The sequence below is a fragment of the Comamonas sp. BIGb0152 genome, from assembly GCF_024809975.1.
In the GTDB taxonomy this organism is placed as follows: domain Bacteria; phylum Pseudomonadota; class Gammaproteobacteria; order Burkholderiales; family Burkholderiaceae_C; genus Comamonas.
On record NZ_JANUDY010000012.1, the window covers coordinates 57672 to 113076 of the forward strand.

At 64.4% G+C, this 55405-nt stretch carries 57 protein-coding genes and 1 pseudogene (2 of these 58 only partly in view); 20 read left to right on the forward strand and 38 right to left on the reverse strand.

Going from position 1 to position 55405, the window contains the following annotated elements:
• Positions 1–126, reverse strand: the 5' end (the start) of a protein-coding gene (gene hmgA, locus M2375_RS20285) for a homogentisate 1,2-dioxygenase (RefSeq protein ID WP_259169977.1). Its footprint begins 1185 nt before the window's first position; the window shows 126 of its 1311 coding nt (coding positions 1–126); it begins with the start codon at positions 124–126; its stop codon lies off the left edge, out of view.
• Between the two features lie 215 nt (positions 127–341).
• Between hmgA and M2375_RS20290 the strand changes: the two genes are divergently transcribed.
• On the forward strand, positions 342–788 hold the full coding sequence (locus M2375_RS20290; protein WP_259169978.1) for a MarR family winged helix-turn-helix transcriptional regulator: 447 nt from the start codon (positions 342–344) through the stop codon (positions 786–788).
• Positions 789–868: 80 nt separating this feature from the next.
• Here M2375_RS20290 and M2375_RS20295 read toward each other — a convergent pair whose 3' ends face one another.
• Positions 869–1918, reverse strand: coding sequence for a fumarylacetoacetate hydrolase family protein (locus tag M2375_RS20295; RefSeq protein ID WP_259169980.1), 1050 nt, complete (start codon positions 1916–1918; stop codon positions 869–871).
• 145 nt (positions 1919–2063) lie between these two features.
• Between M2375_RS20295 and M2375_RS20300 the strand changes: the two genes are divergently transcribed.
• The 5 genes from M2375_RS20300 to M2375_RS20320 all read left to right on the forward strand — a co-directional run bounded on the left by M2375_RS20300 (position 2064) and on the right by M2375_RS20320 (position 5620).
• On the forward strand, positions 2064–2876 hold the full coding sequence (locus M2375_RS20300; protein WP_259169982.1) for an IclR family transcriptional regulator: 813 nt from the start codon (positions 2064–2066) through the stop codon (positions 2874–2876).
• Between the two features lie 48 nt (positions 2877–2924).
• Entirely contained in the window at positions 2925–4196 is a 1272-nt protein-coding gene (locus M2375_RS22495) for a DUF3108 domain-containing protein (RefSeq protein WP_310473192.1), read from the forward strand.
• A gap of 204 nt (positions 4197–4400) precedes the next feature.
• Positions 4401–4706: a DUF3567 domain-containing protein gene (locus M2375_RS20310; protein ID WP_259169985.1), complete on the forward strand. Its 306-nt coding sequence runs from the start codon at positions 4401–4403 to the stop codon at positions 4704–4706.
• A 124-nt stretch (positions 4707–4830) separates the two neighbouring features.
• Positions 4831–5247 carry a MerR family transcriptional regulator gene (locus M2375_RS20315; RefSeq protein ID WP_259169988.1) on the forward strand — a complete coding sequence of 139 codons (417 nt, stop codon included), beginning with the start codon at positions 4831–4833 and terminating at the stop codon, positions 5245–5247.
• Positions 5240–5620, forward strand: coding sequence for a carboxymuconolactone decarboxylase family protein (locus M2375_RS20320; protein WP_259169993.1), 381 nt, complete (start codon positions 5240–5242; stop codon positions 5618–5620). The genes M2375_RS20315 and M2375_RS20320 overlap by 8 nt, the downstream gene beginning before the upstream one ends.
• A 9-nt stretch (positions 5621–5629) precedes the next feature.
• On the opposite strand, the gene M2375_RS20325 is transcribed toward M2375_RS20320, so the two are convergent.
• Positions 5630–6403, reverse strand: coding sequence for a helix-turn-helix transcriptional regulator (locus M2375_RS20325; protein ID WP_259169995.1), 774 nt, complete (start codon positions 6401–6403; stop codon positions 5630–5632).
• 105 nt (positions 6404–6508) lie between these two features.
• On the opposite strand from M2375_RS20325, the gene M2375_RS20330 reads away from it, so the two are divergent.
• Positions 6509–7714 (forward strand): MFS transporter, encoded by a 1206-nt coding sequence (locus M2375_RS20330; protein ID WP_259169998.1) that lies wholly within the window; start codon positions 6509–6511, stop codon positions 7712–7714.
• A gap of 92 nt (positions 7715–7806) precedes the next feature.
• Here M2375_RS20330 and M2375_RS20335 read toward each other — a convergent pair whose 3' ends face one another.
• Positions 7807–10275: an adenosylcobalamin-dependent ribonucleoside-diphosphate reductase gene (locus tag M2375_RS20335; RefSeq protein ID WP_259170004.1), complete on the reverse strand. Its 2469-nt coding sequence runs from the start codon at positions 10273–10275 to the stop codon at positions 7807–7809.
• Between the two features lie 194 nt (positions 10276–10469).
• Here M2375_RS20335 and M2375_RS20340 point away from each other — a divergent pair, with 194 nt between their 5' ends.
• The 4 genes from M2375_RS20340 to M2375_RS20355 all read left to right on the forward strand — a co-directional run bounded on the left by M2375_RS20340 (position 10470) and on the right by M2375_RS20355 (position 13724).
• Positions 10470–10670, forward strand: coding sequence for a hypothetical protein (locus tag M2375_RS20340; protein ID WP_259170006.1), 201 nt, complete (start codon positions 10470–10472; stop codon positions 10668–10670).
• 105 nt (positions 10671–10775) lie between these two features.
• Positions 10776–11621 carry a formyltetrahydrofolate deformylase gene (purU, locus tag M2375_RS20345; protein WP_259170009.1) on the forward strand — a complete coding sequence of 282 codons (846 nt, stop codon included), beginning with the start codon at positions 10776–10778 and terminating at the stop codon, positions 11619–11621.
• A gap of 75 nt (positions 11622–11696) precedes the next feature.
• On the forward strand, positions 11697–13202 hold the full coding sequence (locus tag M2375_RS20350) for an FAD-linked oxidase C-terminal domain-containing protein (protein WP_259170010.1): 1506 nt from the start codon (positions 11697–11699) through the stop codon (positions 13200–13202).
• Between the two features lie 105 nt (positions 13203–13307).
• A complete protein-coding gene (locus tag M2375_RS20355) occupies positions 13308–13724 on the forward strand; it encodes a carboxypeptidase regulatory-like domain-containing protein (RefSeq protein WP_259170011.1) in 417 nt (138 codons plus the stop codon).
• On the opposite strand, the gene M2375_RS20360 is transcribed toward M2375_RS20355, so the two are convergent.
• Both M2375_RS20360 and trxA read right to left on the reverse strand, forming a co-directional pair.
• Entirely contained in the window at positions 13725–14702 is a 978-nt protein-coding gene (locus tag M2375_RS20360) for a DUF6882 domain-containing protein (RefSeq protein ID WP_259170012.1), read from the reverse strand. It lies immediately after the preceding gene.
• A gap of 215 nt (positions 14703–14917) precedes the next feature.
• Entirely contained in the window at positions 14918–15874 is a 957-nt protein-coding gene (gene trxA / locus M2375_RS20365; RefSeq protein WP_259170014.1) for a thioredoxin, read from the reverse strand.
• A gap of 111 nt (positions 15875–15985) precedes the next feature.
• Between trxA and purE the strand changes: the two genes are divergently transcribed.
• The 4 genes from purE (at position 15986) to M2375_RS20385 (ending at position 19767) form a co-directional block, all read left to right on the forward strand.
• Complete coding sequence (gene purE / locus M2375_RS20370; protein ID WP_259170018.1) at positions 15986–16480, forward strand: 5-(carboxyamino)imidazole ribonucleotide mutase; 495 nt, start codon at positions 15986–15988, stop codon at positions 16478–16480.
• Positions 16477–17667: a 5-(carboxyamino)imidazole ribonucleotide synthase gene (locus M2375_RS20375; RefSeq protein ID WP_259170021.1), complete on the forward strand. Its 1191-nt coding sequence runs from the start codon at positions 16477–16479 to the stop codon at positions 17665–17667. The genes purE and M2375_RS20375 overlap by 4 nt, the downstream gene beginning before the upstream one ends.
• Before the next feature lie 11 nt (positions 17668–17678).
• Complete coding sequence (locus tag M2375_RS20380; protein ID WP_259170027.1) at positions 17679–18677, forward strand: L-threonylcarbamoyladenylate synthase; 999 nt, start codon at positions 17679–17681, stop codon at positions 18675–18677.
• 97 nt (positions 18678–18774) lie between these two features.
• Complete coding sequence (locus M2375_RS20385; RefSeq protein WP_259170028.1) at positions 18775–19767, forward strand: SGNH/GDSL hydrolase family protein; 993 nt, start codon at positions 18775–18777, stop codon at positions 19765–19767.
• Between the two features lie 102 nt (positions 19768–19869).
• Here the strand turns inward: M2375_RS20385 and M2375_RS20390 are convergent, their stop codons facing one another.
• On the reverse strand, positions 19870–20733 hold the full coding sequence (locus tag M2375_RS20390) for a pirin family protein (RefSeq protein WP_259170029.1): 864 nt from the start codon (positions 20731–20733) through the stop codon (positions 19870–19872).
• A 143-nt stretch (positions 20734–20876) separates the two neighbouring features.
• On the opposite strand from M2375_RS20390, the gene M2375_RS20395 reads away from it, so the two are divergent.
• Positions 20877–21788: a LysR family transcriptional regulator gene (locus M2375_RS20395; RefSeq protein ID WP_259170031.1), complete on the forward strand. Its 912-nt coding sequence runs from the start codon at positions 20877–20879 to the stop codon at positions 21786–21788.
• Between the two features lie 50 nt (positions 21789–21838).
• On the opposite strand, the gene M2375_RS20400 is transcribed toward M2375_RS20395, so the two are convergent.
• The 21 genes and pseudogenes from M2375_RS20400 to dacB form a co-directional block, all read right to left on the reverse strand.
• Positions 21839–22690: an amidohydrolase family protein gene (locus M2375_RS20400; protein WP_259170032.1), complete on the reverse strand. Its 852-nt coding sequence runs from the start codon at positions 22688–22690 to the stop codon at positions 21839–21841.
• A complete protein-coding gene (gene ssuD, locus M2375_RS20405) occupies positions 22687–23838 on the reverse strand; it encodes an FMNH2-dependent alkanesulfonate monooxygenase (protein WP_259170034.1) in 1152 nt (383 codons plus the stop codon). The genes M2375_RS20400 and ssuD overlap by 4 nt, the downstream gene beginning before the upstream one ends.
• Positions 23839–23975: 137 nt before the next feature.
• A complete protein-coding gene (locus tag M2375_RS20410) occupies positions 23976–24593 on the reverse strand; it encodes an NAD(P)H-dependent oxidoreductase (protein WP_259170037.1) in 618 nt (205 codons plus the stop codon).
• 124 nt (positions 24594–24717) lie between these two features.
• Positions 24718–26001: an acyl-CoA dehydrogenase family protein gene (locus M2375_RS20415; protein WP_259170040.1), complete on the reverse strand. Its 1284-nt coding sequence runs from the start codon at positions 25999–26001 to the stop codon at positions 24718–24720.
• Positions 25998–26831, reverse strand: coding sequence for a MetQ/NlpA family ABC transporter substrate-binding protein (locus M2375_RS20420; protein WP_259170041.1), 834 nt, complete (start codon positions 26829–26831; stop codon positions 25998–26000). Before M2375_RS20420 ends, M2375_RS20415 begins: the two co-directional genes overlap by 4 nt.
• Before the next feature lie 26 nt (positions 26832–26857).
• Positions 26858–27664 carry a MetQ/NlpA family ABC transporter substrate-binding protein gene (locus tag M2375_RS20425; protein ID WP_259170043.1) on the reverse strand — a complete coding sequence of 269 codons (807 nt, stop codon included), beginning with the start codon at positions 27662–27664 and terminating at the stop codon, positions 26858–26860.
• 26 nt (positions 27665–27690) lie between these two features.
• Positions 27691–29049 (reverse strand): LLM class flavin-dependent oxidoreductase, encoded by a 1359-nt coding sequence (locus M2375_RS20430; RefSeq protein ID WP_259170046.1) that lies wholly within the window; start codon positions 29047–29049, stop codon positions 27691–27693.
• Positions 29050–29099: 50 nt separating this feature from the next.
• Complete coding sequence (locus tag M2375_RS20435) at positions 29100–29963, reverse strand: MetQ/NlpA family ABC transporter substrate-binding protein (RefSeq protein ID WP_259170047.1); 864 nt, start codon at positions 29961–29963, stop codon at positions 29100–29102.
• A gap of 19 nt (positions 29964–29982) precedes the next feature.
• On the reverse strand, positions 29983–31425 hold the full coding sequence (locus tag M2375_RS20440) for an LLM class flavin-dependent oxidoreductase (protein ID WP_259170048.1): 1443 nt from the start codon (positions 31423–31425) through the stop codon (positions 29983–29985).
• Positions 31425–32681 (reverse strand): SfnB family sulfur acquisition oxidoreductase, encoded by a 1257-nt coding sequence (locus tag M2375_RS20445; RefSeq protein WP_259170049.1) that lies wholly within the window; start codon positions 32679–32681, stop codon positions 31425–31427. Before M2375_RS20445 ends, M2375_RS20440 begins: the two co-directional genes overlap by 1 nt.
• Before the next feature lie 73 nt (positions 32682–32754).
• The gene (locus M2375_RS20450) at positions 32755–34017 is read right to left on the reverse strand and encodes an SfnB family sulfur acquisition oxidoreductase (RefSeq protein WP_259170050.1); all 1263 of its coding nucleotides are present in this window, start codon (positions 34015–34017) and stop codon (positions 32755–32757) included.
• Between the two features lie 106 nt (positions 34018–34123).
• Positions 34124–34786: a methionine ABC transporter permease gene (locus M2375_RS20455; protein WP_259170051.1), complete on the reverse strand. Its 663-nt coding sequence runs from the start codon at positions 34784–34786 to the stop codon at positions 34124–34126.
• Positions 34776–35966: a methionine ABC transporter ATP-binding protein gene (locus M2375_RS20460; protein WP_259170053.1), complete on the reverse strand. Its 1191-nt coding sequence runs from the start codon at positions 35964–35966 to the stop codon at positions 34776–34778. The genes M2375_RS20455 and M2375_RS20460 overlap by 11 nt, the downstream gene beginning before the upstream one ends.
• A gap of 24 nt (positions 35967–35990) precedes the next feature.
• The gene (locus M2375_RS20465; RefSeq protein ID WP_259170055.1) at positions 35991–36809 is read right to left on the reverse strand and encodes a MetQ/NlpA family ABC transporter substrate-binding protein; all 819 of its coding nucleotides are present in this window, start codon (positions 36807–36809) and stop codon (positions 35991–35993) included.
• A gap of 51 nt (positions 36810–36860) precedes the next feature.
• Complete coding sequence (locus M2375_RS20470) at positions 36861–37673, reverse strand: MetQ/NlpA family ABC transporter substrate-binding protein (protein WP_259170056.1); 813 nt, start codon at positions 37671–37673, stop codon at positions 36861–36863.
• Positions 37674–38206: 533 nt separating this feature from the next.
• The gene (locus tag M2375_RS20475) at positions 38207–38422 is read right to left on the reverse strand and encodes a hypothetical protein (protein WP_259170058.1); all 216 of its coding nucleotides are present in this window, start codon (positions 38420–38422) and stop codon (positions 38207–38209) included.
• A 67-nt stretch (positions 38423–38489) separates the two neighbouring features.
• A complete protein-coding gene (locus M2375_RS20480; protein ID WP_259170061.1) occupies positions 38490–38996 on the reverse strand; it encodes a hypothetical protein in 507 nt (168 codons plus the stop codon).
• A gap of 71 nt (positions 38997–39067) precedes the next feature.
• On the reverse strand, positions 39068–39319 hold the full coding sequence (locus M2375_RS20485; protein ID WP_259170062.1) for a hypothetical protein: 252 nt from the start codon (positions 39317–39319) through the stop codon (positions 39068–39070).
• A 475-nt stretch (positions 39320–39794) separates the two neighbouring features.
• Positions 39795–40370 (reverse strand): annotated as a pseudogene (locus M2375_RS20490) (IS5 family transposase); the annotation flags it as partial.
• A 51-nt stretch (positions 40371–40421) separates the two neighbouring features.
• Positions 40422–41054: an ankyrin repeat domain-containing protein gene (locus tag M2375_RS20495; RefSeq protein ID WP_259170064.1), complete on the reverse strand. Its 633-nt coding sequence runs from the start codon at positions 41052–41054 to the stop codon at positions 40422–40424.
• 113 nt (positions 41055–41167) lie between these two features.
• A complete protein-coding gene (gene dacB / locus M2375_RS20500; protein ID WP_259170088.1) occupies positions 41168–42541 on the reverse strand; it encodes a D-alanyl-D-alanine carboxypeptidase/D-alanyl-D-alanine-endopeptidase in 1374 nt (457 codons plus the stop codon).
• A 364-nt stretch (positions 42542–42905) separates the two neighbouring features.
• On the opposite strand from dacB, the gene tsaB reads away from it, so the two are divergent.
• From tsaB to corA, 4 genes are all read left to right on the forward strand, one after another.
• Positions 42906–43625, forward strand: a complete 720-nt coding sequence (gene tsaB / locus M2375_RS20505; RefSeq protein WP_259170066.1) for a tRNA (adenosine(37)-N6)-threonylcarbamoyltransferase complex dimerization subunit type 1 TsaB — start codon at positions 42906–42908, stop codon at positions 43623–43625.
• Positions 43622–44098 (forward strand): ribosomal protein S18-alanine N-acetyltransferase, encoded by a 477-nt coding sequence (rimI, locus tag M2375_RS20510; protein ID WP_259170067.1) that lies wholly within the window; start codon positions 43622–43624, stop codon positions 44096–44098. The genes tsaB and rimI overlap by 4 nt, the downstream gene beginning before the upstream one ends.
• Positions 44095–44970 carry a uracil-DNA glycosylase family protein gene (locus tag M2375_RS20515; protein ID WP_259170068.1) on the forward strand — a complete coding sequence of 292 codons (876 nt, stop codon included), beginning with the start codon at positions 44095–44097 and terminating at the stop codon, positions 44968–44970. The genes rimI and M2375_RS20515 overlap by 4 nt, the downstream gene beginning before the upstream one ends.
• A gap of 285 nt (positions 44971–45255) precedes the next feature.
• Positions 45256–46242, forward strand: coding sequence for a magnesium/cobalt transporter CorA (gene corA / locus M2375_RS20520; protein ID WP_259170069.1), 987 nt, complete (start codon positions 45256–45258; stop codon positions 46240–46242).
• Positions 46243–46284: 42 nt separating this feature from the next.
• On the opposite strand, the gene M2375_RS20525 is transcribed toward corA, so the two are convergent.
• The 10 genes from M2375_RS20525 to M2375_RS20570 all read right to left on the reverse strand — a co-directional run.
• Positions 46285–47553: an MFS transporter gene (locus M2375_RS20525; protein ID WP_259170070.1), complete on the reverse strand. Its 1269-nt coding sequence runs from the start codon at positions 47551–47553 to the stop codon at positions 46285–46287.
• 45 nt (positions 47554–47598) lie between these two features.
• Entirely contained in the window at positions 47599–48654 is a 1056-nt protein-coding gene (locus M2375_RS20530; protein WP_259170071.1) for a porin, read from the reverse strand.
• A gap of 29 nt (positions 48655–48683) precedes the next feature.
• Positions 48684–49643 (reverse strand): PDR/VanB family oxidoreductase, encoded by a 960-nt coding sequence (locus M2375_RS20535; protein WP_259170072.1) that lies wholly within the window; start codon positions 49641–49643, stop codon positions 48684–48686.
• A complete protein-coding gene (locus tag M2375_RS20540; protein WP_259170073.1) occupies positions 49640–50665 on the reverse strand; it encodes an aromatic ring-hydroxylating dioxygenase subunit alpha in 1026 nt (341 codons plus the stop codon). The genes M2375_RS20535 and M2375_RS20540 overlap by 4 nt, the downstream gene beginning before the upstream one ends.
• A 17-nt stretch (positions 50666–50682) precedes the next feature.
• Positions 50683–50904: a recombinase-like helix-turn-helix domain-containing protein gene (locus M2375_RS20545; RefSeq protein WP_259170074.1), complete on the reverse strand. Its 222-nt coding sequence runs from the start codon at positions 50902–50904 to the stop codon at positions 50683–50685.
• Positions 50905–51046: 142 nt separating this feature from the next.
• On the reverse strand, positions 51047–52042 hold the full coding sequence (locus M2375_RS20550; protein ID WP_404979356.1) for a Bug family tripartite tricarboxylate transporter substrate binding protein: 996 nt from the start codon (positions 52040–52042) through the stop codon (positions 51047–51049).
• 26 nt (positions 52043–52068) lie between these two features.
• Entirely contained in the window at positions 52069–53031 is a 963-nt protein-coding gene (locus M2375_RS20555; RefSeq protein ID WP_259170075.1) for a VOC family protein, read from the reverse strand.
• Between the two features lie 9 nt (positions 53032–53040).
• Complete coding sequence (locus M2375_RS20560; RefSeq protein ID WP_259170076.1) at positions 53041–54516, reverse strand: aldehyde dehydrogenase; 1476 nt, start codon at positions 54514–54516, stop codon at positions 53041–53043.
• An 18-nt stretch (positions 54517–54534) separates the two neighbouring features.
• Positions 54535–55332: an aspartate dehydrogenase gene (locus M2375_RS20565; RefSeq protein ID WP_259170077.1), complete on the reverse strand. Its 798-nt coding sequence runs from the start codon at positions 55330–55332 to the stop codon at positions 54535–54537.
• Positions 55333–55363: 31 nt separating this feature from the next.
• A protein-coding gene (locus M2375_RS20570) for a thiamine pyrophosphate-binding protein (protein WP_259170079.1) crosses the window boundary here: on the reverse strand, positions 55364–55405 show its final stretch. Its footprint extends 1650 nt past the window's final position; only the last 42 of its 1692 coding nucleotides appear in the window; its start codon lies beyond the right edge, outside the window; the stop codon is at positions 55364–55366.

Below are 55405 nucleotides of genomic sequence, written 5' to 3' on the forward strand. Positions count from 1 at the left end.
CAGGCCCAGCGGCGCCACCTGCGGGGAGTTGCGCCCTAGCGGCAAGGCCCCCGGCTCGGCCTCGGTCGCCCATTCATTGGCAAAACCTGTCATATAGTGCCGGGGCTCGGCGTTCAAACTGCGCATGCTTGTCTCCTGTGAATCATTCTTGGGACCTGTTGGCGATCGCTGCGCCAGCGCCGCAGGCCTGGCGGTGAAACGTTGAGAATCCTCAGGCGCTGATTCCTAGGGAAAACACCTGACGCGCGCGCAACCTGGGCGCTTCCGCAAAGCAGGCCTCCGTGACATAGTCGCGGTAGCCGTTTTCCCTCCGGGGAGCCATACATACCCAAGGAGTTGCGTTGAACACGCCGCTGGACCGTACTTATACCCACCGCCTGCATGCACTGGCCAAGGTCACCGACCGCAGGACCCAAGTGGTCTACGAGGAGGAGGTAGGCATACCGATCAGCGAGGCCCGGTGCCTGGCAGCGATTGGCGCCTTTCACCCCTTGTCGGTCAATGACCTGGCGATGCGCGCCAACCTGAACAAGGCCCAGGCCAGCCGCTCGACCCAGGCGCTGGTGGAGCAAGGCCTGGTGCTCAAGCAGGCCAGCGAGGTCGATGGGCGCGGCGTGGTGCTCAGCCTCACACCCAAGGGCTGCGACTACTGGGACAAAGTCATGGTGGTGATTGCCCGCCGCAACGAAGAAATCCTCTCGGCCCTGACCATCGATGAACGCGAGCAGCTCAGTGTGCTGCTCGACCGCCTGCTGCAGCACGCGCGCCAGACCAGCCTGCCTGAATAAACGCCCACGCCGCCCCGGCTGGCTGCATGCGCCCTGCGGCGCTGGCGGCTGCCAACGCGGGCGTGCATGCAGCCGCTCGCTCATGCCACCGACTCCTGTGCGGGCACGGCATCGGCCTGCGCCGGGTACAGCGGGGCCAGGCTCTGGTCGATGGCGCCAAACAGGCTGTTTCCGTCCTTGCCCTTCATCTCGATACGCACCGTGTCGCCAAACTGCATGAAGCCGGTCTTGGCCTTGCTGTTCTGCATCGCCTCCATGCTGCGCTTTTCAGCAATGCAGCCGTAGCCCTTGGGCCAGTCCATGCGGCCATGCTTTTCCGCGCCGCTGTTGCTGATGGTGCCACTGCCCAGCACCGTGCCAGCGCGCAGGTTGCGGGTCTTGGCGGCATGGGCGATCAGCTGGCCGAAATGGAAGGCCATCTCCGGGCCCGCATCGCACATGCCGACCTTGCGGCCGTTCCAGCTGGTCTGCAAGGCCAGGTGCACCCGGCCGCCGCGCCAGGCATCGCCCAGCTCATCGGGGGTGATGGCTACGGGGCTGAAGGCGGTCACCGGCTTGCTCTGCACCAGGCCCGCGCCCTTGTCCTGCTCGGCGGCCTGCAGCTGGCGCAGGCTCACCGGGTTGGCCAGCATCAACAGGCGCACGCTGTCGAGCGCATCCTCAGGGCTGCTGTCCTGCTTGACATCGCTGGTGATGACGGCCAGCTCGGCCGAGAAATCAATGCCCATAGCCTCGCTGGCCACCACGATGTCATCGCAGGGGCCGATAAAAGCATCACTGCCGCCCTGGTGGATCAGCGGGTCGGTCTTGAGGGCAGCGGGCAGGTCGGCCTGGGGCAGCTGGCGCAGCACGCTCAGTTGGTTCAGGTAGGCCGCGCCGCTCAGCCACTGGTAGGCACGCGGCAGCGGCGCCATGCACTGGACCGGGTTGAAGTCAAAGCTGTGGCGGGCGCGGTCGGCATTGAGCGCGTCATACAGGTCCTGCAATTGCGGTGCGTAGAAGTCCCAGTCATCGAGCACCTGCTGGAGGCGGTGCGCAATCCCCGATGCGTAATGGGCCGTACGCAGGTCGCGCGAAACGACGACCAACTGGCCGTCGCGCGATCCGTCTTTATAGCTTGCAAGCTTCATGCGGGTTTCTCACAGTCAAACATGCCTCTATCGTGCCAGATTGGCCCCCCGGGATCACCGTGGCAGCAGGGCAACCTCTGCGCCGCAGCACAAATTACGATTAGTGAAACTCATTCCTTTATTTAGAATACCTTAAACTAGCGCCATGGACAAGGATCGTGCAGGCATTCAGTCAGTCGAGGTGGGATTTGCGCTGTTGCAAGCGCTGGTGGAGGCCCATGGCCCGCTAGCGCTCAAAGACCTGGCGCATGCCGCTGCCATGCCGGCAGCCAAGGCCCACCGCTACCTGGTCAGCTACCAGCGCAGCGGCCTGGTCAAGCAAGATGCGGCCACCTCCCGCTACGACCTGGGCCCCATGGCCTTGCAGCTGGGGCTGGCCGCGCTGCGGCGCAGCGACGCGGTGCGGCTGGCGCGCGAGCGCATGCCCGCATGGCTCGACGGCCTGGGCCACACCGTGGCGCTGGCCGTCTGGGGCAACCATGGCGCCACCATCGTGCACTGGGAGGAGCCGCCCCACGGCACCACCGGCCACCTGCGCCTGGGCGATGTGATGCCGCTGCTGTCATCGGCCACCGGGCGCTGTTTTGGTGCCTGGCTGCCCGAGGCCCGCACTGCGCCCGCCCTGGAGCGCGAGCTGGCGCAGGCCCGTCTGGCCGGGCGCAGCGACCTGCCCCACACTGCCGCCGATGCCCACCAGCTGTTTGCCCAGGTGCGCAACCAGGGCACGGCCAGCGTGGTCGACACCCTGATGCCCAGCGTGGCGGCGCTGTGCGCGCCCGTGTTCGATGCGCGCGGCCAGCTGGTGCTGGGGATCACCAGCCTGGGCACGCAAGCCACTTTTGACCCCAACCCCCAAGGCGCCATGGCCCAGGGCCTGCAGGCCATCGCCACCCAGCTGTCGCAGGACCTGGGCTACCACCGCGCGGAACACGGCAGCCACACACAGCAGCCGCGCTAATCCTGCCGCCCTCCGGGCCTGCGCAGCAGCCACTACACTGAGCGTCTCATGCGCCAACGCCCCCTTATCCTGCTGACCTTTGCCGTGCTGGCCGCCCATGGGCTGCTGCTGGCCTGGCCCGGGGTGCAGGAAGCGATGAGAAAGGCGCGCATCACCGGCAGCACCCCTCAGGAGCTGCGCTTTGAGGTGCGCCAGATAGCGCCACCGCCCCCTGCAGCCATTCCGCCTGCGCCCACGCCGGCCTCGCGGCCCAGCATGGCGCAAGCAGCCCCTGCCGCCCTCCGGCCCCAAGTACAAAAAGCCCCACCGCAGCAGGCACCTGCCAGCCGCGCCAGCGTGGGCCCCAAAGCCCTTGAGAACATGGCTGACAAACCTGCCGCCGCAGACACCGCCCCTGCGGTGGAGGCCGAAGCGGCACCCGCAGCACCATCGGCACTGGACCAGCTGCTCGCATCAGGCGAGCCCACCCCGGCGCCCGCGCCCGAGACCACCCCCGGCTCCGCCGCCGACCTTCAGCCGCTCAATGGGGTGGCCGGCCAGGGCGAATCCAGCGCCACCCAAAATCCGCCCGCCCCTGAAGCCAAGACCGGCACGGATGCGCCCAACGCCAGCGAACCAGCGCCCACCATCGGCATTGGCAGCGCAGGCTATGCCGGCCCCCTGCCGGCGATCAAGCTGCCGCCCTCGGCGCAGCTGCAGTTCCAGGCCAAGGGTTCGGCCAAGGGCTTCCAGTACTCCGCCAAGGCGCAACTGGTGTTCAAGACCGATGGCCTGCGCTACCAGGCCGAGCAGCAGGTGTCTGCCTTTTTAATGGGCAGCCGCAGCCAGACCAGCTCCGGCCGGGTGACGCCCCATGGCCTTGCGCCCCAGCGCTTTGTTGACAACGCGCGGCGCGAGCGCAGTGCCGAGCTGGATACCGAGGCAGGCCGCATCCGCTACAGCGACGGGGACGAGCCCCAGGCCGTGAGCGCTGGCGTGCAGGACCGGCTGTCGATCTTTCTGCAGTTGTCCAGCATGGTGGCCGCCAATCCCGAGCGCTATGCCCCCGGCACCACCGTCGCCATCAATGTGACCAGTGCGCGCAGTGCCGAGGTGTGGACTTTTGTGGTCGATGGCCCCGAGACCCTGGATTTGCCCGCCGGCCCCACGGCGACCCTGCGCCTGACCCGCCAGCCGCGCAAGGGCCAGGACCAAAGCGCCCACCTCTGGCTGGCACCCACGCTGCAGTACCTGCCGGTGCGCATTCGCCTGTCCCAGTCCAACGGCGATTTTGCCGACCTGCAACTGCAGGCCGCGACGGTGGACAAGACCCCACCGTGATCGCCTGCCAGCCCGGACCTGCCCCAGGCCTGCGGCTGCGCTGTACGACAAAGCCGTAGCGATACGTCCCTGATTTGCGACGTTTGGCTGTAAAAACGCCTGCAATTGTCAGGAATGCCATCAAAACCTGCTACAACGGGTTTGTGGACGCAGGCTTGCAAATCCGCAAACTGCCACCACCTGCACTTCACAAGGAGGAACATCATGCAAATGATTTATGACTCGGACTCTTTTGTGGTGTTGCACCTGACGCCAGAACTGCCCCTGTCCAACGATGGTGCTTCCGTCACCACCCCCACGATCACCGAACCGCTGCGCCACCTGCAGCGCCAGGGCTTTGAGATTGTGGACAAGCGCAGCGGCAAAGAGCTGTACCTGGATGGCGCCTGGGCAGAGATGTTCCACCAGCAAATCCAGGCCTGGCAAACCAATGCGCCAACCGAAGAAGAAGTCGAGGCCACCTTAGACCGCTACACCGGTCTGGCCCAGCAACCGGTCATCGTGCACTGATCCCCAGCACAGCACCACCCCATCCCAGCTGTTTGCGTACCCTCCAGGCGCAGACAGCTTTTTTTTGGCCAAAACAGCCCTGACCGCTTGACTTGGAGTGCGCTCTAACTTCGACAATGCCTGCATGGAACCACCCCTCCGCATCGAAGAAGCAGCGCAACGCACCGGGCTGAGCGCCCACACCTTGCGCTATTACGAACGCATCGGCCTGATTGCAGCGGTGCCGCGCGCAGCCGGCGGCCAGCGCCGCTATGCCGCCAGCGACCTGGCCTGGATTGCCTTTCTGACGCGGCTGCGCACCACCCACATGCCCATCCAGCAAATGCGCTTGTTCGCCGCGCTGCGCAGCGCGGGCGACAGCACCGTACCCGCCCGGCGCCAGCTGCTGCAAACGCATCTGGCCGACGTGCAGGCCCAGATCACCGCCATGCAACAGGCAGCCCAGGCGTTAGAGGCCAAGATCAGGCACTACCAGGCGTTGGAGGCATCCACATCACCCAGCAAGCATGCGGGTCAGCACAAAGGCATTCACCATGACTGAAATGACACGTTACCAACGCGGCCTGAACAAGCTGCGTGAAATCGATGGCCACGCTGGCGAACAGGTGCTGGCCAGCCTGGCCGATATCGCGCCAGACTTTGCCCAGTACCTGATCGAATTCCCTTTTGGCGACATCTACAGCCGCCCAGGGCTGGATCTGAAAAGTCGCGAGATCGCGACGGTTGCGGCCCTCACCGCCATGGGCCATGCGGCCCCGCAGCTGAAGGTGCACATCCAGGCGGCGTTGAATGTGGGCTGCAGCCAGGAGGAAGTGGTCGAGACCATCATGCAGATGGCGGTCTATGCCGGTTTTCCAGCCGCACTCAACGGGCTGTCGGTAGCCAAGGAAGTTTTTGCGCAGCGCTCGGCATAGAGGGGCTGATCAGCGGAAAAATCCCGATGGTGTCTGCCCAAACTGGCGCTTGAACATGGTGGCAAATGCGCCGGGGCTGTCATAGCCCAGCGCCAAGGCAACCTCGATCACCTTCTGGCCTTGCGCCAGCAGCTCCAGCGCCTGCAACAGCCGGGCCTGCTGGCGCCAGCGGGCAAAGCCCATGCCGGTGTCGCGCAGAAAAAGCCGTTGCAAGGTCTTGGGGTCCACCTCGAAGTGCTGGGCCCAATCAGCCAGCGTGGCCTGGTCCTCGGGCTTGCGCTGGATATGCTGGCAGATGCGCTTCAGCCGGGGATCGGCCGGGTTGGGCAAATGCATGGGCAGCACTGGCAGCGCCTGCAGCTCATCGAGCAAAAGCCGCATCAGCCGGCCGTCGCGCGACTCGGGGGCATACGGCAAATCAATCTCCATGGCCGCGCGGATCAGCTCGCGCAGCAGCGGCGAGATACCCACCACCTGGGCCTGCTCGGCCAGGCCGGGCGCGGCATGGGGGCGCACAAAGAGGCTGCGCATGCGCACCTCGCCGATATGGCGCACCAGGTGCTCGGTGCCCGCGGGCATCCAAATACCGCGCGTGGGCGGCACAATCCACTGGCCGCCTTCGGAGGCGACCAGCATCACGCCATGCACCGCATGGATGAGTTGGTGGTGGAAAGGGTGGCGGTGCGTGCCAGTGCTGCTGCCCGGCGCATAGTCGGTGGCATGGCAGGCAATGGGCACGGGGCTGCGCTCCATCTCCTCCAAGGTCTGGAAGTAGTCAGGCATAGAATGTCCGTTTGGCAAAGACTTTAGCCCAAAATGCGCAAGACAGGCAAATGACCCAGCACTAGCATGGCTGCTTTCTGTTGAACCGCACAGGCCCATGCCGCCATGAACTCCCCCCTCGCCGCCCACCCCACCCAGCGTCTTGCTGCCCAGCCCCGCACCGCCTTTGGCGTGCTGGGCGCCATCAGCACCGCCCACATGGTCAACGACATGATGCAGTCGCTGATCCTGGCGCTCTACCCCATCTTGCAGGGCAGCTTCCAGCTCAGCTTCAGCCAGATCGGCTTCATCACCCTGGTCTACCAGGTCACCGCCTCGCTGCTGCAGCCGCTGGTGGGCCTCTACACCGACAAGCGCAGCACGCCCTATTCGCTGCCGCTGGGCATGTGCTTTACCTTGGGTGGCCTGCTGCTGCTGGCCTTTGCGCCCAACTACAGCACGGTGCTGGTGGCCGCCGCCCTGGTGGGCACCGGCTCGTCCATCTTCCACCCCGAATCCTCTCGGGTGGCCCGCATGGCCTCAGGCGGCAAACATGGCATGGCGCAGTCGCTGTTCCAGGTGGGTGGCAACACCGGCACGGCGCTGGGCCCGCTGCTGGCAGCGGCGGTGATCGTGCCCTTTGGCCAGCACAGCATTGCCTGGTTTGGCCTGGCCGCCCTGGGCGGCATTGCATTGCTGACCTGGGTGAGCCGCTGGTATGCCTTGCAGCACCACGCAGCCAAGAGCGTGCATGTCCCCGTCGCCAATGGCCTGCCGCGCTCGCAGGTGCTGGGGGCTGTGGCCGTGCTGCTGGTGCTGATCTTCTCCAAGTACTTCTACATCGCCAGTCTTTCCAGCTACTACACCTTCTACCTGATGGAGCACTTCGGCGTAGGCGTGCAAAACGCCCAGCTGCTGCTGTTCGTCTTCCTGCTGGCTTCTGCCGTGGGCACGGTGGTGGGCGGCCCGATAGGCGACCGCATTGGCCGCAAGCCCGTCATCTGGGCCTCGATCCTGGGGGTGGCGCCGTTCGCGCTGATCCTGCCCCATGCCAATCTAGGCTGGACGGTGGTGCTCACGATCATCATTGGCCTGGTGCTGTCGTCCGCGTTCTCGGCCATCCTGGTCTACGCGCAGGAGCTGATTCCCGGCAAGATCGGCATGGTCTCGGGCCTGTTCTTTGGCTTGGCCTTTGGCATGGGCGGGCTGGGCGCTGCCGTGCTGGGCATGATCGCTGACCGCAGTGGCATTGAGCAGGTCTACGCGATGGCGGCCTACCTGCCGCTGCTGGGCATGGTCGCTATCCTGCTGCCCAAGGTGCCAAAACGCTGATGCCCACGTGAACCCCTGAAAGCACAAACGCCCGGTCTTGCGACACGGGCGTTTGTTTTTCTTAGCGGCTGAGCGCCGTCTGCTACGCCTGCTTAACCGCAGGCACCCACGGCGCCGCAGGCGGTGCAGTACTCGCAGCCATCCTTGCGGATCACTGCATGGGCGCCGCATTCATTGCATTTTTTGCCGGCCATGGTCTGCATCGCCTGGCTGACCACCGGGGCGGGCACCGCAGGGGTCAAGGTGGAGCTGCTGATGCCGGGCAGGTTCTGCTGGCGGCGGCGCTCCAGAATTTGCTGCACGGCATACGCAATGGCGGAGACCTCCGAGTCATGCCACATCGGCACATGCGTGCCATCGGCGCGCTGGTAGGTGCCCAGGCGCACGGGGCCTCGGTCCCAGGCGACCTTGCGCATGTCGGCCAGGGCGCGCTCCAAAAAGCCACCGCGCGCCGCCAGCGACAGCAAACGCATGCTGGAGGTGATCCACTGCTGCGACTCGCCGTTCTGGCCCACGGGCATGAAGAACTCGACCGCGCGGTCCACCATGCTCTTGCCATCGGCGCTGGGCACCGGCAGGAACGAGACGATGATGTAGAGCCGCTGCTGGCCTTCCTGGGTCCAGTATTCGACCTTGTCGGCGACGGCGCTCAGCTCGCCCTCGGGCCGGCGCTCGATCACCAGCTTCATCGGGTCGAGCGCAGCAGCAGCCACCGGCGCGGGTTCGGCCGCCGGTGCATCGGCCTTGGCGACCGGCGTGGTCTCCAGCACCGCGCCCAGAATGCTGTTGGGGCGGTAGGTGGCCAGGCCCTTCAGATTGGCGCGCCAGGCCTGCAGGTACAGGTTCTTGAAGTCTTCATACGGGTAGTCGGCGGGGATGTTCACCGTCTTGGAGATGGCGGTGTCCACATAGGGCTGCACGGTCTCCATCATCGCCAGGTGCTCGGTGGCCGACATCTCCAGCGCCGACACAAAGTAGGCGGGCAGCTGCTCCACATCACCACCCAGCTCGCGGTACAGGCGCCAGCTGTGGTCTTCGACCTGGTACTGGCTCTTGCTGCCGTCGGCCTCGCGCTTGTTGCGGGTGTAGGTCCAAGAGAAGGCCGGCTCGATGCCGTTGGAAGCATTGTCGGCAAAGGCCAGCGACACGGTGCCGGTGGGCGCAATCGACAGCAGGTGGCTGTTGCGGATGCCGTGTTTCTTGATGTCGTCCTGGATGTCCTTGGGCAGGCGGCTGGCAAAGGTGCCCTTGTCCAGGTAGCCCTTGGCATCGAACTTGGGGAAAGCGCCCTTCTCTTTGGCCAGGCCGACCGAGGCGCGGTAGGACGCATCGCGCATGCATTCGGCAATGCGCTTGGCCATGTCGCGGCCTTCCTGGTCGGAGTAGCGCAGGGTCAGCATGGTCAAGGTATTGCCCATGCCGGTAAAGCCCACGCCGATGCGGCGCTTGGCCGCCGATTCTTCGCGCTGCTGCTCCAGCGGCCAGAAGGTGGCGTCCAGCACGTTGTCCAGCGCACGCACCTGGGTGGCGACCACTTGCTCGAAGCTCTCAAAATCAAAGCTCGGCAGGCCGCCAAAGCCAAAGGGGTTGCGCACAAAGCGGGTCAGGATGATGGGACCCAGATCGCAGCAACCGTAGGACGGCAGCGGCTGCTCGCCGCAAGGGTTGGTGGCGGCAATGCGCTCGCAGTAGCGCAGGTTGTTGTCGTCGTTGATGTGGTCCAGGAAGAGAATGCCCGGCTCGGCGAAATCGTAGGTCGAGCCCATGATCGTGTCCCACATCGTGCGGGCAGGCATGGTCTTGTAGATCCACTTGCCATCCTCGCGTTGCACGGCGCCTTCGGCACGCAGCTTGGCATTGGGCTTGCCGCTGTGCACCAGCTGCCAGTCGGCATCGTCCACCACGGCCTGCATAAAGGCATCGGGCACGCCCACCGACACATTGAAGTTGTTCCAGCGGCCAGGCGTGCGCTTGGCAGTGATGAACTCCATCACATCGGGGTGGTCAATGCGCAGCACGCCCATTTGCGCGCCCCGGCGGGCGCCGGCCGATTCCACCGTGGAGCAGCTCTGGTCAAACACATTGATATAGCTGCAAGGGCCCGAGGCCATCGAGGCCGTACCTTTGACCTCGGCGCCTCGGGGGCGGATGCGCGAGAAGTCATAGCCCACACCGCCGCCGCGCCGCATGGTCTCGGCCGCTTCTCGCAGGGCCTCGTAAATACCGGGGAAGCCTTCGTCATCAAAGCCCTGGATGCAGTCGCCCACCGGTTGCACAAAGCAGTTGATCAAGGTCGCCTGGATATCGGTGCCCGCTGCCGACATGATGCGGCCCGCGCCAATCGCGCCGGCATGCAGGTTGGCGTAGAACTTGGCCTCCCACTCGGCCTGCAGCTCGGGCTTTTCCACCGAGGCCAGCGCGCGCGCAACGCGGCTGTACAAGTCTTCGATGCTGGACTCGTCACCCTTGAAGTACTTCTCCTTGAGCACATCCAGGCTGATCGCCTGGGGAGCCTGGCCGCTCAGGGCCTCGGGAGACTGGGTGATGTTGTCGCGTTTCATGGGGTCTGTCCTCAAAAATCAGTCCTGCGCAGGCGGGCCTGGGCGGCGAGCAGCCGCGCACAATGCCCGGACGCCGAGCACTGGCAGGTCGAGGCTCAGGCGGAGGCCATGGCAGGTTTTGGTGAAATCGATAGGCTGATACAAACTTAGCAGAGCTTGCAAGCCAAACGCCAATCTAACCCCAAACGCCAGGCTTGCAAACCACCAAAACCACCCTTGTTGTGTGGCCGCAAACTGCGGGCAAAAACGGCTGGCAAGTGCCGTGGCAAGCGGCTGTGCGGGCGGCAAGCGCGCAAGCGGCGGCCGGCGATGCTGCAGCGCAGTGCTGGCAAAAATCGTTGATTTTTCGGCATTTTCTGCGGATGGCTGCGGGCCGGCTGCAAAACAATAAATAAATACTTCTGACGTTTATTTACAAAATGCGCTTCTGCTTCTACCCCTGTAAAAAAGCAAACCCTGACAGGGCAACTCCCTAGCCAAACTGCGACAATGGCAGGCTTATGACCAATGCTTACATCCTCACTCTCTCGTGCCCTGATCGCCGAGGGCTGGTCCACGCGGTATCGGGCTTTTTGCTGGACCATGACAGCAATATCGAAGAAGCCGGCCAGTTCAATGACCCGGCCACCGGCCTGTTCTTCATGCGCGTGCGCTTTGCCAATGCCGGGCCTGCCGCCCAGCTGCGGGAGGACCTGGATGCGTTTGCAAAGCCTTTCGAGATGCACTGGCGCCTGCATGCGGCCGATGAAAAAATCAAGACCGTCATCATGGTCAGCCGCCAGGGCCATTGCCTGAACGACCTGCTGTTCCGCTGGAAGGAAGGCCTGCTGCCCATCGACATCCGCGCCATCGTCAGCAACCACCGCGATTTCTACCAGCTGGCCGCCAGCTACAACATTCCCTTCCACCACATCCCGGTGACAGCGGCGACCAAGGCCCAGGCCGAGGCCAAGCAGTTCGAGATCATCGAGGCCGAAGGCGCCGAGCTGGTGGTGCTGGCCCGCTATATGCAAGTGCTGTCCAACGATCTGTGCAGCAAGCTGTCAGGCCGGGCGATCAACATCCACCACAGCTTTTTGCCCAGCTTCAAGGGTGCCAAGCCCTACTACCAGGCCCACGACCGGGGCGTGAAGCTGATTGGCGCCACCGCCCACTATGTGACGGCCGACCTCGACGAAGGCCCGATCATCGAGCAGGATGTGGCCCGCGCCTACCACACCGACACGGTGGACGACCTGACTGCCCGCGGCCAGGACACCGAAAGCCAGGTGCTGGCCCGCGCGGTGAAGTGGCACAGCGAGTACCGCGTGCTGATGAACGGCCACAAAACCGTCATCTTCCGCTGATCCAGCCGGGGGCGCTGCCTACAGGCGGTTGCCCCGGTGACCTGCCCGCTGCCCGCAACTTGCTACAGTGGGGGCATGAGCCAGGTTGACCTCCCCCAGTCCCCATCCGCCGCGACCGAGCGCGCCGAACGCCAGCGCGAAGTCGTGGCCGCCCTGCGCAAGGTATTGCCTGACGACTGCCTGCTGTGGCACGACGAGGACACCACCCCCTATGAATGCGATGGCCTGACGGCCTACCGCCAGCGCCCGCTGGTAGTGGCGCTGCCAGAGACCTATGCCCAGGTGCAGGCAGTATTGCAGACCTGCCATGCGCTGCAGGTGCCGGTAGTGGCACGCGGCGCGGGCACGGGCTTGTCGGGCAGTGCGCTGCCGATTGCCCTCGGCGTGACCTTGTCGATGGCGCGCTTTAACCAGATCCTGCATATCGACCCCGCCGCCTGTACGGCCGTGGTGCAGTGCGGCGTGCGCAACCTGGCCATCAGCGATGCGGCGGCGCCCTATGGGCTGTATTACGCGCCCGATCCATCGAGCCAGATCGCCTGCACCATTGGCGGCAATGTGGCGGAAAACTCTGGCGGCGTGCACTGCCTCAAATACGGGCTCACGGTGCACAACGTGCTGCAGATCAAAGGCTTCACCGTGGAGGGCGAGCCCATCGAGTTTGGCAGCCAGGCGCTGGATGTCCCCGGCTACGACTTGCTGGCGGCGGTGATCGGCAGCGAAGGCATGCTGGCCGTGGCCACCGAGGTGACGGTCAAGCTGATCCCCAAGCCCCAGCTGGCGCGCTGCATCATGGCCAGCTTTGACGATGTGCGCAAGGCGGGCGATGCGGTGGCCGCGGTGATTGCCGCTGGCATCATCCCCGCCGGGCTGGAGATGATGGACAAGCCGATGACCGCTGCTGTCGAAGACTTTGTGCATGCCGGCTACGACCTGAGCGCCGAAGCCATCTTGCTGTGCGAGAGCGATGGCACGCCCGAAGAGGTGGCCGAAGAGATTGCCCATATGAGCCAGGTGCTGCGCGCAGCGGGCGCCACGGCTATCAGCATCAGCCAGGACGAAGAAGAGCGCCTGCGCTTTTGGAGCGGCCGCAAGAACGCCTTCCCCGCCAGCGGCCGCATGAGCCCGGACTATATGTGCATGGACTCGACCATTCCGCGCAAGCGACTGGCCGACATCCTGCTCGCCATCCAGCAGATGGAGAAAAAGTACCAGCTGCGCTGCGCCAATGTCTTCCATGCCGGCGACGGCAACCTGCACCCGCTCATCTTGTTTGATGCCAATGACCCCGACCAGCTGCACCGCTGCGAGCTGTTTGGCGCCGACATTCTGGAGACCAGCGTCGCCATGGGTGGCACCGTCACCGGCGAGCATGGCGTGGGCGTGGAAAAGCTCAACAGTATGTGCGTGCAGTTCTCGGCCGAAGAGAATGCGCAGATGCTGGCCTTGAAAGCCGCGTTTGACCCGCAAGGCTCGCTCAACCCCGGCAAGGTGATCCCGACCCTCAACCGCTGCGCCGAGTACGGCAAGATGCTGGTGCGCGCTGGCAAGCTGTCGCACCCGGATCTGCCACGCTTCTAAGCTCTAAGGCGCCGCTGACGTACCGCCATGTCGGCCCTTGGCTGACAGGCGCGGCCGCCACGCACAGGCACAGTCAAAGCTGATCCATGACTGCCAAGGACTGCTTTGAAAACCCACAACTTCACCCTGAGCGCCGCCGTGCTGTGCACCGCGCTGCTGTCTGCCACGGCCGCCCATGCCCAGCACCCCGCGCTGCAAAAAGCAGGCGATGTGTACTATGTGTGTGGCGGTATCGGCATTGATGAATCGACCGCCATGCGCGCGGCGATGAAGGACTACCCCCTGTCCTTGCTGTTTGCCACCCGATCCGGCGATTACCTGGCCAAGATCCAAGTGGTGATCGAGGGGGAGAAAGGCGCGCAAGTTGGACAGTTTCAGGCGCAGGGCCCTGTCTGCCTGGTCCGACTGGGCGCCGGTCGCTATACGGTCAAGGCCAGCGCTGAGGGTGGCAAGACCATCGACCACAGCGTGGAGGTTGCGCCCGCAGGCACGCCTGGCAAGACGCTGGACTACCGCTTCTGATCAGGCCGGGCCCAGGCTGCCGGAGACGGCGCTGATGCGGCCCTGGCTGTCCAGATCGGCAACGATGCGGTTGGGACCATGCTGGCCGGTGATGCGCGAGCCGGTCTCCTGAACGCTAAAGCCCTTGGCCGGCAGGTAGTGCTGCAGCAGCAGCCGGTGGTCCAGCTCAAAATCACTGATCAGCTGCGAGACGACGCTAGGCACCCGCTCGGGCTTGGGGGCGGTGCTCGGCAGGCCATGGTCGGGATCGATCAGCGCCAGCAAGATGCCTTCGCCATAGTTGCCCAGGTAGTAGCCTGCGCTGTCGTCGGCACCGGCGGCAATCAGGCCGATCACATGCAGGTCTTCCTGGCGCAGCGCCGTGCGCGGCTCGGTGAACAGCGCCAGGTTCTTGGCCGCGCCAAAGCCCTGGAGCTGGCGAGCCACTTCGGTAAACGCAGGCGCCACCTCGGCCTGGGTATGGGCCCAGATCCACAGCCAGGTGCCCGATTGGAAGGAGTAGGAGCCCAGCACCTGCATGCGAAAACGCAGGTCATCGCCAAAGGCAATCAGACCCTGGGCGGTGTCAGCGGACCAAGGCCGGTCGCCGACCTTGTCGGCAAAATCGAGCTGCCGGTCCCAGGCCATGCCGGCATAGGTCGACAGGGCCTCGCGCAAGGCGGGGTCGGCAATGGCGGCGGGGATGTCGGCCTCGCGCGCGGCAGCGGCCTCGAACAAATCGGCTTGCGCGCTGGGCGCCGCATCTGCAGCTGCGGCCGCTACAGGCGACTGCGGCGCACCGAAGGCGCTGGAAGGGTTGGACACTGGCGCGGCCAACTCGGCAGCGGGGTCGAAAGCGGGTTCGCGTGTGCCACGCGCAGCAGGGTCCTGCGGCGCGCTAACGGCCACCGCAGCGGCCGGCGGGCTCTGGGTTTCAGCGGGGGCAGCCGTTGGCGCGGACGGGTTCAGCCAGCCAAACAGTTTTTGCCACAATCCCATGGTGTTGATTCTCCTGCGGTAGCGGCACGCCCTATGCGCCCCAAGCGTCAAAGACTCGAGCTTTCAGCCTATCAACGCTCAAAATGGGCACATGGCGCACCCATCGCCGCTTTGCTGCTATCAGTATAGGTGCAAACTACTACACTCCGTTTTTGCAAATGCAACGGGGTGTAGGGTCACACTGTACAGGAAGCAGGCCGCCGCAGTCTTGGGCCTCAGTTCAGCGCCATGCTCAGGCGACGGCGGTAGCTGCTGAGCAAGGCCGCCACTTCGTCCTCTTGCTTGCTGGCCTTGCCGGTCAGCGCAATACCACCGGCCGTGGTGCCGGGCACGGTCTCGGCGGCCTTGGGTTTGGGCGGGGTCAGCAGCTCCAGGATGGCCACAAACAGCTTGCGGGCAGCCTGGTCGTTCCAAGCCTTATCGCGCATGATGATCTCCAGCAGCTCGTCCATGCTGGCGGTCCACTGGCCTTCGGCCATCAGCGCCCGGGCCTTGGCAAAGCGGGTGTCGAAATCGCGCTTGTTGGCCGCAATCGCGGCATCGAACTGCTCCAGCGGCCAATCGCCCCGGTCGTCCTCATGCACAAAGCGGATCGCCTGGGCCCAGGCCTTGAGCGCCACAAAGCGCAGCGGCTGCTGGATGCGCTTGAGCGGCTCTTCGAGCAGGGATTCGGCCTCAGTAACGGCTCCGGTCTGAATCAGCAGTCGGGCGTAGTCAAAGCGGGCATCGTCATTGCTGGGGTCGGCCTCCAAGGCCTCTTTCAGCATCTGCAGCGCCGCTTGCACATCGCCGCTGTCCAGCAGCTGCTGGGCCTCGTCGGCACCGGCCTCTGCCGCCAGTGCAGCCTCCGAGGGCAGGTGCTTGTCCAGAAACTCGCGCAGCTTGCCTTCGGGCTGGGCGCCCATAAAGCCATCCACCGGCTTGCCGCCGATCATCAGCACGCAAGTGGGAATGGAGCGGATGCCAAACATGCCCGCCAGCTGCTGCTCCTGGTCGGAATCGATCTTGACCAGCTTGAAGCGACCGGCATAGTCGACTTCGAGCTTATCCAGCAAGGGGCCCAGGGTTTTACAGGGACCGCACCACGGTGCCCAAAAGTCCACCAGCACGGGCACCTGCATGGATGCCTGGATGACTTCGGCTTCAAAATTCTCAATGGTGACGTCGATCATGTCGCTAAAAATCCGTGTTGATCAGGCAGCTTCACTGCAAAAAGTAAAATGGCGGGTTCCACCCTGGCGCGGGGCCGGCATTCTTGCCTTAGACACCCGCCAACCCACACTATGACACCCATCCAAGTTGGCGTGGTCATGGGCTCCAGCAGCGACTGGGAGACCATGCAGCACGCAGTAGACATTCTCCAGCAATTCGGTATTGCCTTTGAGGCCCAGGTGGTCTCGGCCCACCGCATGCCTGACGACATGTTCCGCTATGCAGAGAGTGCCGTAGAACGCGGCCTCAAGGCCATCATCGCCGGTGCCGGCGGCGCCGCCCACCTGCCTGGGATGATAGCCGCTAAAACCACGGTGCCTGTGCTGGGCGTGCCGGTGGCCAGCCGCCATCTGCAGGGCGTTGATTCGCTGCATTCCATTGTGCAAATGCCCAAGGGCGTGCCGGTGGCCACCTTTGCCATCGGCCAGGCGGGCGCTGCCAATGCCGCCCTGTTTGCCGTGGCCATGCTGGCCAGCGAAGACCCGGCACTGCGTGCCCAGCTCGACGCCTTCCGCGCCGCGCAGACCGAAGCGGCCCGCAACATGACCTTGCCGGTGAACGCATGAGCGCCGGCCACCCTAACGAGCCAGCGAGCGCCCAGCCCATCTTGCCCGGCGCCACCTTGGGCGTTTTGGGCGGCGGCCAGCTTGGCCGCATGTTTGCCCACGCAGCCCAATCGATGGGTTACTTCACCGCCGTGCTGGACGCGGATGCCACCAGCCCAGCCGGCCTGGTCAGCCACCACCATGTGCGCAGCGGCTATGAAGACCCCCAAGGCCTGGCCGAACTGGCGCGCCTGTGCGCAGCAGTCACCACCGAATTCGAGAACGTGCCCGCCGCCGCGCTGAACCAGCTCGCGCAAAGCCTGCCGGTGTCGCCTGCCGGTTCTGCCGTGGCCATCGCCCAGGACCGCGCGGCTGAAAAAGCCCACTTTGTGAAATGTGGCGTGCCCTGCGCGCCCTATGCCGTCATCGAGACGGCCGAGCAGCTGGCCGCCGTGAACGACGCCCTGCTGCCCGGTATTTTGAAAACCTCGCGCATGGGCTATGACGGCAAGGGCCAGGTCCGTGTCAAAACCCGTGCGGAACTGGCCGCCGCCTGGGCCGAACTGGGCCAGGTCGCCTGCGTGCTGGAAAAAATGCTGCCGCTGGCGCATGAGTGCTCGGTCATCGTGGCCCGCAGCCGCCAGGGCACCATCGTGCACCTGCCGGTACAGCGCAACCTGCACCGCGACGGCATCCTGGCGGTGACCGAGGTCTATGCCGGCAACCTGCCTGCAGCCCAGGCCGAGCAGGCGATTGCCGCAGCCCAGTCAGTGGCCGAGGGCCTGGACTATGTCGGCGTGCTCTGCGTGGAGTTCTTTGTGCTCGACAGCGGCCAGCTGGTGGTCAACGAGATCGCCCCCCGCCCGCACAACAGCGGCCACTACAGCCAGAACGCGCTGGATGTGTCGCAGTTCGAACTGCAGGTGCGCTGCATGGCCAACCTGCCCTTGGTGCAGCCGCGCCAGCACAGCGCTGCCATCATGCTCAACCTGCTGGGCGATCTGTGGTTCACCAACAGCGCCAGCGCGCAGACGCCGGCCTGGGACCAGATCCTGGCGCTGCCCGGCTGCCACCTGCATCTGTACGGCAAGGTCGATGCCAAGCGCGGCCGCAAGATGGGCCACCTGAACATCACCGCCGCCACGCCTGAGCAGGTGCGCGCAACCGCCCTGCAGGCGGCCGCCATCCTGGGCATTGCCCCGTTCTAAGAGGATCGCCCGTGATACTGGATGGAAAGCTCGACACCTCGGTGCGCGCTGCGGCGCTGGCGCTGCAGGCGGGGCGGTTGGTCGGCCTGCCGACCGAGACGGTCTACGGCCTGGCCGCTGACAGCGACAACGATGCCGCCGTGGCGCAGATCTTCAGCGCCAAGGGCCGGCCCGCCGACCACCCGCTGATCGTGCATGTGGCCGATGCCGCCGGCGCGCAGCGCTATGCCAAGGCGGTGCCGGTGTTTGCCCAGCAGCTGATCGATGCTTTCTGGCCCGGGCCGCTCACCCTGATCCTGCCGCGCCGGCCCGGTGCGGCCGATGCCTCCACCGCAGGCCAGGACAGCGTAGGCCTGCGCTGCCCCTCGCACCCGGTGGCGCAAGCGGTGCTGCGGGCCTGCCAGCAGCTCAGCCCGCCGGTCTGGGGTGTCTCAGCGCCCAGCGCCAACAAGTTTGGGCGCGTCAGCCCCACTACGGCCGCGCATGTGGCCGCCGAGCTGGGCGATGACTTGCTGGTGCTCGATGGCGGCGCCTGCGATATCGGCATTGAATCAACCATTGTCGATTGCACGCGCGGCCTGCCCGTGCTGCTGCGCCCCGGCGCCATCACGCGCGACGATATCCAACGCGCCTGCGGCACCCGCCCCTTGTCGATGCAAGAGCTGACGGCAGACACGCCGCGCGCCTCGGGCACCTTGCTGGCGCACTATGCGCCCAGCGCCAAGCTGCGGCTGATGGATGCCAAGCAGCTGCAATCGGCGCTGGATGTGCTGGGCGCCGATGCGCGGCACATCGCCGTTTACCACCGCAGTCCGCTGCGCAGCAGCAGCACGCAGCTGCGCCTGCAGCGCATGCCCGATGCCCCGCTGGCCACCGCCCACGAGCTGTTTGGCCTGCTGCGCGATTTTGACGACTGGGGCGCCAAACTTATCTGGATCGAAACCCCGCCGGACAGCGCCGATTGGGAAGGCGTCAGTGACCGCTTGCAGCGCGCGGCGGCTGCGGGCTGACAGGCCCGGTTCCGCTTCGTTTACCACTCTTTACCTCATCGCTGTGGTGGCCAAGGTCAGCCTCGCTACACTACGCACTACTTATTGGAGAACTCTCATGGCAGCAAACTGGATGCGCCGTACCATGTTGACCGCCGTGGCTGCTGCCTCGGTGGCCATTTTGGCGGCCTGCGGATCGAGCTCAACCGCAAACTCAATTCGCCCCGATAGCATCATCACCTTTGGTGATGCAATGACCGACCTGGGCCAAAACGCCAATGGCCGCCCCTACTCGGTCAGCAACGGCAGCTACAACAACTGGACGCGCGAAATCGCCTACCGCTATGACCTGACGATCAAAGCGGCCAAGGAAGGCGGCACCGCCTATGCCTATGGCAATGCCCGCGTGTCCCAGGCCGATGCCACCGGCACGACCAATGCCCCCTCCATCACCGCCCAGATTGACAGCTACCTGGCTGCCAACCCCAGCTTCACCAGCAACCAGTTTGTGCTGATGAGCGGCGGCATGAGCGATGTCATCGCTGGCTACAACGAATTCGCCGCCGGCACCAAGACCCGCGACCAGTACCTGGCCGACATGACCACCGCTGGCCAGCAACTCGCTGCCCAGGTGCGCCGCCTCAACACGGCAGGCGCGCCCCGCATTCTGTCCGTAGGCACCCCCAACCTGGGCCGTACCCTGTGGGCCATCAGCCTGGACAAGGCGCAACCCAGCGCAGATCCCAAGCCCTCCAGCACCCTGGAAGCCGCCACCACGGCCTTCAACAATGGCCTGCTGAACGCCTTGTACGGCCTGTCGGGCACGGAAGTGCTGTACGCCGACGTGCAGTACTACTTCAACTCCATGACCGGCAACCCTGGCAGCTACAGCTTCACCAACTACACCGATCCGGCCTGCACCACCGCAGACGCGACCAATGGCCTGAACATCGGCGCCAACCAGATCAACTCCTCGCTGTGCACCGCCGACACCCTGGTCGATGCCTCCAAGGTGGACCAGTACCTGTTCTCGGACTTGGTGAACTACACGCCCCAAGCGCACCGCCGCTTTGGCGACTGGGTCTATGACCGCATGAAGGCGAATTGGTAAGCCATCGCCCGTTTAGCGAGCTACACAGCAAAAATGGACACCGAGGTGTCCATTTTTTTATGAGCTACTGAGAGCTCGAGTCGCGCATCTCAGACCCGCCGATCAGGCTTGCATGCTGCCAAACTTGCCACTGTTGAAGTCATTGACCGCCTGCACAATTTCCTGCTGGCTGTTCATGACAAAGGGGCCATAACCCACGATGGGCTCGTCAATCGGCTCGCCACTCATCAGCAGCAAGGCCACATCGCCATTGGCCTCCAGCGTGAGGCGGCGCCCTTCTTGTGCCATCACCACCAGCTGCGCCTCGCGGGCCACATCCTTGCCGTTGACCAGCACGGCGCCCTGCACCATCGCCAGCGCCGTGCTCCAGCCCTCGGGCAAATCCAGCTCCAGCGTCTCACCCGCAACCAGCCGCACATCCCAGACATGCATGGGCGTGAAGGTCTTGGCGGGGCCTTGCTGGCCCTGGTAGTCACCCGCAATCACACGCACCTGGCCGCCACCGGGCAAGGCCACCGCAGGGATCTGCGCCTGGCTGATGGCCTGGTAGCCAGCGGCTGCGCCCTTGTCCTTGGCGGGCAGGTTGACCCACAGCTGCAACATGCGCAGCTTGCCGCCTTGGGCCGTAAACGCAGGCGAGTGGAACTCCTCATGCAAGATACCGGCGCCCGCCGTCATCCATTGCACATCGCCGGGGCCAATCTCTCCCCCCTGGCCGGTGGAGTCACGGTGCGCCACTTCGCCGTCATAGACGATGGTCACCGTCTCAAAGCCCCGGTGGGGATGCTGGCCCACACCGCGTGGCGTGCTGGCTGGGGTAAATTCGGCCGGGCCGGCAAAGTCCAGCAACAAAAAGGGGCTCAGGACCTGGCCGTGGCTTTGGTAAGAAAACAGCGAACGCACGGGAAAGCCGTCGCCAACCCAGTGCTGGCGGGGTGCGTCTTGGACATGCAGAACGTTTTTCATCGGGATTTCCTGTCTGGCCTCCAATCTCGGTGTCGGAGGCTGTATTGATGATTGTGGTGCTGAAACACTGAAAGCGGTAGACGGCATAATCTGCCTTGATAGTTCTATTTCCTGAACGATAGCCCTGCCTCTCCAAGCCAGCCATGCAGCATTTCGATCTGAATGATTTGTTCTACTTTGTTCAAGTAGTGGACCACGGCGGCTTTGCGCCTGCCGGGCGCGCGCTGGGCATGCCCAAGTCCAAGCTCAGCCGGCGCATTGCCTTGCTGGAAGAGCGGCTGGGCGTGCGCCTCTTGCTGCGCTCAACCCGCAAATTCGCCGTCACCGAGCTGGGCCAGACCTACTACCAGCACTGCAAGGCCATGCTGGTCGAGGCCGAGGCCGCGCAACTGAGCATTGAGGCGGTGCAGTCACAGCCCCGGGGCGTTGTGCGGCTGAGCTGCCCCATCACCTTGCTCCATGAGCTGGTCGAGCGCATGTTGACCGACTTCATGGTCATGTACCCCGAAGTCACCATGCAGCTCGATGCCACCAACCGCGCCGTCGATGTGATTGGCGAAGGCTTTGACCTGGCGATCCGCGTGCGCACGATGCCGCTGCAAGACAGCGATCTGTCGGTACGCATGCTCTCGGTCCATGCCCAGCACCTGGTGGCCAGCCCCATCCTGACCTCCCGCCAGGGCATAGTGCGCAGCCCCGCCGATCTGTCGCACTGGCCCAGCCTCTGGCTGGGCTCGCCCGAGCAGCAGTTTGTCTGGAAGCTGGAACACGACAGCCTGCCCAACATCCAGGTGCCCCACGAGCCACGCCTGATCACCACCGACATGGTGGCGCTGCGCAGCGCGGCCATGGCCGGCCTGGGTGTGGTGCAGTTGCCGATGATCATGGTGCACGAGCAGCTGGAAAAAGGCACCTTGGTCAAGGTACTGCCCGAATGGGGCCCGCGCCAAGAGGCCGTGCATGCAGTATTTGCATCACGCCGGGGCATGCTGCCGGCAGTGCGGGCGCTGATTGACCATCTGGCAGCCGCCTTTGCGAAAGTGCCCGGCTGCTGAGGCGGCCGGGCACTTGGGTTGCGGTCAGAGGGGGGCGGAACAGGCGCGGGTTACAGCCCCAAGATCCGCGCTGCATTGCCATGCAGCAGCTTGGGCAGTACGGCCTCGTCAAAGCCGAGTGCCAAGAAGTCCTCAATGCTCTGGCCAATGGGGCGGAAGGGGTAGGACGAGCCAAACAGCAGCTGGTCGCCCAGGAACTGGTTGGCGGCCTGCACATAGGCCTGGTTGCCGGGCTGGAACACATACATGTCTGGCACCAGGTAGACATTGGCGTAGCGGAAGGCCAGGCCAATGGCCTCTTGCACGCGCGGCCAGTAGCCGTGGTAGACCACCAGCGGCAGATCAGGGAAGGCCTGGGCGACCTTGGCCAGGCGCGCCGGGTCGTTAAAGCTCGGGTCCGGCGTGGTCGGGCCGCTCATCAGGAACACCGGCACACCCAGCTCCCGCGCGCGCTCGTAAATGGGCCAGTACACGGGGTCATCAGGGTGGCGGGCGGGGTCGCCAAAGCCGGGCTCCAGGTCGATGCCGCGCAGGCCCAGTACCTTCACCGCACGCTCGATCTCATCGAGCGCTGCCTGCTCGCCCTGCAGCACCGGGTCGACCCCGGCAATGCCCAGCAACTCGCGGTGGCCCTGCACGATCTGGTGGATGGTGTCATTGGGCAGGTGCTGCGAGGGCGTATGCCGCCCCACGACGACCGCCTGGCTCAGGCCGGCATCGCGCACCGCCTTTAAAAAGCCGTCTTGGGTCAGCGATTCTTCAAAGTGCGTATCGCTGCCCCTCGTACCCACGCGCCGGTTCAACCAGCGGGCGGTGTCATGCTCGGGCGAGCCTGGGGTTGCGCCAAAAAAGTTGTGCAAAAACGCTGGCCGGCAGCGCATATCGATCACGGGCAGGCTCATGAAGCCGATTCCTTCCAGGGTTGAACACTACGAACATCAAACGCGCCGCCGGTCTGCGAGCGCGCGGTAGTCAAGCGCTTCTTGCCCAGCAGCGGGAACACCAATTCAGCAAAGCGGATCGACTCCTCCAGGTGCGGGTAGCCGGACAGCACAAAGGTATCGGCACCAATGTCCATGTACTCGCGCAAGCGCTCGGCCACCGTCGCCGCATCGCCCACCAGCGCGGTGCCGGCACCGCCGCGCACCAGGCCCACGCCAGCCCAGAGGTTGGGGGCCACCTCCAGCTTTTGGCGGTTGCCGCCATGCAGCGCCGCCATGCGCGCCTGGCCGACCGAGTCCATGCGCGCCTGGTTCTGCTGCGCCTTGGCAATGTCTTCGTCGGTCAGCTTGCTGATCAGGCGCTCGGCATCGGCCCAGGCCTCTTCGTTGGTCTCGCGCACGATCACATGCAGGCGCACGCCCAGGCGCAGCTGGCGGCCAGCGGCTGCGGCCCGCGCCCGGATATCGGCAAACTTGCGCGCCACCGCCTGGGGCGGCTCGCCCCAGGTCAGGTAGGCATCGACATGCTTGGCCGCCAGGTCATGCGCGGCATCCGAGGAGCCGCCAAAGTACAAAGGCGGATACGGCTTTTGCAGCGACTCGAAAAAATTCTTACCCTGTTTGACCTTGAAGTACTTGCCCTCGAAATCCACCGTCTCGCCGGACAGCAGACGCCGCCAAATGGTCAGAAACTCATCGGCATAGGCATAGCGCTCGTCGTGGGCCAAAAACACGCCGTCCGCTTCCAGCTCGGTGGCATCGCCCCCTGGCACCACATTGAGCAGCAGGCGCCCGGCGAGCGCCTGGTCCAAGGTGGCGGCCTGGCGCGCGCTGGGCACCGGCATGCCCAGCGAGGTGCGCAGCGCCACCAACAGCTTGATGCGGTGGGTGACAGGCGCCAGGCTGGATGCCACCACCCAGGGATCGAGGCAAGAGCTGCCGGTCGGGATCAGCAGGCCGTCATAGCCCAGGTTCTCGCTGGTGGTGGCAATGCTGCGCAGGTACTCGGGCGTGGGCTGTCGGCCAAAATCCGAGGCGCCCAGATAGCGGGTATCTCCGGAGGTGGGCAGGAACCAGAACAGCTCGGGCGTGGAGGAGGTAGAGGCCATGGCTGAGGGGGAGAGGTGCTGCAATGCAAAGGCGTGCAGCGAACGCCGCAGGGCGGGCCCGGCCGCTTGCAGGCCTGGCCAACCCCAAGGGCAGGTCACACAAGGGGCAGCACGGACCGCAGGCCCGCGCTGCGCGCTCAGGCGGCCTGGCGCTCCAGCGCGTGCAAGGCTGGTTGGCTGCTGCGCTGGTTGTGCGGCAAGCCCTGCAGCACCGGCACCGCCAGTTGCACGGCCAAGGCGATGTGCTTGTGCAGCGCCTCGCTCACCACCACGCCGCCCTGGATGTCTTCTGGCGTCGCATAGACGCCGATGGGCAAGGTCAAGGCCGAGAAAAAGCCGAACAGCGGGCGCAGCTGGTGGTCCAGCACCAGCGAGTGGCGCGGGCTGCCGCCGGTGGCGGCCAGCAGCACGGGCGTACCCTGCAGCGCATGCTGGTCCACCAGGTCAAACAGATGCTTGAGCAGGCCCGGCAGGCTGCCGCGGTACACGGGAGAGCCGACGATCAAAAAGTCCGCGCCCTCAATCGCCTCCAGCGCATCACGGGCGGGGGCGGGCAGCGCATCCTTGTACAGCACCGGGCCGATGTCGGCCACCAGATCGACCAGGTCGATATGGCGCACATCCAGGCGCAGCGGCTCGGCCGACTGGCCCAGGGCCTGGCCCAGTTGCAGGTGCAGGCTGTCGAGCAGGCTGCGGGTGCGCGAAGGCTTGCCCAGGCTGCCGTTGACGATGACGGTTTTCAAAACGCGGCTCATGTTCATTCCAATCGTTCACACGCCAGGGGCCAGGGCCCGGCCTATCCGGGTCGCTGCCTCCAGCGTCAAGACAACCATTACACCCACTGCGCTGCCGCAGGCCAAGGAATGAAATCTCATGTCCTTATTCGTTTTTTGCTGCGCGGCCCACCTGCCAGAAGTAGACCGGCTCGGCCCCGTTGAGCAGCATGTCGCCCACCGACTTGGCCTTGTAGATGACCGGGTTGTGCGAGGCCAGGGTGCGGGCATTGCGCCAGTGGCGGTCCAGCCGCAGGTCCTCAGCCAGCGCGCTCGACCCGCCCACATCAAACATGCGCGTGGCCGCCTGCAGCACCGCATCCACCACCGCCACCTGGGCCTGGGCGGCACGCAGCTCCAGCGCATCGAGCTGGGCCTTGTCCGCGCGCGCGTTGCCGGCCTCGGCGCTGCGCAAAATCGGGCCCAGCGCCTGGGCCACATCGCGCACCACCAGCTCGCTCATGTAAGCAGTACTGGCCAGCTGGCCCACGATGTGTTGCACCAGCGGGTCATCCTTGGGCAAGGCGGCAGCGCCATGGCTGAACACACGGCGGCGCGCCTGCACATAGGCCAGGGTGTCGCGGCTGAGCGCGCGGGCGATGCCCGCCAGGCTCGCCAGGTGGAACAGCTGCGCAAAGGCCACGATGGGCGAGGGCTCACCACTGCGAAACTGCAGCACCGCATGCTCTGGAACCAGCACATCGCGCAAAACGGTGGTGCCCGAGCCGGTCAAGCGCTGGCCAAAGCCGCGCCAGTCATCAAGCCGCTCCACCCCTTGGGCCTCACCCGCCACCAGCGCATGCGCGCTCTGCTCGGCCTGGCCGGGCACCACGGTGCGGGCCAGCACGCTGATCCAGTCGGCATACAGGCTGCCGGTGCTGTAGAACTTCTGGCCGTTGAGCCGCCACTGGCCAGGCGCTGCTCCGTCAGGCACCAAGGTGGTCTGCAGGCTGCCGACGGCCCCCTCGCCCACCTCGGTCGTGGCATTGCCAAAGGTGTCACCACGCGCCACCAAGGGCAGCCAGTGGCGCTGCGCCTCGGGCGTGCCCTGGTAAAGCACGCGATCCACAAACAAAAAATGCGGCCGCAGGATCTGGGTGAGGTTGGGGTCCGCCTCGGCCAGGTCCACCAGCAAGGCCACCAACTGCTCCAGCGATGCGCCACTGCCGCCCAAGGCCTTTGGCAAGCGCAGGGCGGTAAAGCCACTCTCGCGCAGCCATTGCAGCGGTGCATGGGCGAGGGTGCGGCGGTGCTCGCGCTCGGCAGCGCCCTCGGCAATACGCGCAAACACCGGCGCAAAGCGCTGCTGCAGCGCGGCCAGGCTCGGGGCGTTGGCATCGGCGGCCTCAGCAGCTTCGGGCACGGGGCGTGTCAGCGTGGCCTGGCTCATGGTGCGGCTTTCGCGGTGTTTTTCCAAGGCAGCGAGTAGAGCTTGGGGTCATCGGCAAACGAGGCACTGATTTGCTTGGCGACCGCGGGCGATGCCTGGTAGATCTGCACAAACTGCGCAATGCGCGGGTCTTGCTTGCGGTCGCTGCGGGCCACAAAGCGGATGGCGTAATACAGGTCATCGACAGTGGAGTACAGCAGCGCGCGGCTGGCCAGCTCGCGCTGGCCGGCGTTGACCAGGTGGGCCGGGTAGCCCTGGGCGAGGGCCACATCGTCAAGCGCCCGCACCAGCTGCGGGCCTTCCACCTCCAGCAGCTTGAGCTTGCGCGGGTTGCCCACCACATCGTTCACGCTGGCCTTGGCGCCCACGCCAGGGCGCAGCTGGATGAGCCCTGCCGTCTGCAGCAGCAGCAGGCCCCGGGCCTGGTTGACCGGGTCATTGGCCACCCCGACCGAAGCGCCCACCGGGATATCGGCCAGCGCTGCATGCTTTTTGGAATACAGGCCGATATTGGGCAGCAGGCCCAGGCCCACGCTCTCAATCTTGTAGCCCCGGTCGCGGATGGCATTGTCCAAAAACGCCTGGTGCTGGAAGTAGTTGATATCGATATCGCCCGCATCCAGCGCGGTGTTGGGCGTGGTCCAGTCGGTGAACTCGATCACCTGCACCTCCAGCCCGGCCTGGCGCGCCTCCTTGGCTGCCACCTGCACCGAGTCGGCGAGCGACCCGGGGGTGACCCCAATCTTCAACGGTGCAGCAGCAGCGGTGGCTACCACCAATGCGCCAGCGCCCAGCGCCAGCAGGTATTTTTTCAGCGCAAATGTCTTCATCATCTCTCCTCTTGGGGTTGGTGCGCTTACTTCAGCCAGGGCAGGCTGTAGAAGCGGCTTTCATTGGCGTACGACGTGTGGATCTGCTGGCGCACCGCCTGGGATTGCTGGTAGATATCGATGAACTTGCGCACCCGCGCGTCCTTGACGTTGTCGGCCCGGGTGACAAAGTGGATGGCCCAGAAGGCATCCGAGCCCACGCTGTAGTACAGCCCCTTGCGGGCGGTCTCCAGCTGGCCCGCCTGCAGCAGGCCGCCCAGGCTCACCACGGTGATGTCAGCGTCATCCAGCGCCCGCGCCAGCTGGGGGCCGGCCACCTCGATGAACTTGAGCTTCTTGGGGTTGCTGGCGATGTCGTCGATCTGTGCCAACTGGGGCGCATTGGCACGCAAGGTCAGCAGGCCCGCATCGCGCAAGGTAGCAATGGCCCGCGCCTGATTGGAGGTGTCATTGGCCAGCGCTACGCTGGCGCCACTGGGCAGGCTCTCCAGGCTTTTGTAGCGCTTGGAGAAGATGCCGATGTTGCCGCGCGAGCCGACGGCCACGGCGCGCAGATCCTGGCGGTTTTCGCGGTTGAAAGTGTCTAAAAATGCCTGGTGCTGGTAGTAGTTCAGATCCAGATCGCGGTTGACCAGCGCGGTATTGGGCAACGTCCAGTCGGTGAACTCGACAATCTGCACATCCAGGCCCTGGGCCTTGGCTTCGCGCGCGGCAATCTGGGCCGAATCGGCGAGCGAGCCGGGCGTGACACCGATGCGCAGTGGCTGGGCCTGGGCGGCACCCAGGGTGGCGAGCGACAGCAGCAGGGCTGTCAATGTGGGGAAAAACTTCATGGCTGCTTTCAAAAAAATCTCGGTGCTTATCGGCGCTGCTGCGCGCCGGGGTGGTTGGCGGGTAGGCCATCGCCACGGCCAAACAGCTTGTGGCGCAGGCTGCCCTCTTCGTAGCGCGTGCGGTAGCGGCCCCGGTTTTGCAGCTCGGGCACGGCCAGGCGGGCAAAGTCCTCCCAGGTCTCGGGCACGACGATGCGGGTGAGATTGAAGCCATCGATCTCGCCGACATCCAGCCAGCGCTCCAGCGCATCGGCCACCTGCTGCGGGTCGCCCACGATGGTGTTGTAGCGGCTGCCCAGGCTGAACTGTTCGAGCAGCTTGCGCCGCGTGGTCAGCCCTTGCTGCTGGGCGGCCTGCACGGCAGACTGGATGGCATTGCCCTGGCCGTAGACGATGGGCTCGTCCAGGTCGTACTGCGCAAAATCCACGCCGGTGCTGGCGGCAAAATGCGCCAGGCCCCCTTCGGCGCTGGCATAGGCCAGGTAGTCGGCGTATTTCTCCTCGGCCTCGGCCTGGGTGGGTGCCACCACCACGGCCGCGCCCACATAGATCTTGATGTCATCGGCCCTGCGCCCAGCGGCCACCGCCGCAGCACGCAGCTTGCGCGAGGCATCCCTGGCCGCCTCAGGCGTGCGCGCACCGATAAAGATGCCCTCCCCATGCTGGCCGGCAAACTGCAGCCCGCGCTGCGAGGTGCCGGCCTGGAACAGCAGCGGCGTGCGCTGCGGCGAGGGGGCGCTCATGTGGATGGCATTGGCGCGGTAGAACGGGCCATCGTGCACGACAGGGTGCACCTTGTCCGGCAGGGTGTGGATGCGGCGCGCCTTGTCGGCGATCACGGCGCCCTCCTCCCAGCTGCCTTCCCAGAACTTGTAGGCCAGGGCCAAAAAATCATCTGCCCGGTCATAGCGGCTGTCATGGTCGGCCAGGCCGTCCTGGCCCAGGCCGCGCGCGCCGCTGTCCACATAGCCGGTGACGATGTTCCAGCCAATGCGGCCATTGCTGAGCTGGTCCAAAGTGCTGACATCGCGGGCAAAGGTGTAGGGGTGGTGGGCGTTGACCGTCGCCGTCAGCCCAAAGCCCAGGTGCTCGGTCACCGCCGCCATGGCTGACACCAGCAGCCAGGGGTTGTTCACCGGCAGCTGGATGGCCTCGCGCAGGGTCAGGTCCACCCCGCGCTGGTAGACGTCGTAGTAGCCCACCACGTCGGCTATGAAGAGGCCGTCAAACAGGCCCTTCTCCAGCAGCTTGGCAATATCGGTCCAGTACTTGAGCGTGTGGTACTGGGTGGACTGGTCGCGCGGATGCGTCCACAGGCCGTGGTGGATATGGCCCACGCAGTTCATGTTGAACGCGTTGACATGCATGATTTTTTTGTCAGTCATAGCCGGTGTCGGTGAAGGCAGTCAGTGAGCGCAGTAGGTGGGGTGCGCGATCACCACGATGGGAGGACCACGCCATTGAAGGCCTGCTGGATATAGCTGCGCACCTCGTCAGTGCGGTAGGCGGCCACCAGCTGCGGCACCCAGGGGGCGTTGCGGTTTTTCTCCTGCACCGCAATCAGGCAGACATAGGGGCTGTCGCCACCCTCGACCAACAGCGAGTCCTTGGTCGGGTTGAGCCCCGCCTTGTAGGCGTAGTCGGCATTGATGGCGGCCAGGTCCACATCGTCCATCGCACGCACCAGCATCGGCGATTCCAGCTCTACAAAGCGCAGCTTGCGCGGGTTGTCTGTGATGTCTTGGGTCGAGGCAAACACGCCCTTGATCGGGTCGATGCCGGGCTTAAGTTTGATGAGCCCGCCCTTCTCCAACAGCAGCAGCACACGCCCACCATTGGCCGGGTCGTTGGGCAGCGCAATCTGCGCGCCCACCGGCACGTCTTCGAGCCGCTTGTAGCGCTTGGAGAACAGCGCAATCGGGCCCACCCAGGTACGGCCAAATCCCACCAGCTTGTAGCCACGTGCGCGGATCGCTGCCTGCAAAAACGGACCATGCTGGAAGCTGTTGGCATCCAGATCGCCCGCATCCAGTGCGGCATTGGGCATCACATAGTCGCTGAAGGACACGATCTCGATCTTGAGGCCATAGTCGCGCTCGGCCACCTTCTTGACGGCCTCAAACACCTGCTCATGCGGGCCCGAGGTGACCCCGACTTTCAGTACTTTGGTGGTTGCCGGTACGGCGGCCCGGGCCGTGCTGCGCCAGGCCCCCGTGGCCAGCGCGGCGCCTGCCGCCAGCGACGTGGACAGAAAACGCCGGCGTTGGCCCGGCAGCGGAGATGTAGGGTTCTGAGACATGGGATTTCCTGGGGAGCGATCAAGCCAAGGCCTGGGCGTGTTGAGTAGAGACAGATGGCGATGCCTGGGCACCACCGCCTTGGACGGACTGGCGAAACTGCTGCGCATGGTGGTGATCCGGCAGGCGATCCCCTTGGCCAAATAATTTGTGACGCATGCTGCCGGGCGCGTAAGCGCTCTTGTGCAGGCCCCGCGACTGCAGCTCGGGGACGACCAGGTCAATAAAGTCGCCAAAGCACTCGGGCACCACGGTGCGGGCGAGGTTGAAGCCATCAACACCCGCCTCGTCCACCCAGGACTGCATCTCGTCGGCGATCTGCTGGGCATCGCCGACGACGGTGGCATAGCGCCCGCCCAAGGCCAGCTCATCGAGCAAGTCGCCCAGGCGGTAGTCCTCGCGGCCATTGGCCAGGCGCTTGATCGAGTTCTCGATGCCATTGCTGCGGTGCTGCTGCAGCAGCGGCGTGTCGCGCTGGTAGGTGGAGAAATCAATGCCGGCGGTGGCAGACAAATGCGCCAGTGCGGCCTCGGGGCTGGCATAGCGGCAGTACTCCTGGTACTTTTCCTGGGCCTGGCGCGTGGTGGCGCCAACCACTGGGGTCATGCCCACCAGCACCCTGATGTCGCCCGGCTGGCGGCCGGCACGCACGGCCTCCGCCCGCAACTGGCGCACCAGCGCGGCGGTGGCGTCTTTGTCCTGGATCGCCATAAACACGCATTCGGCATGGCGCGCGGCAAACTGCAGGCCCCGGCCAGAGCTGCCCGCCTGCAGCAGCACGGGCGTGCGCTGCGGCGAGGGTTCGCTCAGGTGGTAGCCATCGACCTGAAAATGCGGGCCGCTGTGCTGCACACGCCGCACCTGCTGCGGGTCGGCATAGATGCGGCCTGCACGGTCGCGCCGCACGGCGCTGTCGCTCCAGCTGCCTTCCCAGAGCTGGTAGAGCACGTCCATGAACTCATCGGCGCGGTCATAGCGGGCATCGTGCGCCAGCTGTTGCCGCTGGCCCATGGCACGGGCGGCCGAGTCGAGGTAGCCGGTGACGATGTTCCAGCCAATGCGCCCCTGGGTCAGGTGGTCCAAGGTAGAAAAGCGCCGCGCCAGCAGATAGGGCTGCTCGTAGCTGAGATTGACCGTCACGCCAAAGCCCAGGTGCTCGGTCACCGCGGCCATCGCAGGCACCACCAGGGTCGGGTCATTGATCGGCAACTGCACCGACTCGCGCAGAGTCACATCAACGGACTGCTGGTAGGTGTCGTAGGCGCCAATGATGTCGGCGATAAAGAGGCCGTCAAACAGGCCGCGCTCCAGCTCCTTGGCCAAGCGGGTCCAGTAGTCCAGCCGTTGGTAGTGGCTCGATTGGTCGCGCGGATGCGTCCACAGCCCATGGTTGATATGGCCAACGCTGGCCATGTTGAAGGCATTGAGGATGATGGGCGCCCGCGCGCTGGTTGGGCTGGCCATCACAGCGCTCCGTGGCGCGGTGGCAGCACGCCGCTCAGCGCATAGTTGCCGATGGCATGGTATTTCCAGCGCACCGGGTCATGCAGGGTATGGGTGCGCACATTGCGCCAATAGCTGTCAAAGCCATGCTCGGCAAAGGTGGCCGAGGTACCACCCAGCTCCAGCAGCTTGTTGGCCGCCAGCAGGCCGGCAGAATGCGCCAGCGCACGCGCCTGCGCCACGGCTACCGAGGCGGCGGCCACCGTGTGGGCGGTGGGTTCTTGCTGCGCAGCATCGACCAAGCTGCCCGAGCGCCGCAGCAGCGCGCGCGCCGCATGCAGGCGCAGCTCCACATTGCCCAGCGCCTGCAGGGTCAAGGGGTCATCGCTCGCCTGCACCACGCCGGCATCCACCCAGGCGCGCGACTGGCTGCGCACAAAGGGCAAGGTGGCGCGCAGCGCGCCCTCGCCAATGCCCAGGTCGATGGCGGCGTGGATGATCTGCGCAAACGGGCCGATGGTGCTGGGGCTGTCAAAGCTCGATTGGAAAGGCACGATCCAGGCCTCATCAATGGCGACGTTCTCCAGCAGCACCGAGCCGCTGCCGGTGACCCGCTGGCCCATGCCGTCCCAGTCGTCAATCACCGTCACGCCCGGGGCCGTGCGCGGCACAAACACCATCACACTGACGGGCTCCTGGGCCTCGTCGATCACCTGCATGGTCTGCACCGGAATCCAGTGCGCAAAGATGGCGCCGGTGCAGTAGAACTTGCGGCCATTGAGCACCCAGCCCGACGCGCCCCGCTCCAACCGCGAACGGCGGCGGTAGTCGCGGTGGCCGATCTCGGACAGCGCATTGCCAAAGCGCTCGCCCGCCTGCACCCGCTCGTAGAAAAAGCGCTGCTGCGCTTCACTGCCGCCCACACGCAGCACCTCTAGCGCATAAAAATGGTTCTGCGGAATATGGCCCAGCGAGCCATCGGCTGCGGCCACGGTGGCGATCAGCTGCGCAACGGTCCAGGCGCTGGCCTGCAGGCCGCCATAGGCGCGCGGCACGGTAATGGCCCAGAGGCCGCTGTCGCTGTAGGCCTCGATTTCAGCCCAGGGCAGGCGGCGCTCGCGGTCGCGCAGCACCGCATCACCGGCCCAGGCATCGGCCAGCTGCTGGGCCTGTTGCAGTGCGGCCTGCTCGCTGGCAAACACGGGGGGGCGCTGGCGTGGTGCGGGGGCGGGGGCCACCGGGTTGGCAGCGGCGATCACAGGGGGAGAGGTAGTCATGGTGGTGGCTCATGGGCTTGGCAGCAGCATGGCGCTGGCCTGGCCCGTCAAAGTCGTTGTGCGGTGCGGCGGCTCAGTTCCACTGGTGGCGGCGCGGGGCGCGGCCATTGAGTAGGTAGTTGCCCAGCAGGTGGTATTTCCAGCGCACCGGGTCGTGCAAGGTGTGCACGCGGGCATTGCGCCAAAAGCGGTCCAGGTTGTAGCCGGCGCGGGCAGACGAGGTGCCACCCAGCTCCAGCAGGCGCTCGCTGGCGTTCAGCGCGGCCTCGGTGGTCAAAATCTTGGCGCGCGCCACGGCGACGGATGCCTGCGCGCTGCTCTCGTCGGTGACGGGTTGCGCAGCAAATGCATCGAGCTGCTGCGCAGCATCCAGCAGCACCTCGCGTGCTGCATCCAGCTCCACCTGCAGCTGGCCAAACTCCTGGATGATGTAGGGGTCCTGCCAGGCATGCTCCACGCCCGAATGCACCCAGGCGCGTGTCTTGTCCCTCACAAACTGGCGTGCCTCGTCAAACGCGCCCTGGGCAATGCCCATGTCGATGGCGGCTTGCAGAATCTGTGACACCGGGCCGGAGAGGGTCGGTCGGTCCTTGAGCGCATGCAGCGCAATCACATCGCGCGGCTCGACCTCGACATCGCTCAGCACCACACCGCCGCTGGCGGTGGTCTTCTGGCCAAAGGCGTTCCAGTTGTCGATGATCTGCACACCCGGCGCCGTGCGGCGCACCCAGACCTGCACGGGGCGCTGCGCCTCGTCCTCGGCGCGGAAGGGCACCCAATGGGCGAACAGCGAGCCGGTGGAGTAATAGCGCGTGCCATTCACCAGCAGGCGGCCATCGGCCGTCTGGCGCAGGTTGGCGGTGGCATCGCTCAGCTGGGCGGCGCGGCCCTTGCGCTCAGGCCCGGCATTGCCCAGCCGGTGGCCGCTCAGCACATCGGCAAACCAGCGGCTTTGCTGCGCGGGGCTGGCAGTATCACGCAGGTTCTGCACCAGCGCAAAGTGGTTCTGCGGAATCTGGCCCAGCGAGGCATCGGCCGCGCTGATGATGGCAAATACCTGCACAACGGTATGCCAGCTGGCCTGCAACCCGCCGTGGCTGCGCGGCACTGTTATGCCACCCAGGCCGCTGGCGGTGTAGCGCTCGATCTCGTCCCAGGGCAGCAGGCGTTCGCTGTCGCGCCGGGCTGCGCCACCGCGAAAGCTCTCGGCCACCGCTGTAGCGACCTGCAAGGCCTCGGTCTCGCTGCGGATCTGCGCGGGCTGGCTGGGCGGCAAAGGCAGGCGGGTGGGGGTATCAATGGGCAAGGCTTCGCCCTGGGCAACCGCTGAAGTCATTCGGTGCTTTCTGGATGGGTTCGGAGAGAGACAGGCCAGAGACACGCCCTGGCCTGCAGACCACGGCACTGCGCCGTGGTGGGCGGTTGTCAGAACGTTTTGTCGTTCAGCGGCTGCGCAGCCAATGCGCCACGCGGTCGCCGGCGGTCTGCACGATGGTGACCAGCGCAATCAGCACGGCAATCACGATCAGCATCACCTGCGTATCAAAGCGCTGGTAGCCGTAGCGGATGGCGAGGTCGCCCAGGCCGCCGGCCCCCACCGCGCCCGCCATGGCCGACGAGCTGATCAACGCCACCAAGGTGATGGTGAAGCCGCCGATGATGCCGGGCAAAGCCTCGGGCAGGTAGACATGGCGCACGATGTCCCACTTCTTGCAGCCGATGGCTTGCGCCGCCTCGATCAGGCCGGGATCGACCTCGCGCAAACTAACCTCGGCAATGCGCGCAAAGAAGGGCGTAGCGCTGATGGCCAGCGGCACAATCGCCGCCCAGACGCCAATCGTGGTGCCAGTCACCAGCCGGGTGAACGGAATCAACGCGACCAGCAGCACGATAAAAGGCGTGGCCCGGAAGCCGTTGACAACGCTGCCGACAATGCGGTTGGTGCGCGGAGATTCCAGAAAGCCACCGGGGGCCGTCACGATCAGCAGAATGGCCAGCGGGATGCCCGCCAGCAACGCAATACCGGCAGAGGTGGACACCATGGTGAAGGTGTCCAGCAGCGCCTTGCCGTAGCGGTCGATGGAGATAGTTAGCTCAAACGGCATAGCCCAGTACCCTGATTTCATGTGCGATGGTGGCGGGGCCTTGCGTCAGCGGGCCCCAGTCGTTGCGGGCCGCAGCACCATCGATAGCGATGATGAGCTGGCCCTGGGCATGGCCCTGGATGCGGTCCACACCGCCGTGCAGCAGGCGCACCTTGGCGCCCAGTGCTTGGGCAATGCGGGGAAAGTCCGGCTCCAGCCCGTCATGGCCGCTGTAGCCCAGCTGCAGCACCTGCTCAAAGGGGCCGACAGCGGGGGCCTGCGGCTGCAGGCGCTGCTGCAGGTCATCGGGCACGCCGTGGCGCAGCGGTGCCAGCAAGGCCTGGGTAGCCGCATGGCGCGGGTTGCCAAACACCTGCCAAACCTCGCCCAGCTCGGCGATCTCGCCCTTCTCCAGCACCAGCACCTGGTCGGCAATCTCGCGGATCACGCTCATCTCATGGGTGATCAGGATCACCGTGATGCCCAGGCGGCGGTTGATATCGCGCAGCAGCGCCAGGATGGCCTGCGTGGTTTCCGGGTCCAGCGCCGAGGTGGCCTCGTCGCACAGCAAAATCTCCGGCCGGGTGGCCAGCGCACGGGCAATGCCCACGCGCTGCTTTTGCCCGCCCGAGAGGCGGCTGGGGTAGGTCTTGTGCTTGTCCTGCAGACCCACCAGGTCCAGCAGTTCATTCACCCGCTGCTGGATCTGGGCCGCAGGCACACCCGCCACCTTGAGCGGCAGGGCCACGTTCTCAAACACCGTCTTGGCCGACAGCAGGTTGAAATGCTGAAAAATCATGCCCACGCGGCGGCGCAGCTGCACCAGGCCGGCTTCGTCCAAGGTGCCAATGTCGATGCCATCGACCAGCACCTGGCCGCTGCTGGGCGCCTCCAAGCGGTTGATGGTGCGCAGCAGGCTGGACTTGCCCGCACCGCTGCGCCCGATGATGCCAAAGATGCTGCCTGCGGCAATGTCCAGCGTAATGTTCTGCAGCGCAGGCACCTCACCGGCCGACGAGCGGTAGACCTTGCCCAGATCGCGGAACACCACGGTGCCCAGTGGCGCAACCGGGGCTTGGCCCTGGCTGCCTGCGGCGGCCGATGCGGGCACGCTCAGCCGCACACTGCGGCCTTCTGCCGCTGGCTCGGCCTCGGCGCGGAACTGCCTGCGCAATACGTTGGATACGGCGGAAAGGGCCATGTGCTTCTCCTGGTGTCCTTGCCCTTACCAGGGCAAGGTGTAGAGCTTGGGGTCGTTGTTGAACTGCTGGCTGATCGCCTGCTTGACTGCCGCAGAGTTCTGGAACACCTGGACAAACTTGCGCAGCTTGGGGTCGTCGGCACGGCTGGCCTGCGAGACAAAGCCCATCGCATAAAAACGATCCGCAATGCCCGAATAGGCCAGGGCCTTGCTGGCTTGCTCCTTCTTGCCGGCGCTGACAAAGTAGCTTGGCCAGAGCACGGCCAGGTCCACATCGGGCAGCGAGCGGATCAGCTGCGGGCCTTCGACTTCGTAAAAACGCAGCTGCTTGGGGTTGTCGGTAATGTCGGCCACCGTGGCGCCCGGCGCATCACCGGTGCGCAGGCGGATCAGGCCCGCCTTTTGCAGCAAGGCCAAGCCCCGACCCTGGTTAACCGGGTCATTCGCAATCGCCACCTTGGCCTTGGCCGGCACATCGGCCAGCGACTTATGGCGCTCGGAATAGATACCGATGTTCTGCAGCAGGCCCAGACCCACAAACTTGAGCTGGTAGCCGCGCTCCTTGATGACATTGTTCAAAAAGGCCTGGTGCTGGAAGAAGTTCAGGTCCACATCGCCGTTGTTGACAGCCTCGTTGGGCACCGTCCAGTCGGTGAACTCGACCAGCTCCACATCCAACCCCTGGCTCTTGGCATCGGCCACCACGGCTTTGATGGCGTCCGCCGTAGCCCCTGGCGTGGAGGCAATGCGGATCTTGTCCGCTGCCTGCGCCAGCTGCCACCCTCCCAGCATGGCCGCCGCTGCAATGGCTGCCACCACACGTCTGTTGATCTTGTTCGTCATATTCTTCTCGCTTGCTTTTTTGTTGGATAAGGGGTCGGTAGCCGGCCGCGCTTACTTCTTCAGCCAGGCCAGCGTGTAGAGCCGGTCGTCGTTGCTGAAAGACTTCTTGCTGACCGTGCGCACGGTCTCGGAGTTCTGGTAGATGCGGATGAACTTCTGCACGACGGGGTCGTTGACCCGGTCCTTCTTCACCACAAACTGGATCGCAAACTGCTGGTCCTCGATGCCCGAGTACGCCAGGCCGCTCGATGGATCAAAGGCCTTGGCCGCGACGATAAAGTGCGGGTAGCCCTGGGCGATATCGACATCACCGGTGATGCGCACCAGCTGCGGCCCTTCCACTTCGACAAAGCGCAGCGACTTGGGGTTGGTCGCAATGTCATTGATGGAGCCCAGGTAGCCCACGCCCGGCTTGAGCGTGATCAGCCCCACCTTTTGCAGCAGCAACAGGCCCCGGCCCTGGTTGACCGGATCGCTGGCAATGCCCACCTTGCCGTTGTTGGGCACATCGGCCACGTTCTTGTGCTTGAGCGAATACAGGCCCACATTGGCCAGAATGCCGGTGCCCGCACTGGCCAGCGCATAGCCGTTTTTCTTGACCGCGTTGTCGAGGAAAGGCTGGTGCTGGAAGTAATTGATATCGATATCGCCGTTGTTGACCGCAACATTCGGCGTGGTCCAGTCGGTGAACTCGATCACCTCCACGTCAATACCCTGGGCCTTGGCATCCTTGGCCGCTGCATTGATGGAATCGGCATAGGCACCGGGCACAACAGCGATCTTGAGCTTGTCTGCCGCCACAGCCGGCAGCACGGCCACAGCAATGGCAGCGGAGATCAGCACACGCTTGAAACTCTGAAACATGGGACGTCTTTCTGGAGGTAAAGACTGCGCCATCACATGGCGGCAGCAGCAACGAAGCCTCCATTGGAGCTTTCAGGCTGGCTTTGCACCACGAAGAATTTCAAATATGGATATGAGAAGTCTGTGTTGAGGGCCCGAGTCGTTCAGGCTGGGATGCCGTCCCTCAGAAAACGATGGGTGACTGATGAAGTCGAGGATGGTCTTGTTCTGGCAGTGATCTTTGGAACACCTTGCGGTGGTTCCAATGCGGGCTTGCTGCGATCAGTGTTGAATCTTTGCTGAGGTCTCTGTTGGAGAGGGTGAAGGGCGTGCTTTAGGCGCGTTGGTGAGGCGGGGGTGAGAAGGAGGGCTGGGCGGTAGCTGCCCCAGCACCGCATTCGGCTATCAAGTCCCATATGGCCCATTCATCGCACTAGAAGCGCCTGACAAGCTAGTAGCGACCGAACTGTGTCCTGGGCCCTGTCCTTAGGACTATTGATGGTTCAGGATTTGTAGGCTGCATCACTGGTATGCGCGAGAGCGCCCGCACCCTATCACACCTTTATATTCAGCACAGCAACTATCTTGGGGCCAATAAACCAAAGAACAATAGTTATTGCAAATCTCGCCCAAGCAGAATCAATCCACCAAGCTATCAACTCAAACCCTAAAAATGCCTCGAATAAAAAAACAATTAATAGAAAACATGCATGCAATACACCGACTACCTGGAGTCTTTTGAAAAATGTCAATTCGGAATAAGCGCTCATTCAGTCCCTCCGTCATCCTGATTCTCTTCATTTATTTATTTCTTCAGAACTGCGAAATAGCAAAACCCTATACGCGCCACAGAATATGTTTTTGACACAAAAGCTTGGCGGACTTTACCTTTTCATAAAGCCCATAAAAATCATATATTTCTTGGTCAAATTTATTTTTGACGAAAAACATATCTTTGACATTCAAGACGTTAAACATACCTAAGTAGCCATAAGAGAAAAAATACTCCCCACCAACTTCTCTTAAAAAAACAACATAATGGCTTTCAATGGGAACTGGGTCATTAGCATTTTTCGCGTCTAGCTTCACTGAATATTTTGAAGAGTTTCCCACTATGTTTTTAACGACAGTGAAGTCAAATTCAGAGCCAGTGAGTTTTTCAGACCCTCTTCCACTTACTCTAACCAACGCAATGTCATCCGCATTGCAGACCACATCGGCAAAGCTCAAAGAAGGAGGATAAGAAGCAGAGGCACGCGTAAAAAACCCAAAGACCATGACGAATGCAATTGACCCATACAACAAAAATATTAGTCTAATTCTATTCATTTTCAAACTTGACACGTCCCATATCCACGATTAAGAAGTCTTACAGCATTAGCATCCTCTCCAGCATATCATCGACTCGAGATAAGTCAGCGCCCTGGACTCAGTGCAATCAGATCCCCAGCACAATCAAATACTGCCTCAAACTCCCCTCTTGGCACTCTAGGCATCACGGTTAATTTGACAAAATAATTGTTTTTGTTGCATTTAACTTCAAATTCCTCATTGCCCGCCTGATCTTGATCCATTTTATAAATACTCTTCATCTTCTCAATAACTATGGCCTCTCGCATTCGACCATTGCGAATGGTACTCCTCACTAGGAGGAACTTCTTCGACACTTAATCATTCTTTCTCTTAAATCAGTCACAATTGGATTTTCCACAGGCATTGACAATCTCACAGGAAGATTAAAGCTCAACACAGAACCAAAGTATCCCACTTTTTTTACCCTTATAATCAAGCGCTCATCAAACTGCACCCTGCTATAATCAATAGAAATTAAATCAGATATGAGTACATATTGCTCACAATCTTTACCGCAAAATAGTAATCGATCACCCATATCATAAACATCAGTTATTAGAATTTGTTTTTTATAAATAAAATAATAATATAATGCAAATAGTATAATGCAGAATACACAATATAAGAACTTATGGGGGAAATTAAAATTAGTGAGAGCTATGAATCCTATGAGATACATAAGCATCATGAAAATGATAGGAAATAGTCTTCTGTAAAAATAGGTTGGCCCAGAAATTAATTTCATATATCTTATTAATTTTCACATTCACATTTGGGACTCGACAGTTTCACTGTGTGCAACAGGCCCGGATTTCTATCGACGCCGATATGGCACTCAATCCCAAAGTTTCACTGGTTGCCCTTCTTGCTCTGGTGCATCGCTGGGTCACGCTCACCGCACTCATTCTTGGTAGAACTGGGCGCTGCAATCAAGGTGGCATCGACTACCGTGCCATGTCTCAAGAGCAAGTTTTTGTCTGTCAGGATGGCATTGACCAGCGCCAGAATCTGCAAGCCCAGTTGGTGAGTTTCCAAAAGGCGTCTAAAGCGCAAGATGGTGCTCTCATCTGGCATGGTGCTGATGCCCGGATCTAGCCGGGCAAAACTGGCGAAGACCGGCGTGTCGTACAACGCCTCTTCCACTGCGGGGTCCGAGAGGTTGAACCACTGCTGCAGCAGGTGAATACGCAGCATCGTTTCAACTGCAAAAGCAGGCCTGCCGGTAGCTTTGGGCGGGCTGTGCGACTCGATGAGTGTGACCAACTCATGCCACGGTACGACTAAATCCATCTCGTCCAAGAACTCACGCTTGCGCGTGCGCTTGGACTTCTTCTCGAATCCGGTGGCCAGGCTCATTTGCTTCATCTGTGGATCATCCCATGCGCTGCGACGGGTTGGACGTTTTGCAGAGTTTCCCTAGGCCAGACGCGGCTGGCGCAGCTGCTGCATGCGGTAGATCAGCGCCTGCGGCAGTCGCCGGGCGAGGGCGATATCGACCGCGTCGCGGCCTTTGAAATCGGCCACAGAGACGTCGGCCCCGGCGTCCAGCAGCAGCTCCAGGGTTTTGAGCCGGCCCAGCCGGGCGGCATAGAAAACGGGGGTTTCGCCGTGCTCGCGCAGGTTGAGCAGCGGCTGGGCCTGCAGCAGCGCGCGGCACATGGCCTCGTCATCGCGCCAGACGGCGGCCCACAGCGAGTAGCTGGCATTGGCGCCCTGGGACAGCAGCAGTTCGACCAGCGGCAGGTTCTCGCCCCGCGAGACGGCATACCAGAGCGCAGTCGCTCGGAAATCGCCGTCGCATGCGCCCAGCACCACCTCGGCCTCCAAGGCAGCGCCAGCCGCCAGCAGTACCGCCACCGTTTTCAGCCCATGGGCATCGGCGGACGGCGAGGTCTGGGGAGACACGCCACAGGCAACGTGCAGCGCAGTGCGCCCCTTGCCATCCACCGCCTGGGCCCACTGCGGCGCCTGCGCCAGCAACTGGGCCACCAAGGCGGCATCCCAGCTTTTGGCAGCAGCAAACAGCGAGGTCTTCGCGGGCAGACTCATGCGGGGCTCCTTGTGCCTGGTGGACAGGCTCCGAGGTGCAATGTACACCGATCCCGCGCCTCACCGACCTTGGTGGCAGGCAGGTCTTTCCCGCCCCTGCCGCCCACCGGCCGTTACTGCGCCGCCACCCAGTCGATCAGCGCGTCCCAGGCGGGGCGCGCCTGGGGGGCGTTGTCGCTATTGGCCATGGCCACCACCACCCAGCGGCGTCCGTCGCGGCCGTTGACATAGCCGGCAATGGCCGATGCATCGCGCAGGGTGCCGGTCTTCAAGTGGGCGCCGCCGGTGTGGGCGCTTTTGCTGTTCTTCAAGGTGCCGTCCACGCCCACGATGGGCATCGAGGCCATCAGCTCGGGCATGACGTTGGAGTTCCAGGCGACCGAAAGCATCTTGGCCAGCGACCCGGCCGTGATGCGCGCATCGCGTGAGAGGCCGGCGCCATTGTCGATGGTGGGCGCGGCCATGCCAGGCACGCGCTCGCTCCACCACTGCGCCACGGCCTGGCGGCCGCCTTCAAAGGTGCCCACGCCCGCGCGCTGCTTGCCCAGCGTCAAAAACACCTGCTGGGTCATCACGTTGTTGCTGTACTTGTTGATGTCGCGCACCACTTCGCCCAGGCTGGGCGAGCTGAAGCTCATCAGCGGCTGCACGCCATCGGGTGTGGTGCCCATGCGCACCTGGCCGGTAACCTTGCCACCCAGCTCGCGCCACATGCCTTCAAACACGCGCGGCGCAAAACGGTCGGGGGCCGCCGGGGCCACGGCCCAGCTGTTTTCGCCACAGGCGGCCGGGTAGCCACCCAAAAACTGGATCTGCGTGGGGTCGGCCATCTGTGCCTTGAGAGCCCCGCGCCAGTCACCGCAGGCATTGCCCTTGGTCTTGAGCAGGGGAACCGTGCTGGGCAGGCGCAGATGGGCAATGGCCGGCTCGTAGGCAATGCGGGCCACGCCGGCTGCAACATCGGGGATGAAGCGCATGGTCAGCGACTTGTAGTTCAGCAGCAGCGCATCGGGCACAGCGTTGTAGGGCCGGTAGGGCTCGTTGTCAAAGCGCGCCGGGTCGATGGGGGGCAGCGCAAAGGCCGAGCTGTCCAGCACCACATCGCCGACGATGACCTGGATGCCCTGGCCCTGCAGGCGGCGCTGCAGCAGCCACAGGCGCTCCATCACCAGCTTGGGGTCGCCTGCGCCCTGCACATAGAGGTTGCCATTGAGCGCACCTTGGGCGACCTGGCCATCGGTGGCAATGCGGGTGTCCCAGGTGTAGGCAGGGCCCAGGATCTCAAGCGCCGCATAGGTGGTCACCAGCTTCATCACCGAGGCCGGGTTGCGCGCCACATCGCTGCGCACATCCAGCAGCGGGCGCTGCGCGCCGCTGACATCCATCACCACCACCGACACCGCGTCGGGCGCCAGCTTGCCGCGCTGCAGGGCGGCCTCCACCTCGGGCGGGAGGCGGCTTGCCGGCCAGGCGCTGGCCTGTGCCATGGGGGCTACGGCTACGGTGGCAGCAGGCGACTGGGGCGCAGCGGCCACCGGCTGGGCCAGTCGGATGGGGGTGGGCGCCGGGTCGGCAAAGGAAGCGGCCGGGGTCTGCGCGCAGGCCACCTGGCTGAGCGCAATCGCTACGGGCAGCAGCCAGCGGCCGCTGCCTGCAGTCAGGCTGGTAGCGGGCTGCGCCCGGGACGCGCTGGCAGGCACCATGGGGGAAATCTGTTGCATGGGCAGCAGTCTAGCGGCTATGCCCAAGCCCGGCATGCAGCCTTGGCTTTGCCCCGATAATGGCAGGTTGCTGCCCCTGCACGGGGGCTGAAACCGGGCGCCTGCAAGGCGTCTGCGCGCCGCCTACCCCATGAACCTGCTTGCCCTCGAATCCAGTACCGACACCCTCTTCATTGCCACCGCGCGGGGCGACCAGCGCTGGCTGCACAGCGGTGCCGGTGGCCAGCACACGTCCAGCCAATTGTTGCCGGCGGTGCGCCGCTTGATGGCGGAGGCCGAGCTGGGCTTTGATGCGCTGGACGCGATCGTGTTTGGCCGGGGCCCGGGCTCGTTCACCGGCCTGCGCACCGCCTGCGCCATTGCCCAGGGCCTGGCCTTTGTCGCCAAAAATGGCCAGGGCGTGCCGGTGCTGCCAGTGGACACCTTGATGGCCGTCGCCGAAGAGGCCCGCCTCCAGCACGGCTGCACCCAGGTGCTGGCCTGCCTCGATGCCCGCATGGACGAGGTCTACAACGCCGTCTACCAGTATGCCGATGGCCACTGGCAGACGCTGGGCGATCTGCAGGTCTGCCCGCCGCAGGATGTGCAGGTGCCCGCCGGCTTTGTGGTGGCCGGCAATGCCCAGGCCATCTATGGCGAGCGCCTGGCCGCCACTGCCAGCCACCTGCATGCCATGCCCACGGCCAATGCCTTGCTGAACCTGGCGCCCTACCTGCTGGCCCAGGGCCTCGCCGTGGCGGCGCAGGATGCGCTGCCGCTCTATATCCGCGACAAGGTGGCCAAAACCACGGCCGAGCGCGAGGCGGAAAAGCAGGCCCTGGCCGCCAGCACACCCCACAGCGCCCCATGAACCCGCAGGCCACGCCCCAGCTGCGCTGGTCTGCGCTGCGGATCGATGACCTGGACCGCTTGCTGGAGGTCGAGAACCAGTGCTACAGCCACCCCTGGACGCGGGGCAACTTCATCGATTCGATGGCCATGGGCTATGCGATGCAGCTGCTCTGGGTCGACCAGGAACTGATCGGCTACTTTGTCGCCATGCAAGGGGTCGACGAGCTGCACCTGCTCAACATCACGGTCAACCCGCGCTACCAGCGCCAAGGCTGGGCCCAGGTGCTGCTCGATCAGCTGCGCAGCTGGGCCGCTACGGTGCAGGCCCAGGCCATCTGGCTGGAAGTGCGTATCAGCAATGTGCGCGCCCAGCAGATCTACCTGCAGTTTGGATTTGAATCGGTAGGGCTGCGAAAGCGCTACTATCCGGTATCCCATGTCGAACGCGAGGACGCCATGGTCATGCGTTATTTGCTGCCTACCACCCCATGAGCCTGAACCTGGACGCCCGCCAACGCGCCATGCTGCAAGAGATGGGCCACCCGCTGTGGTGGCCCGAATCGCCCGCGCCTGCCGCTGCAGAGCCCGCAGCCCCAGTGCCAGTGCCAGTGCCAGTGCCAGTGCCAGTGCCAGCCCCGGCTGCATGGGCGCCGTCGGCCCCGCTGGCGCCAGCGGCTGCGGCCACCCCGCTGCCGCAGCAAAGCGATACCCCCGTCAGCGCCTCCATCGCACTGCAGCCTGCGCCTGCGCTAGCTGCGCCAATGACTGCCCCAGCGCCTGCACCAGCGGCCCCTGCCATGGCGCCGGCACGCGCGGCACCGCAGCCCCAGGCGCTGCCACCCGATTTCCCCCGCGTGCGCTTTGCCCTGCGCGCGCCGGTCTTGCTGGATCTGCAAGGAAAACCAGCCTCCGCCACATCCACAGCCACCGCCCCTGCCAGCCAAGCAGCCTGGCTGGTGGTGGCCGAACTGCCCGAAGGCGCCCCCCAGCAAGGCCCCGCAGGCCAGTTGCTGGTGCAAATGCTGCGCGCCATGCGCCTGGGCGATGCCCCCGTCTACTGGGTACCGCTGGCCCGCATCGCGGCCAACCAGGAAGACGACGACAGCCTGCCCAGCTACAGCATCGACGCGCTGGTGCAGGAATGCCAGCCCGCGATGGCCTTGCTGCTGGGACTGCCGGCCGTGCGCCACCTGATCCCCGGCGAGCAGCCCTTCTCCCAGCTGCGCCAGACCCTGCACCATCTGGGCAGCAGCCAGCTGCCCGCCGTGGTCAGTTACGACCCCAGCCACCTGCTGCGCACCCCCCAGGCCAAGGCTGCCACCTGGGCCGATCTGTGCTTTGCACTGGCCCAAGCCGGCCGCTAAAACCAGGGCAGCCAGCCAGCAGCCCGGCGGCCATCTGGCGAATGTAGGCACCCACTGACAAGCGCAACCGTGGGGCGGTGACAACGCCGCAGCGCGACAAAGCGCAGCGTCACGCCAAGCTTATGCGGGAATGCCATAATGGCGCCCAATCACAAAACCGGAGTCTCTCCTTGGATCCCTACCCTAGTTGGTAGCTTCCACCCTGGCAAGCACATGGCTGCACAAGGGTAGGAAGCGTCCCCCCGCCCCCCTTTTGCAAACCAAGAACAACAAGGAAGTGAGCCCATGCTCAACATCTTTACGCTTGCCAATGGCCGTTTGGTGCAGGAAGAGATCGAATCCCTGCAAGAGCTGGCCCGCTTTCAGCCCATCTGGGTCGACCTGGAGTCCCCCACGCTGGAAGAGAAGCGCTGGATCAAGCAGCACTACGGGCTGTCCATCCCAGAAGACGCGATGGACCAGGACATCGAGGAATCGGCCCGCTTCTACGAAGAAGACAATGGCGACCTGCACATCCGCAGCGACTTCCTGATCGATGACGAAGATGACCCGCGCAGCGTGCGTGTGGCCTTCATCATGAACCTGCACAATGCCTCGCTCAAAAGCTATGGCGTGCTGTTTTCCATTCACGATGAAGATGTGCCCGTGTTCCGCCTGCTGCGCCTGCGCGCGCGCCGTGCGCCGGGCCTGATCGAGGACAGCAAGGACGTGCTGCTCAAGCTGTTTGACGCCGATGCCGAATACTCCGCCGATACGCTCGAAGGCATCTACGACGACCTGGAAAAAGTCAGCGCCCAGGTGCTGGCCGGCAATGTGACCGACACCCACGCCAGTGAAGTGCTCTCGGCCATCGCCCGCCAGGAAGACTTGAACGGCCGCATCCGCCGCAATGTGATGGACACGCGCCGCGCCGTCAGTTTTGTCATGCGCAGCAAGATGCTCAACTCGGACCAGTTCGAGGATGCCCGCCAGATCCTGCGCGACATCGAGTCGCTGGACAACCACACCGCCTTCTTGTTCGACAAGATCAACTTCTTGATGGATGCCACCGTCGGTTTCATCAACATCAACCAGAACAAGATCATCAAGATCTTCTCGGTGGCCAGCGTCGCCCTGCTGCCCCCCACCTTGATCGCCAGCGTCTACGGCATGAACTTCAAGTACATGCCTGAAATCGAATGGCAGTATGGCTATGCCTACGGTATCGCGCTGATGGTGGGAAGCGCCTTGATACCGATGATGTACTTCCGCAAGCGCGGCTGGCTGAAGTAAGGCGCTGGTATCCCCAAAAAATGAGCGCCAGGCGCTCATTTTTCATTGCGGCGGCGTATTGCTGCGCTCGCGTACCCAGAGAATGATGCCGCAGAGCATCACCACCAGCTGCGTCCCTATCAGCGCTGCAAACCCGGCAAAGAAGCCGGCGCCCACGCCACTGCGGGCCGAGAGCGCACCAATCACCGCCCCCATGATGGCCGGCATAAATCCCGCCACCAGGCTGCCGGCCCCATTGACCACGCCGTAGGCGCTGGCGATGTGCTCGGGCCGCGCGAAGTACTGCACGGTGCTCGGGATGGCCGGGCTCATCAAGCCCCAGCAGAAATTGGCAGCGATCAGGCAGTAGGCGGCGGCATAGCGGTCTTCCATATGGATGGCCAACCACACGGCAGCCGCCACCCCGATGCTGCCGAACACAAAGATCAGCGGCACCTGCCGGCGCGCAATGCGGTCGATGAGTATGCCGCCCACAAACACCGCAGCCACGGCCGCATACTGCGGCAGCGAGGCCAGCCAGCCCATCTCGCGCATCGAAAAGCCGCGCGACTCTTGCAGGTAGGCCGGCAACCAGTTGCTGCTGCCCCAGAGGTAGGACAGAAAAGCTGCCGTCAGGATGGTGATGAGCCAGAGATAGCGCGTCTGCATGGCACCCCGCACGATGCTGCCCACCTGGCCCACGGCCTGGCCCAGCGACTGGGGTTTGGGCATGCCGGTCTCGACCTTGGGCATGCGCACAAAGGCCCAGACCAGCGGAATCCCGAGCAGCACATTGATGAGGCCCAGCACATGGAAGGAGGTTTCCCAGTCGTGCCCCACCACGAGATAGCCAACCAGCGGATAACCCACGGCCAGCCCGACCCCGGTTCCCATGTTGACCAGCGAATTGGGTTTGCCGTTTTCGCGGCTCTCGAAATGCGCCTTGATGTAGCTGCCCGCCAGCGAGAACAGCGGCCCTTCCGACACACCCAGCAGAATGCGCGATGCCAGCAGCAGCCCATAGCTGCTCATCGCCGGCGACAGGAAGGTCACCACGCCCCAGAGCAGCAAGCCCCCGATGAGGCTGCGCCGCACACCGAACAGCGCCGCGCAAAACGGTGTGAGCACCAGCGAGGACACCCCATAGCCCACCATGAAGGCAGTGGCCAGCAGACCCTGGCGCGTGCGGTCATCCACCGTCAGGCCGATGTGCGACAGAAAATCACGGTCCGTGATCAGGACCGAGATGTTGATCCGGTCCACATAAGAGATGGCAACAACCACAAACAGGGTGAGCACACCCCACCAGCGCATGGAACGGGAGTCATTCATGGTGCGACTTTCTTCAAAGATAAAAAAGCAGGCTTGGGCGGTGGATCAGAAGAAGTGGCGGATGCCCAGCTCCATGCCGGTGGATTTGCCGCCCAGGGTGGCGCCGGTCGCAGTCAGACCTTGCACGCCAATGGCGCGGCTGGATCCGCCCTTGTTTTTCAGGTAAGCCAGCGTGCCGTAGACCTGGGTGCGCTTGGAGAAGTTGTAGCCATAGCCCAGCGCGACCTTGTTCCAGTCCGCATCGCTGCCCGAGGTGTTGTAGTGGCCCAGCGAAGCGCGCAATTCGCCATGGCCCAGCGGTGCCGTGGCACCCAGCTGCAGCACGCTCACCTTCAGCGCGCCGCGCTTTTCGCGGGCCCAGAGCAGCATCGGTTTGACCACGCCCAGGTCGTAGCTCAGGCCCACATTGCTGGCGGTGATGTGGTTGTCCGGGCTGTCGCCGTAGAAGCGGCCCAGGGCCAGCGCGCCGTTGAAAGCGCCTTGCCGGTAGCCGGCACGCAGGCCCCGGTAATCGCCCTGGTTCTTGTTGAGCTCTGCCTTGGTGTGTTCGCCAAAAGCCACCTGGGCCTGGCCGTAAAAGCCGCCCAGGCTGGCCGGCAGCAGGTAGCTGATGGCATTGCTGATCTGGATCGGTGCGCCGCCGGTAGACGTCCCCGCAGCGGGAACGCCCAGGATGCTGAAGGCCCCCGTGCCACCCACGCCATTGGTCAAGAAGGGATCAAAGATCAAGGTGCTGAGAAAGCTGGCAGAGTCATCCCGGCCCAGACGCAGCTCGCCAAAATCACCGAGCAGGCTCACCGTGGAGCGGCGGTTGAAACCCAGGCCGCTGCTGCCGGCCGCCTTGCCCGCGCCGGTGTCGGAGTCCAGCCCCGCCTCCAGCCAAAAGCCGGCCTTCAGGTCGCCGCCCAGATCTTCGGTACCCCGAAACCCCAGCCTGCTGATATTGGCCCCACCGGTGGCCAGACCGAGCTTGCTGGACGCGCCCGTACCCGTCAGCCGGGTGACATTGGTGTCGATCACCCCGAACACGTCGACCTTGGATTGGGCTGCAGCTATCCCTGCCAGGCTGGCCAGGCCAGCGGCAATCGCAATGTTTTTCATGGTGTTGTCTCTTTGTTGTGTGTGCGCGCTTAGATATCCAGAACCAGCGCCTGGCTCTTGCAGCCGGAGACGCAGAGCATCATCAGCTTGTTGCTTGCTTTTTCCTTAGCGCTCAGCACCGAATCGCGGTGGTCAGGAACGCCGCCGAGCACCCGTGTCTCGCAGGAGCCGCAAACGCCTTCACAGCAGCTGTGGTCGATGTTGACGCCAGCGGCGAGCAAGGTGTCCAGCAGCGATTTGTCGGGCGTGACCTCGATAAAGCGGCCGCTGCGCTTCAACTCCACCGTGTAGTGGCTGCGGGCATCGCTCGACGCCTGGACCTCGACGGGGCTGAAGCGCTCGACGTGGGCATGGGCATGGCCCAGCTCGCTGCAGTGCTTCTCAAAGGCATCGAGCATCGGTGTCGGGCCACAGGCGTAGTGGTGCAAGCCCGCGTCGGGCGTGCGCTGTGCCAGCAGTGCGCGCAGATCGGGCGGGCCGCCCGCCTCGGCGTCGAAGTGCAGCTGCAGCGGCATGCCCAAGGCCTGCAGCTCGGCCAGAAAGGCGGCGCTCTGGCGGTCGCGCGCAAAGTAGAGCATCTCAAAGGAGCTGCCCTGGCTTTGCAGCCGGCGCGCCATGCACAGCATGGGCGTGATGCCGATGCCACCGGCCACCAGCACCGAATGGCGGGCGCCTTCGTCCAGCGCAAAGTGGTTGCGCGGCTCGGAGATGCTGATGGGCATGCCCACGCGCAGCGCCTCATGCACGCAGCGCGAGCCGCCCCGGCTGGCACGGTCGCGCAGCACGCCAACAACATAGCGGTGGCGCTCACGGCTGTCGTTGGACAGCGAGTAGCTGCGCACCAGCCCATTGGGCAGGTGCAGGTCGATGTGGGAGCCGGCCGTGAATGCCGGCCACTCGCCCCCGCCCACCGGGCGCAGCTCCACGCTGATGGTGTCCTGGGCCTCAAAGCGCAGCGTGTGCACAAAGGCCTGCAAGGTCGTACTCATGCTGCGCCACTTCCTTCCAGCTGCTCCTCGGCCAGGCGGCGCAGGCGGCGGCGCAGACGCACCAGGCCAATGTCGTGTGGGTACAGGTTCTCGCGCTCATTCGCGTCAAACTCCATCTGCTCCATCATCACGCGGTCCTGCTCCAGCACCGTCCAGTGGCGTGCCTCCAGGCGGTTGCGGTAGAGAAAGCGCCAGGTGTCGCGCATCCAGCCCTGCACCCGGCGGCAGCGCCAGAAGAACACCGCACACAGCTCGGGGCTGATGGGCGTGACGCAGGCAATGATGGCGAAGTTGCCACCGGGGCCACCCGTCTTGGGATACGGAATCTCCAGCCGCATCCAGTGCATATCGGTTTCGCCCCACTCGGTCCAGTCAAAGTTCACGCCGCGCTGGCCCGCCTTCTCGAAGACGAAGCCCAGATCGGTCTCACGCACCTGGAACGTGGCCTTGCTGTCGCCCTCGGACATGGAGTGCGACTGCTTGTGCAAAAACGTGCCATGCATCGGATCCATCACGTTGTCGATCGCGTAGCGGTAGTCCGCACGCCACTCGGCATAGCACAGAAAGTTCGAATACTCCGGCGAGGTCAGCTCCTCGGGCATGCGGAATGCAGGCGGCGCATCCACATGCGTGTCGCTGTTGAAGAGGAAGATGGCGCCGTGCGCTTCATGCACATGGAAATCCAGCGCAGCGCGTGCACCTTCGAGCTTGCAGCCCGGGCTGCCCGGCACCTTGGTCACCGTGCCATCACAGCGCACTTCCACACCGTGGTAGGGGCAGGCCAGCCGGTCGCCAAGGATGACGCCTTGCGACAGCGGTGCGCCCCGGTGTGGGCAGTGGTCTTCGAGCGCATGAACCTTGCCCGAGGCATCGCGCCACAGCGCGATCTTGTAGCCAAAGCGGCGCAGCGAGATGGGTTGGTCCTGCACAAAGCCGGAGGGGCAGACGGGGTACCAGAGCTTCTGCAAACCCTTGGTAAGCAAGCGGTCCACGGGATCGATGGCGATGGTTTGTACATTCATGGGGTGCTCCTTGTGCTTCAGTGGCCCAGGCGTTGCATCAGGGCGGCAAAGCTGGTTTCGGTCCAGGCCTCGCCGTTCTCTCCGGCCGGGCCGCTGCGGTTGATGTAGGCCACCAGTTCGGGCAAGGTCTGCACGCCTTCGCCAAAGGCGCGCTCGATGGCATCGCCCAGCAGGTCTTCAAACAGGGTCGCAGGGCGCTGGCGGGCCTGCTGCGGTTCAAGGTATCGGTCAACAGCCATCGTGGAATCTCCTTCTAAATCGGTTCACTCGGCCTCGGTACCCAGCGCTTGGCGGCGCGGGGCCGGGCGGTCGTCGTCCGCCGTGGGGTGGCGGGGCTTATGTTGCTGCGGGCGTTTGCGGTGGGGTCTGTGCGCGGGCCTGTTACTGCGCCTCGATCCCGCGGCTCTTGATGATGGGCGCCCAGTCAGCGGTCTCGCTGCGGATCACATCGCCGAACTTCGGTCCCTCGAGGATCCAGACACTGAGGCCCTGCTTTTGCAGTTGCGCCTTGCTGGCCGGGTCGTTGAAGATCTGCCCCATGTCCTGCTGCAACTGCGCCAGTACGGCTGCTGGCGTGCCCTTGGGCGCCATCACCCCATACCAGGACGACAGCGCCACGCCCTTGACACCGGCCTCGGCCAGCGTCGGCACATCCGGCAGCTCCGCGCTGCGCTGTGCATCAGTCACGGCCAGCGCACGCAGCTTGCCGGACTGGATATGCGGCAGCAAGGTGGGCAGGTTGCCGATGATCATCGGCACCGTGCCGCCCAGCACATCGTTCAGCCCTGGGGCCGTGCCCTTGTAGGCCACATGCAGAAAGTTCACGCCGGCCTGCTGGCCAAACAGCTCACCCGCCAGGTGCAGGCTGCTGCCCACGCCAGGTGAGGCATAGCCGATTTCGCCTGGTTTTTGCTTCGCAAGCGCCACCAGTTCCGCCATGTTTTTGGCGGGCACCGACGGATGCAGCGCGATCACATTGGCGGTGCGTGCCAGCGAGGCCACCGGTACAAAGTCGCCCTCCACGCTGTAGTGCAGCTTGGGCATCAGGCTCGGGTTGATCGTCAGATTTCCCTGGGGCACCACCAGCAGCGTGTGGCCATCGGCCTTGGCGCGCTTGGCGGCCTCGATGCCGATATTGCCATTGGCGCCCGTGCGGTTGTCCACCATGGACACCTGCTTGTACCGTGCCGCCAACCCGTTCGAGAGCATGCGCGCCAAGGTGTCAACCGGGCCACCCGGCGGAAACGGCGCAATGATGGTGAACGGCGCGGCAGCCAGTGCCTGTCGGCCATCGGCCGGGCTCTGTGCCTGCGCCGTTGGCAGCGCCGCAGCGGTGGCCAGGGCCAGCAAGGTGGGGATGAGCATGCGTCTTTGCATCACGGGGGACTCCGTCTCGGATGGGATCAGTGGCGTTTGTCGGTCAGAAACTTGCCGTCCGCACCGCCCACGCCCTTTTGGCGGCGGGTGTTGCCATCGATGCCGCCATCGATCGCCCATTCGGCAAACACCGTGGGGCCGGGCTCGAACTCGCGCGGCTGCCAGTCGGCTGTCAGCTGGTCCTCATCGGCGTAGTACTCCACCAAGGCGCCGGCCGGGTTCTTGAAGTACCAGAAATAGGCGGACGACACCGGGTGGCGGCCGGGGCCCAGCTGGGTGTCCCAGCCGCAGCGCGAGATATGCATGCCTCCACCAAACACCTCATGGATGTCGCGCACCGTGAAGGCCACATGGTTGAGGCCCGCATATTTGTCGGGGCGCTGCAGCAAAAAGATGTCATGGTGGCCACCGTCGGGCGCGGTGCGCAAAAAGGCACCCCGCTCGGGGTAGCGGTCTGATGCCGCAAAGCCGAAGTTCTCCACATAGAAGCGCTCGCAGGCCTGCACATCCTTGACGAAGAACACCACATGGCCCACCTCGATGGGCTGGGCGCGCTCGTAGGCCGGGCTGGCCTGGTCGATGCGGCCCTTGCGGCTCCAGGTGTTGTACTCGGCGCTGGGCAGGTCGATGTCGCGCTTTTGCGTGACCTGCAGGCGCAGGGCCAGGCCGTTGGGGTCCGTGCAGCCAATGCGGCCGCCCTGCTTCACAAAGCCCGGCAGCTGTGCAATACGGCTTTCGTAGAGCACCAGGTCGGCCGCGCTGTCCACGCCCCAGACCACTTCGCGCAAGGTGGGGCCGGCTTCGATGGCCGGCGGCAGATCGGGGTGCTGGCTGGCGGCCACGATCACGCGGCAGCCGTTCAAGGTCTCAAACACCAGCCGCTCGGCCTGCTCATCGACCAGGTTCAAGCCCCAGTCAAGAAAGAACTGCCGGCAGGCCGCCAGGTCGTCGGCGCCGTAACTGATTTCGTCAATGCCCAGTACGCTCATGGTGTTTCCTTAGTTGGCCCAGGCCAGGGGGGCATCGTTCAGGCCCCAGTACAGGCTCTTTTGCTCCATGTACTGCTGGATGCCCAGGCGCCCTTTTTCGCGGCCCAGGCCGCTGTCGCGCCAGCCGCCAAAAGGCGTGGAGATGGAGAACTGCTTGTAGGTGTTGATCCAGACGGTGCCGGCCTGCACGGCCCGGCCAATGCGCCAGGCGGCCTTGTAGTCGCGCGTCCAGATGCCGGCGGCCAGCGCATAGACGCTGTCGTTGGCCTGCGCCAGCAAGGCCTCTTCGTCGTCAAAAGGCATGGCCACCAGCACCGGGCCAAAGATCTCCTGCTGGCAGATCTGGTCGTTGTTGTTCAGGCCTTCAAGGATGGTGGGGCGGTAGTAGTAGCCACGCTCATACAGCGCGCCCTCGGGCCGGTGGCCACCGGTGCGCAGTCGCCCGCCTTCGGACAGGCCCAGCTGCACATAGCTTTCAATGGATTCGCGGTGCTTGGCGCTGATCAGCGGGCCCATCTGGGTGCGCTCATCGGCGGGGTCGCCCACGCGCAGCGCGGCGGCCTTGGCCGTCAGGCGCTCCATGAACGCACCATACAACTTGCGCGCCACAAACAGGCGCGAGCCGGCGATGCAGGATTCGCCCGAGGAGCTGAAGATGCCGTAGAGCACGCCGTTGACGGCGTGGTCGAGGTCGGCGTCTTCCAGCACCATGGTGGCCGACTTGCCGCCCAGCTCCAGCGAGACGGGCATCATCTTGTCGGCGGCAATGCGGGCGATGTGTTTGCCGGTAGCAGTGCCGCCGGTGAACGACACGCGCTTGACCAGCGGATGCTGGGTGATGGCATCGCCAATCACCGAACCACGGCCGGGTAGCACGCTGACAATGCCCTTGGGCACGCCGGCTTCTTCACAGATTTTGGCCAGCTCCAACGCCAGCAGCGGCGTGGCTTCGGCCGGCTTGACCACCACGGCATTTCCGGCCGCCAGCGCCGGGGCGAGCTTTTGCGCCTCGCTGGCGATGGGGGAGTTCCAGGGCGTGATCGCCGCCACCACGCCCATGGGCTCATAAACGCTCATGGTCATAAAGTCGCCACGGGATGGCGTCAGGGTCTCTTCCATGGTCTCGCAGGCCGCCGCAAAGAACTGGAAGGTGGCGGCGGCGCTGGCCACCAGGGCCCGCGTCTCGCTGATCGGCTTGCCGTTGTCGAGGCGCTGCAGCTGGGCCAGCGGCTCGGCGCGTTCACGGATCCGCTGGGCCACGCGCTGCAGTACCGCCGCGCGCTCATGGGGCTTTTTCTGGGCCCAGCCGCTGGTACGGAAAGCCTGGTCGGCCTTGCAGATGGCCTCATCCACATCGGCCAGGCTGGGCGCGCGCAGCCGGCCCACCACCTCGCCGGTCGCGGGGTAGAGGCTGTGGGACTCATCGCCAGCACCCAGGCGCCATTCGCCGGCGATGTTGATGGGAAGCAGTGCAAGCTGGGACATGATGAAAGTCTTTCTGTGTCAGATCACCAGCGGCGCTACTTGGCCGCGCAGCGCACGCACGGCGCTGAACACGGTCAGAGCCGAGGTTTTGGGGTTGGCGGCCAGCGGCTGGTTGCGCATGCTCAGCTCAAAGCTGCCAAAAGCGCCTGCGGCCTCGACCTGGTGCAGGTTCTCGCGCACCGCAGGGTCGGCAATCAGGCGCACCATGGTGCGATCCAAACCCAGCCCGGCCAGCGACACGGTGGCGGCGACATTGGCGTTCTTCGGGAACTGCGCCGCCGCCTCGCGCGCCGTGCCTTCAAAGATCACGGTCTCGGCAGCCAGGCTGTCCAGGTCGCAGCGCTGCTCGGCGGGTGTGCCCTTCCAGGCCTGGGGCGGCTTGCGGCCGGTGTAGCGCACGGTCTCCAGGCCGCCGATGCGGGCAGCAGCCAAGGCGTCGATGCCGCCGATGGCGCCTGCGATCAGCTGCACCTGTGTGTTGCCGGCGCGGGCAGCGGCCTCCAGCTGCTCGGCCAGGCCCGGGGCCGCCAATGCGCCCACCGATGCCACGATGCAAGGCAGGCCGCGTTGCAGCGCCGGCAGCACATGCTGCGCGATGGCAGCATGGCCAGCGGCTTCTACCACCAGGTCGATACCGGCTGCTGGTACGGTCTCCAAAACCTGGGCACCCGGGGCCAGGCGCTGCGCCACCGCATGCGCCGCCTCCCTGCTGCCCCCCGGCACCACAATGGCGGCGATCTGCAGGTCGGCATCGTCCTTGACCAGTTCCAGCAAGGCGCTGCCAATGGCGCCGCAGCCGATCAGTGCAATCTGCATGGTGAGGATCCTTGTTGCTTGTGATGGAGGCTTACTGGGCCTGGGTGGCTGGAATCTGGTCCAGCTTGTTCAC

Excerpts from the sequence above, each read along its gene's own strand:
- M2375_RS20295 (WP_259169980.1), bottom strand. The coding sequence starts at position 1,918 with ATGAAGCTTGCAAGCTATAAAGACGGATCGCGCGACGGCCAGTTGGTC.
- M2375_RS20300 (WP_259169982.1), top strand. The coding sequence starts at position 2,064 with ATGGACAAGGATCGTGCAGGCATTCAGTCAGTCGAGGTGGGATTTGCG.
- M2375_RS22495 (WP_310473192.1), top strand. The coding sequence starts at position 2,925 with ATGCGCCAACGCCCCCTTATCCTGCTGACCTTTGCCGTGCTGGCCGCC.
- M2375_RS20310 (WP_259169985.1), top strand. The coding sequence starts at position 4,401 with ATGCAAATGATTTATGACTCGGACTCTTTTGTGGTGTTGCACCTGACG.
- M2375_RS20315 (WP_259169988.1), top strand. The coding sequence starts at position 4,831 with ATGGAACCACCCCTCCGCATCGAAGAAGCAGCGCAACGCACCGGGCTG.
- M2375_RS20320 (WP_259169993.1), top strand. The coding sequence starts at position 5,240 with ATGACTGAAATGACACGTTACCAACGCGGCCTGAACAAGCTGCGTGAA.
- M2375_RS20325 (WP_259169995.1), bottom strand. The coding sequence starts at position 6,403 with ATGCCTGACTACTTCCAGACCTTGGAGGAGATGGAGCGCAGCCCCGTG.
- M2375_RS20330 (WP_259169998.1), top strand. The coding sequence starts at position 6,509 with ATGAACTCCCCCCTCGCCGCCCACCCCACCCAGCGTCTTGCTGCCCAG.
- M2375_RS20335 (WP_259170004.1), bottom strand. The coding sequence starts at position 10,275 with ATGAAACGCGACAACATCACCCAGTCTCCCGAGGCCCTGAGCGGCCAG.
- purU (WP_259170009.1), top strand. The coding sequence starts at position 10,776 with ATGACCAATGCTTACATCCTCACTCTCTCGTGCCCTGATCGCCGAGGG.
- M2375_RS20350 (WP_259170010.1), top strand. The coding sequence starts at position 11,697 with ATGAGCCAGGTTGACCTCCCCCAGTCCCCATCCGCCGCGACCGAGCGC.
- M2375_RS20360 (WP_259170012.1), bottom strand. The coding sequence starts at position 14,702 with ATGGGATTGTGGCAAAAACTGTTTGGCTGGCTGAACCCGTCCGCGCCA.
- trxA (WP_259170014.1), bottom strand. The coding sequence starts at position 15,874 with ATGATCGACGTCACCATTGAGAATTTTGAAGCCGAAGTCATCCAGGCA.
- purE (WP_259170018.1), top strand. The coding sequence starts at position 15,986 with ATGACACCCATCCAAGTTGGCGTGGTCATGGGCTCCAGCAGCGACTGG.
- M2375_RS20375 (WP_259170021.1), top strand. The coding sequence starts at position 16,477 with ATGAGCGCCGGCCACCCTAACGAGCCAGCGAGCGCCCAGCCCATCTTG.
- M2375_RS20385 (WP_259170028.1), top strand. The coding sequence starts at position 18,775 with ATGGCAGCAAACTGGATGCGCCGTACCATGTTGACCGCCGTGGCTGCT.
- M2375_RS20390 (WP_259170029.1), bottom strand. The coding sequence starts at position 20,733 with ATGAAAAACGTTCTGCATGTCCAAGACGCACCCCGCCAGCACTGGGTT.
- M2375_RS20395 (WP_259170031.1), top strand. The coding sequence starts at position 20,877 with ATGCAGCATTTCGATCTGAATGATTTGTTCTACTTTGTTCAAGTAGTG.
- M2375_RS20400 (WP_259170032.1), bottom strand. The coding sequence starts at position 22,690 with ATGAGCCTGCCCGTGATCGATATGCGCTGCCGGCCAGCGTTTTTGCAC.
- ssuD (WP_259170034.1), bottom strand. The coding sequence starts at position 23,838 with ATGGCCTCTACCTCCTCCACGCCCGAGCTGTTCTGGTTCCTGCCCACC.
- M2375_RS20410 (WP_259170037.1), bottom strand. The coding sequence starts at position 24,593 with ATGAGCCGCGTTTTGAAAACCGTCATCGTCAACGGCAGCCTGGGCAAG.
- M2375_RS20415 (WP_259170040.1), bottom strand. The coding sequence starts at position 26,001 with ATGAGCCAGGCCACGCTGACACGCCCCGTGCCCGAAGCTGCTGAGGCC.
- M2375_RS20420 (WP_259170041.1), bottom strand. The coding sequence starts at position 26,831 with ATGAAGACATTTGCGCTGAAAAAATACCTGCTGGCGCTGGGCGCTGGC.
- M2375_RS20425 (WP_259170043.1), bottom strand. The coding sequence starts at position 27,664 with ATGAAGTTTTTCCCCACATTGACAGCCCTGCTGCTGTCGCTCGCCACC.
- M2375_RS20430 (WP_259170046.1), bottom strand. The coding sequence starts at position 29,049 with ATGACTGACAAAAAAATCATGCATGTCAACGCGTTCAACATGAACTGC.
- M2375_RS20435 (WP_259170047.1), bottom strand. The coding sequence starts at position 29,963 with ATGTCTCAGAACCCTACATCTCCGCTGCCGGGCCAACGCCGGCGTTTT.
- M2375_RS20440 (WP_259170048.1), bottom strand. The coding sequence starts at position 31,425 with ATGGCCAGCCCAACCAGCGCGCGGGCGCCCATCATCCTCAATGCCTTC.
- M2375_RS20445 (WP_259170049.1), bottom strand. The coding sequence starts at position 32,681 with ATGACTACCTCTCCCCCTGTGATCGCCGCTGCCAACCCGGTGGCCCCC.
- M2375_RS20450 (WP_259170050.1), bottom strand. The coding sequence starts at position 34,017 with ATGACTTCAGCGGTTGCCCAGGGCGAAGCCTTGCCCATTGATACCCCC.
- M2375_RS20455 (WP_259170051.1), bottom strand. The coding sequence starts at position 34,786 with ATGCCGTTTGAGCTAACTATCTCCATCGACCGCTACGGCAAGGCGCTG.
- M2375_RS20460 (WP_259170053.1), bottom strand. The coding sequence starts at position 35,966 with ATGGCCCTTTCCGCCGTATCCAACGTATTGCGCAGGCAGTTCCGCGCC.
- M2375_RS20465 (WP_259170055.1), bottom strand. The coding sequence starts at position 36,809 with ATGACGAACAAGATCAACAGACGTGTGGTGGCAGCCATTGCAGCGGCG.
- M2375_RS20470 (WP_259170056.1), bottom strand. The coding sequence starts at position 37,673 with ATGTTTCAGAGTTTCAAGCGTGTGCTGATCTCCGCTGCCATTGCTGTG.
- M2375_RS20475 (WP_259170058.1), bottom strand. The coding sequence starts at position 38,422 with ATGAGCGCTTATTCCGAATTGACATTTTTCAAAAGACTCCAGGTAGTC.
- M2375_RS20495 (WP_259170064.1), bottom strand. The coding sequence starts at position 41,054 with ATGAGTCTGCCCGCGAAGACCTCGCTGTTTGCTGCTGCCAAAAGCTGG.
- dacB (WP_259170088.1), bottom strand. The coding sequence starts at position 42,541 with ATGGCACAGGCCAGCGCCTGGCCGGCAAGCCGCCTCCCGCCCGAGGTG.
- tsaB (WP_259170066.1), top strand. The coding sequence starts at position 42,906 with ATGAACCTGCTTGCCCTCGAATCCAGTACCGACACCCTCTTCATTGCC.
- rimI (WP_259170067.1), top strand. The coding sequence starts at position 43,622 with ATGAACCCGCAGGCCACGCCCCAGCTGCGCTGGTCTGCGCTGCGGATC.
- M2375_RS20515 (WP_259170068.1), top strand. The coding sequence starts at position 44,095 with ATGAGCCTGAACCTGGACGCCCGCCAACGCGCCATGCTGCAAGAGATG.
- corA (WP_259170069.1), top strand. The coding sequence starts at position 45,256 with ATGCTCAACATCTTTACGCTTGCCAATGGCCGTTTGGTGCAGGAAGAG.
- M2375_RS20525 (WP_259170070.1), bottom strand. The coding sequence starts at position 47,553 with ATGAATGACTCCCGTTCCATGCGCTGGTGGGGTGTGCTCACCCTGTTT.
- M2375_RS20530 (WP_259170071.1), bottom strand. The coding sequence starts at position 48,654 with ATGAAAAACATTGCGATTGCCGCTGGCCTGGCCAGCCTGGCAGGGATA.
- M2375_RS20535 (WP_259170072.1), bottom strand. The coding sequence starts at position 49,643 with ATGAGTACGACCTTGCAGGCCTTTGTGCACACGCTGCGCTTTGAGGCC.
- M2375_RS20540 (WP_259170073.1), bottom strand. The coding sequence starts at position 50,665 with ATGAATGTACAAACCATCGCCATCGATCCCGTGGACCGCTTGCTTACC.
- M2375_RS20545 (WP_259170074.1), bottom strand. The coding sequence starts at position 50,904 with ATGGCTGTTGACCGATACCTTGAACCGCAGCAGGCCCGCCAGCGCCCT.
- M2375_RS20550 (WP_404979356.1), bottom strand. The coding sequence starts at position 52,042 with ATGCAAAGACGCATGCTCATCCCCACCTTGCTGGCCCTGGCCACCGCT.
- M2375_RS20555 (WP_259170075.1), bottom strand. The coding sequence starts at position 53,031 with ATGAGCGTACTGGGCATTGACGAAATCAGTTACGGCGCCGACGACCTG.
- M2375_RS20560 (WP_259170076.1), bottom strand. The coding sequence starts at position 54,516 with ATGTCCCAGCTTGCACTGCTTCCCATCAACATCGCCGGCGAATGGCGC.
- M2375_RS20565 (WP_259170077.1), bottom strand. The coding sequence starts at position 55,332 with ATGCAGATTGCACTGATCGGCTGCGGCGCCATTGGCAGCGCCTTGCTG.